At 71.8% G+C, this 57,671-nt stretch carries 37 protein-coding genes (1 of these 37 running past the window's edge); 15 read left to right on the top strand and 22 right to left on the bottom strand.

Annotation, left to right across the window (positions count from 1 at the left end):
* The 9 genes from ACIF9R_RS09780 to eccD all read right to left on the bottom strand — a co-directional run.
* The coding region annotated (locus ACIF9R_RS09780; RefSeq protein ID WP_399976794.1) for a lonely Cys domain-containing protein crosses the window boundary (this coding region is incomplete at its 3' end): on the bottom strand, positions 1-6,687 show 6,687 of its 16,069 nt. The annotated region extends 9,382 nt beyond the left edge of the window.
* Positions 6,688-7,035 carry a hypothetical protein gene (locus tag ACIF9R_RS09775; RefSeq protein WP_399976791.1) on the bottom strand — a complete coding sequence of 116 codons (348 nt, stop codon included), beginning with the start codon at positions 7,033-7,035 and terminating at the stop codon, positions 6,688-6,690. It abuts the gene before it with no gap.
* A gap of 2 nt (positions 7,036-7,037) precedes the next feature.
* Complete coding sequence (locus ACIF9R_RS09770; RefSeq protein WP_399976788.1) at positions 7,038-7,550, bottom strand: YbaB/EbfC family nucleoid-associated protein; 513 nt, start codon at positions 7,548-7,550, stop codon at positions 7,038-7,040.
* Between the two features lie 15 nt (positions 7,551-7,565).
* Complete coding sequence (locus ACIF9R_RS09765; protein ID WP_399976785.1) at positions 7,566-10,700, bottom strand: AAWKG family protein; 3,135 nt, start codon at positions 10,698-10,700, stop codon at positions 7,566-7,568.
* Between the two features lie 12 nt (positions 10,701-10,712).
* Entirely contained in the window at positions 10,713-11,153 is a 441-nt protein-coding gene (locus ACIF9R_RS09760) for a type VII secretion system-associated protein (RefSeq protein ID WP_399976782.1), read from the bottom strand.
* A gap of 28 nt (positions 11,154-11,181) precedes the next feature.
* On the bottom strand, positions 11,182-11,502 hold the full coding sequence (locus tag ACIF9R_RS09755; protein ID WP_399976779.1) for a WXG100 family type VII secretion target: 321 nt from the start codon (positions 11,500-11,502) through the stop codon (positions 11,182-11,184).
* 67 nt (positions 11,503-11,569) lie between these two features.
* Positions 11,570-11,920, bottom strand: a complete 351-nt coding sequence (locus ACIF9R_RS09750; protein WP_399976777.1) for a hypothetical protein — start codon at positions 11,918-11,920, stop codon at positions 11,570-11,572.
* Between the two features lie 359 nt (positions 11,921-12,279).
* Entirely contained in the window at positions 12,280-13,752 is a 1,473-nt protein-coding gene (gene eccB / locus ACIF9R_RS09745; protein WP_399976774.1) for a type VII secretion protein EccB, read from the bottom strand.
* Between the two features lie 18 nt (positions 13,753-13,770).
* Entirely contained in the window at positions 13,771-15,168 is a 1,398-nt protein-coding gene (gene eccD / locus ACIF9R_RS09740) for a type VII secretion integral membrane protein EccD (RefSeq protein WP_399976771.1), read from the bottom strand.
* A 299-nt stretch (positions 15,169-15,467) separates the two neighbouring features.
* Between eccD and eccCa the strand changes: the two genes are divergently transcribed.
* Complete coding sequence (gene eccCa, locus ACIF9R_RS09735; protein ID WP_399977262.1) at positions 15,468-19,466, top strand: type VII secretion protein EccCa; 3,999 nt, start codon at positions 15,468-15,470, stop codon at positions 19,464-19,466.
* A gap of 197 nt (positions 19,467-19,663) precedes the next feature.
* Here eccCa and ACIF9R_RS09730 read toward each other — a convergent pair whose 3' ends face one another.
* Positions 19,664-20,836: a S8 family serine peptidase gene (locus ACIF9R_RS09730; protein ID WP_399976769.1), complete on the bottom strand. Its 1,173-nt coding sequence runs from the start codon at positions 20,834-20,836 to the stop codon at positions 19,664-19,666.
* Positions 20,837-20,936: 100 nt separating this feature from the next.
* On the opposite strand from ACIF9R_RS09730, the gene ACIF9R_RS09725 reads away from it, so the two are divergent.
* Positions 20,937-24,266, top strand: a complete 3,330-nt coding sequence (locus tag ACIF9R_RS09725; protein WP_399976766.1) for a right-handed parallel beta-helix repeat-containing protein — start codon at positions 20,937-20,939, stop codon at positions 24,264-24,266.
* Positions 24,267-24,337: 71 nt separating this feature from the next.
* On the opposite strand, the gene ACIF9R_RS09720 is transcribed toward ACIF9R_RS09725, so the two are convergent.
* The 6 genes from ACIF9R_RS09720 to ACIF9R_RS09695 all read right to left on the bottom strand — a co-directional run bounded on the left by ACIF9R_RS09720 (position 24,338) and on the right by ACIF9R_RS09695 (position 31,751).
* On the bottom strand, positions 24,338-25,585 hold the full coding sequence (locus ACIF9R_RS09720) for a hypothetical protein (RefSeq protein WP_399976764.1): 1,248 nt from the start codon (positions 25,583-25,585) through the stop codon (positions 24,338-24,340).
* A 62-nt stretch (positions 25,586-25,647) separates the two neighbouring features.
* Positions 25,648-29,265, bottom strand: a complete 3,618-nt coding sequence (locus tag ACIF9R_RS09715; protein WP_399976761.1) for a hypothetical protein — start codon at positions 29,263-29,265, stop codon at positions 25,648-25,650.
* Complete coding sequence (locus tag ACIF9R_RS09710; RefSeq protein ID WP_399976759.1) at positions 29,262-29,450, bottom strand: hypothetical protein; 189 nt, start codon at positions 29,448-29,450, stop codon at positions 29,262-29,264. The genes ACIF9R_RS09715 and ACIF9R_RS09710 overlap by 4 nt, the downstream gene beginning before the upstream one ends.
* Positions 29,447-30,487, bottom strand: a complete 1,041-nt coding sequence (locus ACIF9R_RS09705; RefSeq protein WP_399976756.1) for a sugar-binding transcriptional regulator — start codon at positions 30,485-30,487, stop codon at positions 29,447-29,449. The genes ACIF9R_RS09710 and ACIF9R_RS09705 overlap by 4 nt, the downstream gene beginning before the upstream one ends.
* Before the next feature lie 285 nt (positions 30,488-30,772).
* The gene (locus ACIF9R_RS09700) at positions 30,773-31,498 is read right to left on the bottom strand and encodes an NADPH-dependent F420 reductase (RefSeq protein WP_399976753.1); all 726 of its coding nucleotides are present in this window, start codon (positions 31,496-31,498) and stop codon (positions 30,773-30,775) included.
* Between the two features lie 40 nt (positions 31,499-31,538).
* Positions 31,539-31,751, bottom strand: a complete 213-nt coding sequence (locus tag ACIF9R_RS09695) for an EF-hand domain-containing protein (RefSeq protein ID WP_399976750.1) — start codon at positions 31,749-31,751, stop codon at positions 31,539-31,541.
* A 183-nt stretch (positions 31,752-31,934) separates the two neighbouring features.
* Here ACIF9R_RS09695 and ACIF9R_RS09690 point away from each other — a divergent pair, with 183 nt between their 5' ends.
* The gene (locus ACIF9R_RS09690; RefSeq protein WP_399976747.1) at positions 31,935-32,576 is read left to right on the top strand and encodes a GNAT family N-acetyltransferase; all 642 of its coding nucleotides are present in this window, start codon (positions 31,935-31,937) and stop codon (positions 32,574-32,576) included.
* A 40-nt stretch (positions 32,577-32,616) separates the two neighbouring features.
* Here ACIF9R_RS09690 and ACIF9R_RS09685 read toward each other — a convergent pair whose 3' ends face one another.
* Positions 32,617-33,225 (bottom strand): ATP-binding protein, encoded by a 609-nt coding sequence (locus ACIF9R_RS09685; protein WP_399976744.1) that lies wholly within the window; start codon positions 33,223-33,225, stop codon positions 32,617-32,619.
* Positions 33,226-33,404: 179 nt separating this feature from the next.
* Positions 33,405-34,172 carry an enoyl-CoA hydratase/isomerase family protein gene (locus ACIF9R_RS09680; RefSeq protein ID WP_399976741.1) on the bottom strand — a complete coding sequence of 256 codons (768 nt, stop codon included), beginning with the start codon at positions 34,170-34,172 and terminating at the stop codon, positions 33,405-33,407.
* Positions 34,173-34,316: 144 nt separating this feature from the next.
* Between ACIF9R_RS09680 and ACIF9R_RS09675 the strand changes: the two genes are divergently transcribed.
* Positions 34,317-34,715 (top strand): hypothetical protein, encoded by a 399-nt coding sequence (locus tag ACIF9R_RS09675; protein WP_399976738.1) that lies wholly within the window; start codon positions 34,317-34,319, stop codon positions 34,713-34,715.
* Positions 34,716-34,890: 175 nt separating this feature from the next.
* Here the strand turns inward: ACIF9R_RS09675 and ACIF9R_RS09670 are convergent, their stop codons facing one another.
* Together ACIF9R_RS09670 and ACIF9R_RS09665 are read right to left on the bottom strand one after the other, a co-directional pair.
* Positions 34,891-36,138 (bottom strand): Ig-like domain-containing protein, encoded by a 1,248-nt coding sequence (locus ACIF9R_RS09670; RefSeq protein ID WP_399976735.1) that lies wholly within the window; start codon positions 36,136-36,138, stop codon positions 34,891-34,893.
* A 155-nt stretch (positions 36,139-36,293) separates the two neighbouring features.
* Entirely contained in the window at positions 36,294-37,535 is a 1,242-nt protein-coding gene (locus tag ACIF9R_RS09665; RefSeq protein ID WP_399976732.1) for an Ig-like domain-containing protein, read from the bottom strand.
* Positions 37,536-37,728: 193 nt separating this feature from the next.
* Between ACIF9R_RS09665 and glgX the strand changes: the two genes are divergently transcribed.
* Complete coding sequence (gene glgX / locus ACIF9R_RS09660) at positions 37,729-39,981, top strand: glycogen debranching protein GlgX (protein ID WP_399976729.1); 2,253 nt, start codon at positions 37,729-37,731, stop codon at positions 39,979-39,981.
* Between the two features lie 89 nt (positions 39,982-40,070).
* Here the strand turns inward: glgX and ACIF9R_RS09655 are convergent, their stop codons facing one another.
* Positions 40,071-40,259: a hypothetical protein gene (locus tag ACIF9R_RS09655; protein WP_399976726.1), complete on the bottom strand. Its 189-nt coding sequence runs from the start codon at positions 40,257-40,259 to the stop codon at positions 40,071-40,073.
* A gap of 87 nt (positions 40,260-40,346) precedes the next feature.
* On the opposite strand from ACIF9R_RS09655, the gene ACIF9R_RS09650 reads away from it, so the two are divergent.
* The 8 genes from ACIF9R_RS09650 to ACIF9R_RS09615 all read left to right on the top strand — a co-directional run bounded on the left by ACIF9R_RS09650 (position 40,347) and on the right by ACIF9R_RS09615 (position 52,461).
* Complete coding sequence (locus ACIF9R_RS09650) at positions 40,347-42,302, top strand: ABC transporter ATP-binding protein (RefSeq protein ID WP_399976723.1); 1,956 nt, start codon at positions 40,347-40,349, stop codon at positions 42,300-42,302.
* Positions 42,299-44,149 carry an ABC transporter ATP-binding protein gene (locus ACIF9R_RS09645; RefSeq protein WP_399976720.1) on the top strand — a complete coding sequence of 617 codons (1,851 nt, stop codon included), beginning with the start codon at positions 42,299-42,301 and terminating at the stop codon, positions 44,147-44,149. Before ACIF9R_RS09650 ends, ACIF9R_RS09645 begins: the two co-directional genes overlap by 4 nt.
* Before the next feature lie 31 nt (positions 44,150-44,180).
* Complete coding sequence (locus tag ACIF9R_RS09640; protein WP_399976717.1) at positions 44,181-45,890, top strand: ABC transporter transmembrane domain-containing protein; 1,710 nt, start codon at positions 44,181-44,183, stop codon at positions 45,888-45,890.
* A complete protein-coding gene (locus ACIF9R_RS09635; protein ID WP_399976714.1) occupies positions 45,887-47,650 on the top strand; it encodes an ABC transporter ATP-binding protein in 1,764 nt (587 codons plus the stop codon). Before ACIF9R_RS09640 ends, ACIF9R_RS09635 begins: the two co-directional genes overlap by 4 nt.
* Before the next feature lie 281 nt (positions 47,651-47,931).
* Complete coding sequence (locus ACIF9R_RS09630; protein WP_399976711.1) at positions 47,932-48,153, top strand: hypothetical protein; 222 nt, start codon at positions 47,932-47,934, stop codon at positions 48,151-48,153.
* 281 nt (positions 48,154-48,434) lie between these two features.
* Positions 48,435-50,480 (top strand): M4 family metallopeptidase, encoded by a 2,046-nt coding sequence (locus ACIF9R_RS09625; protein ID WP_399976708.1) that lies wholly within the window; start codon positions 48,435-48,437, stop codon positions 50,478-50,480.
* Positions 50,481-50,551: 71 nt separating this feature from the next.
* The gene (locus ACIF9R_RS09620; protein ID WP_399976705.1) at positions 50,552-51,073 is read left to right on the top strand and encodes a DUF1990 domain-containing protein; all 522 of its coding nucleotides are present in this window, start codon (positions 50,552-50,554) and stop codon (positions 51,071-51,073) included.
* 326 nt (positions 51,074-51,399) lie between these two features.
* A complete protein-coding gene (locus ACIF9R_RS09615) occupies positions 51,400-52,461 on the top strand; it encodes a glycoside hydrolase family 11 protein (protein ID WP_399976702.1) in 1,062 nt (353 codons plus the stop codon).
* Positions 52,462-52,532: 71 nt separating this feature from the next.
* Here ACIF9R_RS09615 and ACIF9R_RS09610 read toward each other — a convergent pair whose 3' ends face one another.
* Positions 52,533-55,151 carry a glycosyltransferase family 1 protein gene (locus ACIF9R_RS09610; RefSeq protein ID WP_399976699.1) on the bottom strand — a complete coding sequence of 873 codons (2,619 nt, stop codon included), beginning with the start codon at positions 55,149-55,151 and terminating at the stop codon, positions 52,533-52,535.
* A gap of 329 nt (positions 55,152-55,480) precedes the next feature.
* Here ACIF9R_RS09610 and ACIF9R_RS09605 point away from each other — a divergent pair, with 329 nt between their 5' ends.
* Together ACIF9R_RS09605 and ACIF9R_RS09600 are read left to right on the top strand one after the other, a co-directional pair.
* Positions 55,481-56,683: a S8 family peptidase gene (locus ACIF9R_RS09605; protein WP_399976696.1), complete on the top strand. Its 1,203-nt coding sequence runs from the start codon at positions 55,481-55,483 to the stop codon at positions 56,681-56,683.
* A 274-nt stretch (positions 56,684-56,957) separates the two neighbouring features.
* The coding region (locus tag ACIF9R_RS09600) for a maltotransferase domain-containing protein (protein ID WP_399976693.1) at positions 56,958-57,671 on the top strand (714 nt) is incomplete at its 3' end.

Raw genomic sequence — 57,671 nt, 5'->3', positions numbered from 1 at the left:
GGCTTCCGTGCTTCCCGTGCTGTCGCCGACCAGGGTGTCGCCCGCGCCGATGTCGTCCCGGCTGCCGACCGCCGTGTCGCCGAGGTACTGGAGGCTGACGATCTCCCTGCGGATCCGCAGATGGCCACGGAACTTGCTGACGAGCGCTCCGCTGAGCTCGATGCCGTCGGAGGAGTCACCGCCCACCCACCAGGGATACCGGTTTCGGGCCGTCGACTCGCTCAGGAAGCCCTGGGACCGGTCCATGTGCGCCTTGGCCAGGATGTCCCGTACCACCGGCGCGGGCAGCCCGGCCGCGCGCATGGTGCGGTGCAGGGCGGCGATGACCGGTGTGAGGTTCACCGCCTGGAGCAGTTCCCGGGCCTGGGAGGGCTTCGACGTACGGGCGGCGGAGGGCGGGGGCGCTTCGGGGGCCCGCGGGTCGGGGCGGTGCCCGTCCTCACCGCTGTAGACGGTCGGTACGTCGATGAGAACGCGGTTCCGTACGGTGACGAGGTGGTCGGGCGTGGGGGTGGCATCCTCGCCGTCGACGAAGACACCTATCTTCAGTCCGGCCCGGTAGCGGGTGAAGTCGTTGATGAAGGGCTTGCGGCCGGCCAGGACCGTCCGCCCCCAGTTCTGCGACTTGCTCTTGCCGGAACCCAGCTTGAACTGGGGGAGCGTCAGCATGAAGGCGGACGCGGCGGCCTGTGCGGCCAGGTTGAAGAACGTGAAGAAGCTCGAGTCGAGCCCGCGGCTGGTCTCGCGCCCGCTCTGCCCTCCGGTCGCCGTGGAACCGAAGCCGACGGGATACTTGCTCACCTCGCCCTTCGGCGTCTCGATCTTCGTCAGGCCGCTCGGCACGGGACGCAGCCACACCAGCCGGCCGTCCACGACCAGCGTCCGGCCGACCGCCAGGAGATCGGTCCACTTCTTGGGGTCGACCGTCAGCAGCAGGTCACGGACCGCGTCCTTGATCCCCTCACGCAGCGCGGCATGCGTGTCGGGCGGCCCCGGCAGCTCCAGTCTCGAACTGATCTTCCGTGCCAGGCTCTCCGCCCTGCTCGGCGAGAAGAAGGTGTTCTTCGTCTCCTCCGCGACGACGACCTGCCCCAGCGCGCCTTCGTCGAAGTACCAGGGGGCCGGGTCCGCTTTCCTGTTGCTGCCGGGGTCGGGGTCGGGGTCCTGGTCGTCGAGGGGCAGCAGCATGGATTTCGGAAACTGCGCAGGCTGCGGCTCGGGCTCCGGGGTCGGCTCGGGCTCGGGCTCCGAGGTCGGCTCGGGCTCGGGGATCGGCTCGAGCGGGCGGGGCGACGGTCCGTACGTGATCATCCCCGGAGCCCGGGGGGTACCGAGCGCCGTCCAGTCGTCGACCGCCTGGGGCCGCCCGTCCGGCAGGGGGAGCAGGGACAGGATGTGCGGGAGTGAGGGATCGCTCGGTTGAAGCAGTCCCACGGCGCCCGGAGATCCCCACGTGATGCGGTTGCTCACCTGGGCGATGACAGGTCGTGGGTCACGGTCCGGTGTGCCACCGACCGACCCCGCGCCGGACGGCTGTACCGGCGAAGCATGCGAGGAGGCGGCCAGGACCACCTGCGCGTCCTCGGCCATGGCCTCGTCCATCGCGAGCAGTTCGGCGGCCTCTTCGTACGACACCCAGAGGGAGACCCCCCCGGGCAGTTCCATGCGCAACCGATCCGACTTCTCCGCGAACCATGCCAGATACCGCGGGTACTCCTTGGCCACGACCCACGGCATGTCCGTCTCAGGACCGACACCACTCACGCTCGTGGGGTCCACGGCCCGGGCACGGTTCACGTCCACCTTCGTGCCCGATGGGTTCCCTGCCCAGTTCCGTCCGGTCGGCTTGCCCTTGCCGTCGGACAGCAGGGTCGGCTCCGAGAGGGCTCCCAGCGACTTCAGATGGAAGATACCCAACTCGAAAACGCTGTAGGGGCTGCTGAGTTCGACTCCCCTCGCGGCCGCTTTCGTGGCCAGTGAAAACAGCTCCGAATGCCAGTGCGGGCCCAGCTGATCAGTGTGGAGAATGTAGCGGGCGCGGTCTTCCAGGAAAGGGGCGTGCGCATTCTGCCACTCCAGTGCCTTCACTGTCGCCCAGAAGTATCGCGTGCGCTCGAAATCCCCGACGGTCGCCGCTGGAGCGTTCGAGCCCAGAACCCGGGCAATTTCTGCACCCAGGTCCGGAATTCGGTTCAGATACTGCGCCGCATCGGTAACGGCGGGGAGAGCGAATGCAGCAGAAAGTTCGCGTTCCGCGAAATCGGGGTTCTGGCGCACCTCCCCGGCAACTGCGCGCAGCAGGTCACGGTAGTCGGCCGGGGTCAACTCACCCTGTGTAACGTTGCGCTGCTGTTGACGGTAATCGAGGGCCAGGCGTGTGAACAGGTCCTGGGTGAAAGGCCCTGATGCGCGCAGCAGCGGGTCGGCGTGACGCATTCTCTCCAGCGCGGCTATACCCGTGAAGAGATCGTCGTACTCACTGCCGTCCTCGATCTTCACCGTGAAATTCTGACGCAGCGCCCGCACCAACCGCATCGTCCGTTCAAGGGTCTCCGGTGACGGATGTCCGGGCCCCTGATGCAGACCGGTTCGACGGGCGAGTTCACTCAGCCTCTCCGTCGTCGGTTTGGGTCGGTTCTCCACCCACGCGCCGCGCCGCCCCCATGCGTCCGTGAAGAGGACGTAGACCCATTTGCCGTCCTTCTTCGTGAGGCCGATCTTGCGGTTGGCACCGAATACGGTGCGTCCGGTCTCGGTGGCGGCGTGTTCCGCCGGACTGTCGACGCCCAACGGATCAGGGACAAAGGCTTCCTGGACGCCTCTGCGGACGTTCCTGAGGCTCTGCGGCGTATTGGCGAAGCACACCGTCGTCACCACGGCGTACTCCTTGGACAACCCCGCCAGGCTCGGACGCCGCCTGAGCATCCCACCGAACGTCGGGCCGTCGACGTAACGCCGCTGGTTCTCCTCCGTCGGCAGATAGACGCGGCCCGGCAAACCATGCGCGAAGAAGCGGTAGACCGGTAGGCCGGCGAAGGGAAGCCCGTTGTCGTCCTTGGTCATCTGGTCGGTCGTCACGTCGTAGTGCCAGAGTTCCGTCGCCTCCTCGGCGTGCCGGTCGACCGCCACCATGGCCGCGGCTTCATCGTCCTTGTACACAGACCTGCCGGACGATTTGCCGTCGGCGGCGACCAGGGTGTGGGACGTCATGGTCCGCTCTGACGCCCGAGGGTGCCCGTACACCTCGGGGTCGAGCACCATGCCCGGCGGGCTGAACACCCACTCGGTGGGTGGCTTGCCTTCGACGTCATGCCCCGTCACGACCGGCGGCAGGGACGGATCCGACTGCCGGGACGTACCGACCGGGCCGGTGGCGGCCCATACGCCCCTGTCCAAACGGTGCGCCAGCCGGCGCGGCAGCTCCAGACCCCGTGCCCCGGCGCCCGGGACGACCAGCAGCAAGGGGATGTCCTTGTCCCGCTGGTTCAGCCCGGGGGCACGTGTCATCAGTTCCACCAGCACGGATTCCGGTACCACCTGCCGCGTGTCGCCGGGGCCCGGAACCTCCACGCTCTTGTGATCACCGTCGGCCCTCAGGACGATCGGCTCGGGACTGCCCGGAGGAGCCCACGGCGAAGTACTCGTCGTGTCACCGGTAGCAGTACCGTTCCTCCTGCTGTACCGGCTGAGCTCCAGCTCGCCGACCGGGGAGCGTGTCCAGTCCCACCCCCGAAGCAGGCCGTCCGGGCCTCGCACCTCGTATGCCGGGGAGAAGACTCCCTGATCCCTGAGCCGGACCGCCGCCAGAGCCGCCAGGTTTCTCACCGAAGCGCCCTCGGACGTCGGATGGGCCACCAGTCCGATCAGTTCCGCGAGCTGCCCGTCGGTCACCGGGTCCCCGGTGTCCAGAAGCAGCACAGCGCGCGCCACATCGTCCAGGAGAGCCCGGTCGAACCGGCGGTCCCCCAGAGCCTGAGCGCCCCGGCGGAGGTCATCGAGCCGGCCGAGAGCAGCCAGGAGGTCGGCGGGCGAGAGCCCATCCACGATGCCGGATCCGTTGATCTCCGTCAGCAGATTCTGCCGGGCCTCGAATTCTTCCCAGTACGCGTCATCGGAGTCGGAGTCAGAGTCGGAATCGGAGTCGTCCTCGGAGTCGTCGTCGAGAACCGATGCGGAATCGCCGCGCCCAGAGTAGGTCACCAGACGGCCGTCGCCGTCGCCGTCCTCCCTGCTCTCGGCCGGAGACGGGGAGCCGAGCGTCTCACCGACGCCGGGTGCCGCAGGCGGCATCTCGCGAGAGACGACCGGAACCGGCTCCGCCGGCCCGGTGACGGCCGGGATCTCCTCGGACTCGGTCCGCACGGGCCGGTACGGCGGCGGCACCTCGGGCGTGGTCCGGGCCTCCTCGGACGAGGGGGTGCGCGTGTGGTCCGCGGAGTCGGTGTCCACCGCCGAGGTCGGCGGGCCGGCAGTGCCGGCCGGATCGTCGGTGACGGCGGGGGCGGTGTCACCGGGAAGGGCGTCGGGGCCGGATCTGCCGGGCGTGGTGGTCTGCGGCCGCTGCTGTGGGGTGGCGGGAGACACCGCGGGCGCCGGAGTGGCGCTGGTCGACGGCGTGGGGGTGGGTGTGGGGGACGCCCCGACAATCGGGGCGACGGGGGGCACGAGGGGGTTCGTCCCGACGTCGGCGGTGCCGTCCGGGGCGGGGCCGCCGCCTTCCGCCCGTGCCGCGGGCGCGGACAGCCCCGGGGCGGAGGAACCGGCGGAGGAAGGGAAGTTCCCCAGCCCGTCGCCCGAGTCGAGGGTCCCGTCGGTGATCGGGGTCGTCGTCCCGCCATCCGCCGACCGCTGCCGCCCGGACTCCTCCTGAGCCGGACCACCGCCTCCCGCCTGAATCCCGGGCGCGGACAGCCCCGGGGCGGAGGAACCGGCGGTGGAAGGGATGTTCCCCAGGTCCTCACCCGTGTCGACGGTCCCGTCGGTGATCGGGGTCGTCGTCCCGCCATCCGCCGACCGCTGCCGCCCGGACTCCTCCTGAGCCGGACCACCGCCTCCCGCCTGAGCCCCGGGGGCCGACAGCCCCGGGGCGGAGGAACCGGCGGTGGAAGGGATGTTCCCCAGGTCCTCACCCGTGTCGACGGTCCCGTCGGCCCCCGGATCCGTGGTCACCGGGGGGTTGAGGGTGGAGAAGACGGAGTCGGGGTCGTGATTCGACGATATCGGCGGTGTGTTCCTGCCGAGCCCGGCACCCGGGACCGTGGTGTCCACGTCGTCCGTGGTGGGGTCCCCGTAGTCGTGCGTGTACGCGTCCGACGGGGTGCTGTTGTACGACGGCTTGCCCGCACCCAGTGCCCCCGGTCCGGACTGCGCGCCGTTGTTCCCGTTGACGGCCCCGGGTTGCACGCCGTCGTCGGTGTCGTAGTCCGTGAAGGAGGAGAAGGTCGAGGTGTCACTGGTGTCGCTGAAGACGGACGCGGTGTCGCTGTAGTCCGAGGAAGAACCGCCGTAGATCGACGAGGAATCGCTGTGGACGGAGGAGTTGTCGGCGTCGCTGTCGTAGGTGCCGGAGCCGTTGACGCTCGACGTGTACGGCGCTGTGTAGGGGGAGTCCGGGACGTCGTAGGGGTTCGGGGCCCCGTTCGTGTAGGCGACGTGGTGGAAGTCCCCTTGCGGGCCGGTGGTGTCGTACGTGTTGCCGTAGCGGTTGCCGCCGCCCGGCAAGTTGTTGAGGCCGTCGGGGCCGAGGTCGAGGTTCTGGAAGAACTTCGCGTACAGGAACTTCCCGCCGAACTCCGCACCGGTGGAGGCCGCTTCGAAGATCAGTCCGCTGAGGCCCGCGCTCAAGAACGTGCCGGGGTTGAGGGCGAAGGTGCCCAGGAAGATCAGGCTGGTGAAGGCCTCGGCGAAGGTTTCCGCCTGCCCCTCGTTGATGAAACTGAACGGGAGTTCGGAGGCTTCCTTCCAGAACTTGTTGTTCTTGAAGATCCTGTTGATGATACTTCCGCCGAACTGGCCGAAGATACCCCCGAAGAATCCCGCGAACGCGCCGGCGACCGCGGACTGGGCGATGTCCCCCCAGTCGAACTGCTTGCGCCGGCGGTCCGGGTCGTCCGGCACGGTCATGGAGATCAGCTGCGCGGCGAACGCGACGAACGCCTCCTGGATCGCCTCCAGGAGTACCGACAGCGGCGTGGGGACGGCGTGTCCCATCCGCTGGAGGAGCAGCAGGATGGTGAGCGCGGTGCGCGACTTCTGGACGGCGATCTCGGTCAGCGACGTGCCGCCGGTGAAGACGGACAGCGCGGCGATCAGAGCCAGTTCGATGTTCATGATGATGAACTCGATGAGGATCTGGTACTTCGCCTCGGACAGCTTGATGGAGCGGTCCACCTGCCGGCGGCCGGTCTTCCTGACCTCGTCGGCGAGCTTGTGCAGATGGTTCTGCCCGTTGTCGTCGACGAAGAGTTTCATCGCGGCGATGAACTCGGCGGCGATCTGCGGCGGGAGCGACTTCCCGACGCCGGCGATCGCCCCCTTCATCGCCTCGGACAGGCTCTCGAGGTCGTCCGCCAGCCGGTCATAGGGGTTGCGGCTGGCGGCGCCCTTGTCCTCGTTGCCGGTGGCGACGTTTGCCCCGACATAGATCTCGATGAACTCCCGCAGCCCGGGCGGGAACATGATGGCCATTCAGCGCCTGTTTTCGCTCTCCGAGCCGTGCGCGCCGATGTCGTCCAATGCCTGGATCTGGGGCCGCTGCACATGGTCGGCCTCCGCGGCGACCGCGTCGACCAGTGCCATGAACGCCGTGGTCATGGGCAGGATCGTGGTCACGATCTGTTCCGTTTCCCGCCGGACCTGATCGCCGACCGCGTTGGCGAATTCGTCGTCGCCGCCCTCGTCGCCCCACCAGCCCGCGTACGCGGCGACTCCGGTCTCGAACCGGGGCAGCATCTCGTCGCCGTAGCGGACGGCGTCGGCCAGGTACCTGGATTTCTGCAGAATCGCCTGGATGTCGGCGGAATAGTTGCCTGCCACGACTACGCGCCCCTCCGCCGTTCCTGTGGTCCGTCGTATCTGCCGCGGGCGGCCCCCGGCGGGACCGCGGGCTCCTCCTCGTCCTCGACGATCTCGTCGCGGAGCCCGCTCATCGCCGTGGACTCCCGCGTCGCACCGGTTTCGCTGAGCAGCGAACCGAAAAGGGACTGCCAGTCGACGCCCATCCGCTCCGGGGCGGCGCCCCGTGCGGTCATCCGGGTCAGCGGTTCGAGGGTGTCGACGACCCGCCGGGCCATCTCGGCCCGTGCCGTGTTCGCTGCCTCCAGCACCGACGCGGAGAGCTGGGACGCGGCCATGGTCCGGTACTTGCCGTCGAGGAACTCCAGACTGGTCAGCTCCCCCTTCGCGCCGACGGAGACCCGGACCGACCGGTCCGCCGACCGTGCGGTGGCCGACGCCGCGTCCAGCTCGGCGCGTGCCGAGGCCGCGGCCTCCTCCGCCGCCTTGAGGTGGGCCATCGCCTGGGCCACCCGGTCCTCCATCGGCTGATTCATGCCGGTTCCTCTCCCTCAGCGGCCCAGGGCCTGCGGTGCGCCGCCCTCGTCGGTGCCCCAGACGTCCTCGTCCTCGGCCAGCCACGTGGTCCGTTGCCGGTCCCCGGTCTCCGTCTGCGGCCTGCCCTCGCCCGCCCCGCCCATGGGCCCCATCGGCGGCATGAAGGGCGTGCTGCTGGTGGTCTGTGCGGCCCGGGGGACCACACGGTGCTCCTCGTCGTCGGCGGACGGTGTGACGGCCGGCCGGCCGGACCGGCCGGACCGGCCGACCGCGGGTTCGATGACGGTCCTGGTGCGCTCGCCGGACGAGCCGCCGCCCTCGCCCCCGGCGCCGCGCATCATCGGCGGGTACATCCCCGGCGAGCCCGCACCCGTGCCGGAGCTGCCGGCCGCAGCGCCCGTCAGGGCGTCACCCGCCGGACGTCCGAGCGCCGAGGTGAGGTCGTCCTGGTTGTAGAGGTTGTCGTTGAAGACGGAAGAGTACGCGGAGCCGGCGGATCCCGCGGAGCCGCCCGCGTTGTAGGCGGAGAGGTCGGGGGGCTGGGGAAGATCGGCGATCCGCTGCCGGATCAGCTCGTCGATGTCCTTCCCGCCGGCGCCGATCCGGTCGTACTCGGCCTGGATGTCGGCCATCCGCCGGTCGTACTCGGCCTTGGCGTCCTTACGGGCCTGCTCGGCCTCGCCGCGCGCCTCGTCCCGTTCCTCCTGGGCGTCGGCCTTCGCCCGGTCGTACTCCTCCCTGGCGTCGGCCTGGGCGGCGTCCGCCCGCTGGACGGCCTCCCGCTCGGCGGCGTCGATCTCCGCGATCCGCCGGTCGTACTCCCCCCGGGCCTGGTCCTCGTCGGTCCCGGTGGCCAGTTGACGCTCGTACTCCGCCCGGGCCTCCGTCCGCTCCCGCGCGGCGTCCTCACGTGCCTGGTCCCGCTGCTGCTCGGCTTCGGCCTTCTCCTGCTCGTACTCCTGACGCGCGGCCGCCTCCCGGCGGTCGGCGTCCTGGAGGGCGGCGTCGCGCTCGGCGCGGGCCTCGGCCTTCTGCTCCTCGTAGTCGGCCTGCGCGTCGGCCTTGGCGTTCTGGGCGTCCAGCCGGGCCTGCTGCTTCTCCTGCAGGGCCTCACGGCGGGCCTGTTCCTGATCCTGTTCGGCCGCTTCCCGCTCGGCGACGGCCGCCGCCTTCGCCTCTTCCCGCTCCTTCTCCGCCTCGGCCTTGGCGGCCTCCTGCTCGGCCTTGGCGGCGGCCTTCTCCTTCTCCGCCTCCGCCTTGGCGGCCTCCTGCTCGGCCTTGGCCTCCGCCTTCTCCTTCGCCGCCTCCGCCTTGGCGGCCTCCTGCTCGCGCTCCGCCTCGGCCTTCGCCTGGGCCTGCTCCTCCTTGGCGGCCGCCTTCTCGGCGTCGGCCTCGGCCTTCGCCGCGTCCCGCTCGGCCTTCGCCTCGGCGCGGTCCGCCTCGTTCTGGGCGACGGCCCGTTCCCGTTCCTTCTTGGCCTCGTCCTGCGCCTTCTGGTTCTGCGCGAGGGCGAACGCCCGCTGTTCCTCGGCCGCCGCCTTGGCCTCGGCCTTCTCGCGTTCCTGCTCGGCCTTGGCCTCCGCCTTCTCCTTCTCCGCCGCCGCCTTCGCGGCCTCCTGCTCGGCCTTGGCTTCCGCCTTCTCCTTCTCGGCCGCCGCCTTGGCTTCCGCCTTCTCCTTCTCGGCTTCCGCCTTCTCGCGGTCCCGCTCGGCCTTGGCCTCCGCCTTCTCCTTCTCGGCCGCCGCCTTGGCTTCCGCCCTCTCCTTCTCGGCTTCCGCCTTGGCGGCCGCCGCCTCGGCCTCCGCCTTCTTCTTCGCGGCGTCGGCCTCGGCCTTCGCGGAGATCTCGGAGAGCGGGCGCTTGTCCCGGTCGGTGAGGTTGGTGTCGAACGCCTTCTCGGCAGCCTTGAAGGCGTTGTAGATCGCCACGATGGCCTCGGCGCCCGCCTTGCTGAGCCAGTCCTGGGCGGACTTGTCCCAGCGGTCCACCGCCTCCTGGGCGAGGGCCTTCCATGTGTTCATGTCGCTCGGCCTGCCGAACGACTTCTCGAACGTGATCTCCCCGGTGGACGACGTCTCCCTGAGGATGATCTCGTTCCTGAAGCCGGCCGTCGAGGTGACGTTGTTGCGCCAAGTGGTGGACGGCCCGGAGCCGTAGGACACCATCTCGATGTCCGTATTCGCGACCTGGGTGTCGAGGAGCGTCAACCGGACGTTCTGCAGCATGTCGTAGAGCCAGCGCTGTGGATTGCTCTCGGCCTTCCACGCCTCCCAGGCGTTGTAGAGGTTCTCCGCCTGGGTGAGAAGCACTCGCTGCGCCTCGGCCAGCGCCCGGCCCGCCTCGGAGGTCACTGTCACACCGTCGATGGTGACCGCGACGTCCCCACCGCCCTTACCGCTCAACTGGTCGGCGTAGCCCTCGTAGTTGCGGGCGAGTTTGTGGATGAGCCCCTTGAAGACGATGGCCGACGTGCCGTCCCAGGAGTCGCTGCCCTCTCCGATGTTCTCGGTGTCCCACTTGCCGACCGTGTCCGCGCTCTCCTCGAAGAACTGCACCACCCGGTCGAAGGCCTTGGCCGCCTCCGTGAAGGTGAGCAGGTCGACGTATTCGGTGTCGGTCACCCCGTAGCCGCGGTTGTCGAACCCGTGTGTGGAGTGGGGCCATGACTTCAGCGCCCAGAGCGCGGCCTTGGATCCATAGAGGTACCGGACCAGGGGGTTGGTGTCCCAGTCGAGTTTGTCGCCCTCGTTGTTCCAGCCGCCCTTGTCCTTGAGGACCTCGCTCGTCTTCGTGTAGTCCGGGATGACGTCGTCGCCGCTCGGCGCCCAGGCCTGGCCCGAAGCGAGGAAGGTGATGTAGGCCCGGTACCGGTAGAGGTTCCTCCCACCGGACACGTCCTGGGAGTCGTCGGCGGGCCGGTAGAACGGAATGGTGTAGTCGGTGTTGTGCGTCTTCCAGCCGGCCGGGGAGAGAAAGCCCGAGGAATATTCCGGGCCGCCCTCGTCCTCCAGCCTGACGTGCATCAGTTTGATGCCCTCGTTACCCTTCAGGGTCTCGAACAACGTCTTCCGGTCCGGAAGGATGTAGCCGGTGAGCAGGTCAACGGCCTGCTTCCAGTAGTCGTCATTGTTGTCGTCGGGGTTGGCCATCGCCGAAGTCTGCTATTTCTCGTCGGAATCTGAATTCGAGAGATCGCTGTCGACATCCTCGAAGATGTCCATGAACTCGTCCGCGGTGATGCTCTCGAGATTCTTGCCCTGGCTCTTGGCCAGTTCGTCGATGGTGTCCCACAGCGCCTGTTCGAGATCCTCGAAGAGGATCGTCTGGTCCTCGATGATGCGCACCACCTCTTTCGCGCCCTTCCCGACGGCCATGTTCAGCGCACCCCCGCCGACCGCGCTGTTCTCGCCGGCCATAAGCCCGATGACGAGCGGCTTCGAGGCCACGATCGTCGAGGTGGACATCGCGTCCGCGATGTCCGAGATCGCCGGTCCCGCGTTCTTGTCGTCGCTGAGGATCTTCTCCAGCCTCGCACGGAAACCGCTGATGTGGTTGTTGATGAAATTCTTCAGGAACTCGGCGTCAAGGACCGTGACGGCCATCTGATCGCTCCTCCGTCACCGGCCGGCGTCAGCGGCTGCCGATCCTGATGTCGCCCCACCGCTGCGACAGGTTCTGCTCCGTGTGCCGGTAGTTGCCCGAGATCTCGGTGAGCAGAGCGGAGTGGTTGGCAAGCAGGACCTTGATGTTCTCGACAGCGTTGTCCCACTTCGCCTGGACCTCGCTGTAGACGTCCCGGTCGTCACCGATCCAGCTGTTGCGCAGCTCGGCCAGTTCCATTTCCAGGTTGGCCAGAATGCTCATGATCGACTGCGACTGGCTGACCATGTCGTCCGCCGCGCCTTCGGCGTGGTTGTAGTCGACGTAGATGTAGCCGTCGGAGAAGTCCATCGGGATCCTCGATTCACCGGGAGAGTGACAGGAGCGGAAGAGTCGGTGCCTGGTGGTGCAGCCGGGATCAGTTCGACGACGTGCTGGTGCCGTTGAGCTCGTCGAAGACCGCCGTGGAGCGCGTGTACTCGGCGTCGATCGCGTCGCTGGTGGATCCCTGCACCAGCCCGTGCTCCCGGAGGGTGCTGTTGAGTTCGTCGACCATCCGGTCCAGGTTGATCAGGATGGTGTCGACGTGCTCGTCCCACTGCTCCAGCAGCTTCTTGTACTTGCCGCCGTCCGCGCCCCCGTAATTCGTGGCGAGCGTCTGGGCCGTGGACTGGACGTCCTGCTGGCAGCGCTGCACACCGGAGAAGGCCTGTTCCAGCGCCATGATCCCATTACGGGTGGCGCCTTCTTCGGACTGCTGCATGGCCATGAGGAATCTCCCTTTCGGCGGAACTCTCACCGGGCTGATGCCCCGTAACGCTCCGTGGGCAGACGGAGCGTTTCCGCAATCTCAACCGAGTCGCGAAGCCATGGGACGGCCAGATGCTATGCACGCCGCGACGCGTTTGGCAATTTCCACCGGAACCAACGCCTCTCCCACGCAAGCTCAGTTGAGCAATGAGCCGCATTTCCTGCCGCTCAAGTGAGCGGCAGGGTGAATGGACGGGACAGATCGGGCATGGAAAGCCGCCTGTCGGATTCCTGTCGAAAGGCCGGATGAACACCGGGAGACCGCGACGACGCCAGGAATTGACTTCCCGACTGTTTCCCGGTCGCCCCTTTCATTCGCTACCTCCCGGGGCACCGCAGGGTCACTCGGGCCCGCCCCTCTGCCGCCGCCTCGGGGGTCAGGTCCGGGCCGCTGGGCAGCATGGCCAGCAGCGGGGACGGCACCGGCCGTGCCGCGGAACTGTCATAGCCCAGTGCCTCGACCGCGTCCTGGGACAGCAGCCGATACTTCACGCCTTCGTCCGTCACCAGGTACGTGGTGTCGCCCAACGCGCTGCCGCTCGCGCTCAACGCCCTGACCAGCGCGCCCTTTCCGGCCCGTACCGCGATGGAGTCGACCTTCAGACAGCCCGGTTCGGTCTCGGGCCCCGGTGGCTGCACGGCCCGGGGCAGTGCGGCCGCAGGCAGCACCGAGGTGCCGACCCGCACTCCGGCGTCCGTGGAGTCGACCGCGGCGCAGGCCACGGATCCGGCGGCCACGGTGACCGCCCTCGGCGGCTTCGCGGGCAGACTCTCCTCGCCCGAGTCCCGTGCGTCGGGGGCGAGATGCTCGGCCAGGGTGTCCGCACCGAGCGTCACGACGGTCGCGGCGTCCCCTTCATAGGCCTCCTCCCGCGTCCGCGGATCGCCCAGCAGGAGGGTCGCCCCGGTGTCGGTGAGGGGGACGAGACCGTCCCGCGTGAGCAGGTGGTGGCGGGCCTCGGAGCCGGGGACGTCGACCCGGAAGAGCTGACCGATCCGGGTGCTCCGCCCGCCCAGTTCGGGCCCCTTGTCGCCCCGTCCGGGCACATCGGCAGGGGCCAGATCAGGGCCCAGCGGGAAGGCGTCGAGGAACGCCGCGGACACGGGACGCGGGGTGACATCGCCGTACCCGAGGGACTCGGCCGCCTTCGCCCGCGCGTCCAGGCGCAGCCGGCTGCCCTGCCAGAGCAGATACGTGGCCTCGTCCGGACCGGTGACCAGCAGGCCCTCGTTCCCGCCCAGCTGCCGGCCGTCGGGCACGTCCTGCGGCGCGCCGGTGCCGACGGCGAGCGTCGTGGTCGCCGTGACGACGCCCGTCGTACGGGGCAGGACTCCGGAGCACACCAGCCACGGTGTGCGGTCCAGGTCGCCGGTGCCGGGCAGCGCCTCGGGCCCGTCGGGGATGCCGACGGGCGTTCCGTGCGGGGTGCCGGCGAGCGAGGAGGTGCCCACCGTCGTCACCCCGATGTCCCCGCCGGTGATCAGCCGGGCCGAGGCGTAGTTGCGCACCGGGGTCAGCCGCCCGTCCAGGTACAGGTAGCGCGCGCCGGTCTGTTTGTCGACGATCAGGTCCTCCCCCGCGCGCCAGGAGTCGTTGCCGCCGGGCCTGAGGAGTCCGAAGACGAAGGCCCCGGCACACACCAGCACGGCGACGATCACACCGATCGCGGCGCCGCGGTTGGTCCGCCCCAGGGGGCTCTCGGGGGCGTCGGGATCGGAGCGCAGCAGGGCGGAGGCCAGCCGCCCCATGATGAAGAGATGCGCTTGTACTTGGTCGCGTTTGCTGTGCATGTCGCCGTGTCTCCCGGGTCAGCCGTTGATGCCGCGGAGCAGGCCGTAGACGCCCATCGACCAGAGCGTCAGCGGCAGGATGCTGATGGCGGCCAGTGAGTGCAGCAGCTCGGCCGCGCGCCCCCAGTACGGGACGAGCCGCCGTCCGGGCACCGTCCACGAGGCGATGGTGATCGCGGCGGCGAGCCCCATCAGACCGGCCGTCAGGGTCAGCCGGTCCGCCGGGGCGAGGGAGCGAGCGGCGACGAGCAGCAGCAGGACCACGCCCCAGGCGCCGGCCATGGTCAGCGCCAGCCGCTGCCAGACGTTGCCCAGCCCCCGGCTGTGCAGCAGCAGGAGGAGGGAGAGCGCCACGACGGTGAGGATCTCGGGGAGGTCCGGCGAGGCCATGAGCGCCACCTGGCAGGGCAGGCACACCAGGCCGATGGTGCCGTAGAGGGCGGTCATCCAGCCGTCCGCCAGCGCGGACCGCGCGTCGACGTCCGAGGAGGAATACGGGTCGATGCCCTGCTGCAACTGCTGGACGTTGGTCGGCAGGGGCGGCATCCGCATGCCGGCCAGCCGGAACGACAGGGAGGGGACGAACCCGCCGAAGAGCACCACCACGACCGCCACCACGCCGGCCGCCTGCTCCGGCGCCAGGTCCAGGGTCATCAGGGTGGCGCCGAGCGCGCCCGCCGCCGCGACACCGGCCGCGCCGATGAACAGCGCCGGGTACACGCCGACCGCGGCCAGGGCCAGCACCGCTCCGGCACCGGCCGCCGCGGACGCCGCCAGCAGCCGTGCGCCGAGGACGGCTTCGCCGTCGGCGCCGCCCAGGTCACCGCCGGGCAGCAGCCAGCCGGCCAGGGCGAAGTAGGGCGCCGCCATCAGACCGAGCACCGAGCCGGCTCCGGCGTCCCCGACGGCACGGGAGGCGGATCCCGCTCCGGCGATCAGCAGCAGTCCGGCGGCCGAGGCGGCAACGGCCCGTATCCAGCCCGCCGTTCCCGGCGCGGCCAGCATCCCGAGACCCAACGCGAGGGTGGCCACGGCCAGTCCGAGCAGCAGCCGCCGGCCGGCCTGCGCACTCCAGCCGTGGGGTCTGCGGTCCATGCCGTCGGCTATGCCGTCGACCAGGTCGTCGATGTGCACCTCGGGCAGCGCCTCGGTGCGCGGGCGCAGACAAAGCTCCTCTCCGTCCCGCACGCCGAGGGAGTCCAAGGTACTCTCGGGGTCGAGTGGAGGACCGCCGAGGCGTTGGAGTACCCAACCTCCGTGCTCCAGGCCGGATTCCTCCAGGTCGTCACCTCCGTAACCGATCACTGTGGGCAGCAGGTCGGCTACGGGGACATCGGAGGGCACGGCCAGGTCCACGGTCCTGGCCGGAGCTCGTACGGTGACGCGGCACAGGCTTGCCGTCTGATTCTCGGTCATGGCTCGGGTTTCACACTTTCTGGCAGACCACGTACATGCGCGGTGGCTGGAAGGTGGCAGTGGCTCACCGGCCGGTCGCCGAACACGACGGAAAGGTCGGACGGGGCATGCGCCGACGAGTTTGACCGTACTCCGGTTTTTTCGCAACACCACTTGGGGAGTTCAGCCTTTCGGAACCCCACCGCAATTTTCCCGCCCACCGTCGCGCGGGAATCCTACTCTTCAGAATCACCCGCGTCGTTCCCGCGGGGTTTCCCCGGAATATCTTCCGAAATCATGGAGGAGGACGTTCGTTGAGCGTGATCCTGTTCCGCCGGCCGGCCCGCCGCAAAGGACCGGAAATGCCGTCGGGGGAACTGAGTCTTCAGGAGCCGCCCACGCTTCCGGAGGTCGTACCGGACAGTTCCGCGGTGTGGACGTATCTGCCGATGGCGCTGATGTCGGTCTCCATGATGCTGATGTTCATGCGGCCGGGGATGAGCCGGGACAGCGGCGGGTTCATCTACATCGCGCTCGGTGTGATGGTGGTCGCGTCGGCGGGAATGATGCTCGGGCAGGTCATGCGCCGCAACGGCGAGCGCAAGCAGCGGATGAAGGGCGAACGCCGCGACTACCTGCGGTATCTGCGGCAGACCCGGCGCGTGGTGCGGAAGTCCGTCGTGGAGCAGCAGCGTGCCCTCGCCTGGCGTCATCCCGAACCGGACGCGCTGTCGTCGCTGGTACGCAGCACCCGGCTCTGGGAACGGCGGTCCACGGACGACGACTTCGCCGAGGTACGCATGGGGGTGGGCGACCAGCGTCTGGCCATGAAGCTGACGCCGCTGTCGACCAAGCCCGTCGAGGACCTGGAGCCGCTGTCGGCGCACGCGCTGCGCAGCTTCACCAAGGCCTACTCCACCGTCCGCGACCAGCCCATCGCGATCTATCTGCGGGCCTGGTCGAAGGTGCTGTTCCGCGGGGACGACAAGCTGATCCGGGCCCAGGCGCGGGCGCTGCTGGCGCAGTTGGCGGTGTTCCACTCCCCCGACGACCTGTGGATCGCGCTGTGTGTCTCGGACGAGCGGCGCGCCGAATGGGAGTGGGCGAAGTGGCTGCCGCACAGTCTGCACCGGCACGAGGAGGACGGCGCCGGACCCTCCCGCATGATCGCCTCGGCCTTCAGCGAGCTGGAGAACCTGCTCGGCGCGGAGTTCCTTGAGCGTCCGTTCGCCGACCCCGACGCGGTCCCGGGACGCGAGGAGCCGTACACGGTCGTCGTGATCGACGGCTGCACCCTGCCGGCGGGGCACCGCTTCGACGGGCCCGGGTTCCGCAACGCGGTGGTGCTCGACCTCACCGGGGCGCTCGCGTGGAAGCCGGGTCGGACCACGCTGCGTCTGGAGGTGGACGGGAACGGGGTCGCGCTGGTGCGCACCGACCGTGACCGCAAGGAGCAGTCGACGGTGCTCGGCAGGCCCGACGGGCTGGGACCCGTGGGTGCGCGGGCGCTCGCCCGGCTCCTGGCGCCGTACCGGATGAGTGTGGGCGGCGACGACTCCAAGCCGCTCGCCGGCGACGTCGAGCTGACCTCGCTGCTGAACATCCCCGACCTGCACCGCCACGACCCGGCCACGCTCTGGGAGCGGTCCACGGGCGCTGCCCGGCTGCGGGTGCCGATCGCGGTGAGCGGTGAGGGCCGGCCGGTGGAGCTGGACATCAAGGAGTCCGCGCAGGGCGGTACGGGACCGCACGGCATGCTGATCGGCGCGACCGGCTCCGGCAAGAGCGAGCTGCTGCGCACGCTCGTGCTGGCGCTGGCGTTGACGAACTCCTCCGAGACGCTGAACTTCGTCCTCGTCGACTTCAAGGGCGGCGCCACCTTCCTCGGCCTGGACGAGCTTCCGCACACCTCCGCGGTCATCACCAACCTCGCCGACGAGGTGGCGCTGGTGGCGCGGATGCAGGACGCCCTGCACGGCGAGCTGATCCGCCGCCAGGAACTGCTGCGCGCCGCCGGCAACTACACCTCCGCCCTGGAGTACGAGAAGGCCCGCGCGGCCGGCACGCCGCTGCAGCCACTGCCCAGCCTGTTCGTGGTCGTCGACGAGTTCAGCGAACTGCTGGCCTCGCACCGCGACTTCATGGAGCTGTTCGTGATGATCGGCCGGCTCGGCCGCAGCCTCGGCGTGCATCTGCTGCTGGCCTCGCAGCGCCTCGACGAGGGCCGTATGCACCAGTTGGAGAGTCATCTGTCGTACCGGATCGGGCTGCGGACGTTCTCCGCGATGGAGAGCCGGGGCGTGCTCGGCGTGCCGGACGCCTACGAGCTGCCCGCGCAGCCGGGTGCCGGTTTCCTGAAGAGCGGGGTGGAGGCGCTCACCCGGTTCCGGGCCGCCTATGTCTCGGGGCCCTACCAGCGGCGCCGGGCCGTCGTGCAGGCGCAGGTGGCGCGGCAGGTGGTGCCGTGGACGGCGGAGTGGGTGGTGCCGCGCGCGCCCGCGGACCCGGACCCGGCGGGCGGGCCCGACGAAGCGGAGGGCGAGGCAGCGGGCGAAGGGGCCGATGCCGCGGACGGCGGCGGGGAGACGCTGCTGTCGGTGGCGCTGGACCGGCTGCGCGGTTCCGGGCCGCCCGCCCATCAGGTGTGGCTGCCGCCGCTGGACCGTCCCGCCACCCTGGACCAGATCCTGCCCCCGCTGGCACCCGACCCGCGGTACGGCCTGACCACGGCGGACTGGCCGCTGCGGGGGCGGCTCACGGTGCCGGTGGGTGTCGTCGACCGGCCCTTCGACCAACTGCGTGATCTGCTCACCGTGGACCTGTCGTCCTCCGGTGGCCATGTGGCCATCGCGGGGGGCCCGCAGAGCGGCAAGAGCACCCTGCTGCGCACCCTCATCACCGCGCTGGCCCTCACCCACTCTCCGCGCGAAGTGCAGTTCTACTGCCTGGACTTCGGCGGCGGCACGCTGGCCGCGCTGGACGAGCTGCCCCATATGAGCGGGGTGGCCGCGCGGGTGGACACCGAGCGGGTGGGCCGTACGATCTCGGAGGTCACCACGCTGCTCGCCCGGCGGGAGCGGTTCTTCCTCGAGCACGGCATCGACTCGATGCCGACCTACCGCAAGCGGCGCGCGGCGGGCGAGTTCCCCGACGAGCCGCACGGCGACGTCTTCCTGGTGATCGACGGCTGGGCCACCGTGCGCCAGGACTTCGACCGGCACATCCCCACCTTCAACGCGCTGGCCTCCCGCGGACTCAACTACGGTGTGCATCTGATCGTCACCACCGGCCGCTGGGTGGAGCTGTCGTCCTCGGTACGGGACCAGACCGGAACCCGGCTGGAGCTGCGGATGGGTGATCCGATGGACTCCCAGATCGACTCCCGCAAGGCCGCGACGATCCCGCGCAGCGCGGGGCGGGGACTGACCTCGGACAAGCTGCACTATCTGTCGGCGCTGCCGCGTGTCGACGGGGTCGAGGACGCGGACGACCTCGCGGACGGGGTGGCGGGGCTGGTCGCCGCGATCGGGGAGAACTGGGCCGGGCCCGGCGCTCCGCGGGTGCGGATGCTGCCGGCCGAGCTGCCGGCCGAGGAACTGCCGGAGGCGGAGGGCGAGCACGGGCTGCGGATCGCGCTCGGCCTGGACGAGAACGAACTGGCGCCGGTGTGGCACGACTTCACCGAGACCCCGCATCTGATCGTGGTGGGCGACACGGAGAGCGGCAAGACGAACCTGCTGAAGCTGGTCGCCCGGGGCATCACCGAGCGGTACACGCCCGCCGAGGCGCGGATCATGACGGTGGACTACCGGCGGGAGCTGGTGGAGAGCGTGCCCGAGGCCTACCGGCTCGGGCACGCGGTGTCCCTGGACATGCTGCGGGATCTGGTGGACGGGGCGGCGCGGGCGGTCAAGCAGCGGCTCCCCGGGGAGGACATCGCTCCGTCGCGGATGCGGCTGTGCGACTGGTGGCAGGGGCCGCGGCTGTTCATCCTGGTCGACGACTACGACATGGTGGGCGGCGGGCCGATGACGCAACCGTTCGCTCCGCTGCTGGATCACCTGGCGCTGGGGCACGAGGTGGGGCTGCACATGGTGGTGGCGCGGTCGTCGGCGGGCGCGGGGCGTGGGCTCAACGAGGCGTTGCTGCGGCGGTTGCAGGAGGTGAACACGCCGGGGCTGCTGATGTCGTGTCCGCCGAGTGAGGGGTATCTGTTCGGGAGTGTGAAGGGGCGGGAGCTGATTCCGGGGCGGGCGGTCCGGATTGCCCGGCGCAAGACCTTGCAGGTGCAGACGGGGCTTGTGGGGGATGCGTGGTGAGGCGTCGGGGGCCGGGGCGGGGGGAGCCGGGGGGCAGTTGCGCGACCCGGTGCTTGCGGGGTGCGCCGCGACAGGGTGAGCCGGGGGATGGTTGCGCAGCCCGGCGCTTGCGGGGTGCCGTCGCGCCCACCTGTGCCGCCCCAGCGGCACGACTGCCCGCGGGAGCGGTGGGGGTGGGCGCGGGAGCGGTGGGGGTGCTAGTGGGGGGTGGGGGGGCGCCAGTTGCGGGTGCGGCCTCGGGGGACGACCGCGGCCAGGGCTGCCAGGAGGAGGACCGTGGTCAGGCCCACCGCCGCGATGGTCAGGGCGCGGTGGTGGGGCGTGGGGTCCGTGGCGGGTGGCATGTGGGCGGGGGCCGGTGTGGGAGCGGGGGCTGTCGTGCGGTCCTGGATCAGGGAGAGGGCGGCGTACGGGTCAAGTCGGGGGATGTCGGAGGGGTAGGCGGTGTCGAGGAGGCGGCGGGTGACCTCCGGGGCCGTGAGTTCGGGGTGGTAGGCCCGTACGAGTGCGGCGGCGCCCGCGACACCCGCCGCCGCCAGCGAGGCGCCGGAGCCGATGTAGTGGCCGGAGCCCCCCGGGCCCACGCTGACCATCTCGCTGCCGGGCGCGGACAGGTCGGGCTCGTGAGCGGGCGGTGCGTTGTTCTGCCGTACCCCGGAGGGGCCGAAGTCCACGACGGCGAGCACGTCGGGCGCCGCGGCCGGCCAGTAGGGGCCCTCGGGCATCTTGCCGCCGGGTCCGAGTTCCTCGCGGGGCACGGCGTCCGGGGCGGCGGGGGCGACGACCAGCGCGTCCTGCCGCCCGGCGTGGGCGACGGCCTCGGTGAGTTCGGCGCTGCCGGTGCGCAGGGCCTGGCCGACGTAGATGACCCGGGCGCCGCGGTCCGCCGCCGTACGGATGCCGTCCGCCACGCGTGCCACGGAGGGCACTCCGCGGTCGTCGGTGCCGGGCAGGGCGAGGATCTCCGCCTGCGGGGCGATCCCGGTGATGCCGCTGCCCTTCTCCGGTGCCGCGGCGATCAGGCCGGCGGCGAACGTGCCATGGCCGACGCAGTCCTCGTCCGCCCCGCCGACGGCCTCCACCCGGCCGGACAGGCTGGGGACGCCGGAGGCGACACCCGTGTCGACCACCGCGACGGTCACACCGCCGCCGCGCGAGATCCGGTGGGTCCGGGACAGCCCGAGCGCCGTCTGCGACCACGTCGCCCCGGTGGCCGTCTGCTCCGAGGCCCCGGTGCACGGGTTGTCCTCACCGAGCCGGACCGGCAGCGGCGGCAGCAGCGTCGCTCCTGGACCGTCGGCCTCCGGGGCGGCGAAGGCCGGCCCGCCGGTGACCGGCAGAACCGCCGCGACAGCCAGTGCCAACCCCACGCTCGCACACCTCATGACATTCCGCATGAGCCGCATGATATGCACATGAAACGAACGGCGCACAACGCCAACGACACAGCAGTACAAGGAGGTTCGAGGCGTGGCACGTCACATACTCACGGTCGGCCCGGAACGGTCGGACGGCTTCCGGACGATCGGTGAGGCCCTGGCCCAGGCGCGCACCGGGGCGGTGATCCGGGTCCGCCCCGGCCGCTACGCCGAGAACCTCGTCATCCGGCACCGGGTGACCATCGTCGGTGACGGCGAGCCGGGCACGGCCGAGCTCTGCCCCCGGGACGGCACCGCCGTCACGCTCATGGCCGACGCCGTGATGCTCAGCGCCCTGACCCTGCGGGGCCGTGACAAGGAGGCCGCGGTCGTGGACGTACCGGCCGGTCAGGCCGCCCTCGACGGCTGCACCGTGACCGGTTCCGGCTGGACGGCGCTGCTGGTGCGCGGCAAGGGCTCGCTGGCCGTCCGCGACTGCCGGATCGGCAACCCCGGTGGCGCCGGCCTGGTCGACTCGTCGGAGGCCGAAAGCATCATCGAGGACTGCACGTTCGAGAACTTCGGCACCTCGGCCGTCGTCATCGGCGAGAGCGCCCGGCCGCTGGTGCGCGACTGCCGTATCCGCGGCGCCCGCGCCAACGGCGTCCTGGCGAACGGCGAGGCACGGGGCACCGTGGAGGGCTGCGACATCTCCGGCACCGACAAGCCCGCCATCGCCCTGGAGGGCCACAGCTCGACCCGTGTGCTGCGGTGCAGCGTCCACCACGCCTCGGTGGGCCTGCTGGTGACCAGCATGTCCCGTCCGGAGATCGAGGAGACGTCGTTCGAGTCCATCGCGCAGAGCGGCATCGTCGTCTCCGGCGGGGCCGACCCGCACCTGAGCGGGTGTGTGACCCGGCGTACCAAGAAGAGCGGGCTGCTCGTCCTGGACCGCTCGCGCGGAACGCTGGAGGGCTGCTCCTTCCACGGCTCCACCGAGGCCGCCGTACGGGTCGTCGAGGGCGGTGCCCCGCTGTTGCGGGACACCGTGGTGAGCGACTGCGCCGACACCGCCGGGGCGGTACAGCTCTGGGACGACTCCACGGCCGAGTTCGAGCGCCTGGAGGTCCTGGACGCGGCGGGCGTCGGCATCTCGGTGCGCTCCGCCGCCGACCCCCTGCTGCGCCACGCCCGGATCACCGGCGCGGGCGGCCACGGCATCGAGTTCACCGACGACGCCCGCGGCCGGCTCGAACACTGCGCGGTCGAGTCCGCGGGCGGCTGCGCGCTGAGCATCGACGACGACGCCGACCCCCGGATCAGCGACACCGTACTGAGCTCCGCAGCCCGCTCGGGCGTCCTCGTCGGGGAACGCGGCCGGGGCACCCTGCGGGACTGCGAGATCGGCGACAGCGCCGACGCGGGAGTCGGCGTCCGGGACGGCGCGGAGATCACCCTGGAGCGGGTCCGGGTGCACGGATCGAGAGCCCATGGGGTCCAGGTGTCGCGCGGCGGCCGGGCCGTCCTCGACTCCTGCGAGATCTCCGGCAGTACGGGCGACGGCATACGGATCGACAGCGGGGAACCGGTCGACATCACCCGGTGCGTCGTGCGCGACAACCGCGGCGCGGGACTGCGCCAGAGCCGCGCGGGTGAACGGCTCACGGTCGCATCGCTGACCAGCGCGGACAACGGACTGCCGGACAGCTGGGGCGAGTCGGCCGAGCCGGTCGGCGAGGACGGCGCCCCGGGCGGGCCCGGCAGGGAGCCCGAGCCCGAGGGGCCGCTCGCCCAGCTGGAGTCGCTCGTCGGCCTGGACAACGTCAAGCACCAGGTGAGCACGCTGGTCAACCTCAACCAGCTCGCGGAGCGGCGGCGCCGGCTCGGCATGCCGGTCCCATCGATGAGCCGGCATCTGATCTTCGCGGGGCCGCCCGGCACCGGCAAGACCACCGTCGCCCGCCTCTACGGCAGCATCCTCGCGGACCTGGGTGTGCTCAGGAGCGGGCATCTGGTCGAGGTCGCCCGCGCCGATCTCGTCGCGCAGGTCATCGGTGGTACGGCCATCAAGACCACCGAGGCGTTCAACAGCGCCCTCGGCGGAGTGCTGTTCATCGACGAGGCCTACACCCTCACCGTCGAGGGCACGTCGAACGACTTCGGCCGCGAAGCCGTCGACACCCTGCTGAAGCTCATGGAGGACCACCGCGACGACGTGGTCGTGGTGGCGGCCGGGTACTCCGAGCAGATGGAGTCCTTCCTGACCGCCAACCCGGGGCTCGCCTCCCGCTTCACCCGCACCATAGAGTTCGGCAACTACGCGGTGGACGAACTGGTGACGATCACGGAAAGCATGTGCCACCGGCACCAGTTCGAGCTCGGGCCGCTGACCCGGGAGGCGCTCGCCGTACGCTTCGAGCAGATGACGCGTGATGCGACCTTCGGCAACGGCCGCGCGGCGCGCGGCGTGTTCGAGGACATGGTGGACCGCCAGGCGTTCCGGCTCGCGGCCATGGCCGACCCGGCGGAGAGCGACCTGACGCTGCTGCTGCCGATCGATGTCGGCGACGCGGAGGCGGCGGCCGTCGGCGGCGGCGGGACCGCACAGGACGCCGACGACGCCTCCGACCCGATGTCCGAACTCACCGCCATGGTGGGGCTGGCCGCCGTGAAGCGGGAGGTCGCCGACCTGGTCAGTCTGCTGACCAACGCCCGCCAGCGGATCGCCGCGGGGCTGCCCGCTCCCCGGATCAGCAACCATCTGGTCTTCAGCGGACCGCCCGGCACCGGCAAGACCACCGTCGCCCGCCTCTACGCGAAGCTCCTGCACTCGCTGGGCGTACTCCCCCGCGACTCCCTGGTGGAGGTGGCGCGGGCGGACCTGGTGGGGCAGTACGTCGGCCACACCGCCCAGCGCACCAAGGACGTCTTCACCAGCGCGCTGGGCGGGGTGCTGTTCATCGACGAGGCCTACACCCTCACCCCCGAGGGCTCGTCCAACGACTTCGGCCGCGAGGCCGTCGACACCCTGCTGAAGCTCATGGAGGACCACCGCGACGAGATCGTGGTCGTGGTCGCCGGATACACCGAGGAAATGGGGCGCTTCCTCGCCTCCAACCCCGGGCTGACCTCCCGGTTCTCCAAGTTCGTGACGTTCGAGGACTACAGCACGGACGAGCTGGTCACCATCGTGTCCCGGCATGCCGAGGCCTCCGGGTACGAGTGCGCCGACGCGACCCTCGCGGCGCTGCGCGCCCATGTGGACGCCATCCCGCGCGACCGGTCCTTCGGCAACGCCCGGCTCGCCCGGCAGTTGCTGGAGACGATGATGACGAGCCAGGCCCGCCGGCTGGGTGGCCTGAGTTCGCCCAGTCTCGCCGAACTCACCACGCTGCTGCCGGAGGATCTCCCGTCGGCCCGCTGGCAGGAGGCCGCGTTCTGACCTTCTGAGCACCTCGCAGGCGAACGCCCGCCGGTTCCGGCCGGCGGGCGTTCACCGCGCTGTCGCACCGCTCACACGGTGAACCTCACGGCTTCCAGCCAGACATCCGGAGACGTCGACCCGCCGAAGATCCAGCCCTCGGACGTCTCGCACCTCAGGCCGCCCCAGTCGTGCTGACCGAGCTTGTGGTTCTGGCAGACATTGCCCACCTCGGCACCGATGGTGAAGCCACTGAGGTTGGGCGCGTTCGACGCGGCGCTGCCCAGGACCAGATCCGTCCCGTCGGCCGCGCCCGACCACGGGGTCGTCCAACCGTCCTTCTGGATGAACTCGTTGCCGTTCACCCTCTTCACGTCCGCCACGGAGATGTTAATGGCCGTGATCGGCCGTCCCTTGCCCTCGTGACCCGCGGTGCCCCCGTCGCACACGGGGGCCGTCCAGCCGGCGCCCTTCACATGGACCCGGTAGCAGATGTGCCGGCCGGGGTTCGAAGCGGCCAGCCGCTGAACGGCGTAGGCGGCGGTGTTCGGCGGGAGCTTGGGCGGCTCGTGGTCCTCCACCTTGGTCTGCGCCTTGTTGACCGTCTTCTTGAGCGGCTTGTCGGACGAGGCCGGACTCGACACCGGAGCGCCCTGCCCGACGACCGGCTGCTGCTTCACGGCCGGCTTCTTGGCCGAGGCCTTCGGCTTGGGTGTGGACGTCGGTGTCGGCGCCGCCGGGGCGTACTCGCCCTTCGGCACCTCCAGAGGCTCCTCGTCGAGCAGCGTGTCGGACCCGGCGGCCACCGCCACGTCGTCCTTCTTGTTCTGCCGAGCGTCGTCCGTGGCCCAGATCAGCAGTGGCACCGCCAGGAGGACGACGCCCGCGATGCCGGCGGCGGCGAGCAGGGGCTTCTTCGGCTTTCCGGACGGCGGTCCGTCCCCGTCGGCACCGGCAGCCGCGGCGGCGGCCGTACCGGCGGCCCCTCCGACGCCCCGTGCCTCGGCGTCGCTCTCGGCCCGGACGACAGCGGTGCTCTCGGGGGCACCGGACACGGTGGCCGTCGTGGCCGGTTCCCCGGCCGCACCGCCGGTGGGGGCGGTCGTGCTCTCGGCGGTGTCCGGGGCCGGCCGTGCCGATTCCCTTTCCGCCTCCGCTTCCGCTTCCCCGGGACCGCTCTCCTCCGGCTCGGGCTCGGGCTCGGCCGTACGCCGGGCGGCCGGTACCGGCATCGCTCCGGGGTCGGCCGCGGCGGGCCCGAGGGACACGGCCCTGCGGACGGACGAACCGCCCGTGCCGTCGGGCCCGTCGGGTGCGGGCGGTTTCTTCTGGCTTGCCATCGTGCTCCTCAATCTGTTGGGACTGGGATGACAGGTGGTCGTATGGTGCGGCGCCCGGCCCGCTATCCGTCCTGGCCCACGCGCCCGGAGCAGCGCGGGGGCCACTGAGGGCCGTCGCCGGTGCGGAAGCCCTTGGCGAGCGCCTCCTCCAAGTGCGCGAGGGCCTTGAGGTCCAGCGCGCTCAGTTCCTCCGACCCGTCCATGTAGACGGTGGCGTTCCCGGGGAGTTCACGCAGCAGCACCACGGAAGAGCCCGTGGGCAGGGTCCGCGTGCCGAGCACCCGGAAGCCGGTCCCCGGCACGAAGACGATCTCCTCGTACGACTCCGGGGAGCCGCCCGGCCGGTCGAGCAGTTGCCGTACCTTGCGGCCGGTGACGGACCACACCGCATGGCGCACGGGAGCCCCGGCGGGGAGCTCCGAGGAACCGGCCAGGGCACTGACCGGGGCGGGGTCGTGCAGCAGCGTGCCGACCGCCGGTCCGGGCCCGTCGGTGTCCCCGCCGCGCAGCGCCACACCCCGGTAGGACGGCAGCCGGCGCAACGCGGACGCCAGGCAGCCGGCATAGGGCAGCAGGCGACCCTCACCGGTGTGCAGGTCGCGGATCAACTCGCGGTGGTGCAGCGGTCCTTCCTCGGCGGTGAGGTAGGCGTGCGCGGCGACGAGATCGGTTCGCGCCGCCTCCAGTTCGTGACCGCGCAGGGCGGGCATCCGGGTGAGCACGCGCGATACGGCGGCGGCGTGCCCCTCCCAGGCAGCGGCGGCCGCGTCCCGGAACGCGGCCCGTTCGGCGGCCCCGCTGACGTGCCCGGGCACGAAGGGGAGTTCGGCACGGTCCGGGACGGACGCGGCGCCGCTCCGCGGCCCCGTCCGCGCCCCGGTACCTGCCGTCGTCCCGGCGACGCGCCCCGGCCCGTCCCCCTGGCCCGGCCTCCGCCCACCGGCGGCGGCACCCGCGCCGGGCTCCACCGGGGAGCCATCGCCGACAGCCGCCCCGCGACCGCCCTCCGACACCCCACCGGCCTCGGAGCCCCGCTCGCCCCCACCCTCCGACACCTCAGCGGACACAGGGCCCTCGCCGGCCCTCCGCCCCACCGAGGACGACCCCGAACCCGCCCCACCTTCACCAACCGACACCGCACCGGACACGAGCTTCTCTGCGGGCGTCCCCTCCGCAAGGGGTTCCGCTCGCCCGTCGCGCGCGGTCGTGCCCTCACCGGTTTCCCCGGACTCGGCAGGTACCGGAAGAGGACCTGACGGCGCATCCCCCGACTTCCCCGGAGCGGGGGCTTCGGCGGCCACCTTCACCTGACGCAGTCCCGGCGGCGGAACGGGCCCACCCTGCGAGGAGACCCCCGGTCGATCAGGAGCGCCCTCCTCGTGGTGAGGATCCGGCGCCGCACCGGGGCCGGAAGCCGAAGGAGCGCGGCCGACGCCGGTGACGGCGGCGGGCCCGCCGCCGTCACCGGCGTCCGGGAGCGCGGCAGGCGCCGAGGCCGGTTCCCCGGGCTCCGCGGCCCGGGGCTCGACGGCGGGCGTGATGTCACGGCCTGTCGGCCCACCGCCAGGTGCGGCTGCCACCGAGGGCGCGGCGGCCGTAGCGGAAGCATGGGTCGTCGCCGTACCGGACGCCGGCGAAGCCGGACCGGGCACCCGGACCGGCGCACCGGACGGCGGAGCCTGACCGGTCCGCACGGCCGACGGGCCGTCAGCGGACGCGACCGGCCGACGCGCCCCCTCGCCGGCCGGCGACGCACGCCCGGCCTTTCCGGCCGGCCGGCCCTCGGCAGCTCCGTCCGGCCGCCGCAGCGCACCGGTTCCGGGCCCGGTGGCCGGGACGGCGGAGGACGTACTCGGCCTTCGCGCCACCCCGCCGGACAGCGAGGTGTCCCCCACGACCCCACCATCAGGCCCGCCGGCCCCCGGCGCGGCAACCGGACCGGGCTCCCGCACCGCACCGCCGGGCGTCGGGGCGTGACCGGACAGCGCGGCACCGGTGGACGTCGGGGCACCGCCGGACGTCGAGGCACCGCCGGGCAACGCGCCGTGGCCGGACGTCGAGGCACCGCCGGGCAACGCGCCGTGGCCGGACGTCGAGGCACCGCCGGGCAACGCGGCGTGGCCGGACGTCGAGGCACCGCCGGGCAACGCGGCGTGGCCGGACGTCGAGGCACCGCCGGGCAACGCGGCACCGCCGGGCAACGCGGCGTGGCCGGGTGTCGGGGCGGGCCGCGGTGACCGGCCGGAGGTGACATAGCGGATGCCCGGTATGCCCTGTTCGGCGGCCAGCCGGCGCAGCGCGCCGTCGCCCGCCAGGAGCCTGCCGCGGACCAGCAGGGTGGTGCGGGACCTGATGTCGGTGCCGAGGCCGCGCAGGAGACGGGACAGCGCGGGCAGCAGGGAGTCGTCCAACGGCTGGCCCGGCATGCCCAGTTCGATGGCGCACACCTCCGGATCGACGGCCGGTCCGAGCGGTCCGGGACGGGGTCCGTCCGGTGCCCACAGCGCGAGGCCCGCCCGGGTCACCGTCGCCTGCCAGCGGTCCGTCAGCCGGACCGTCCCCGGTTCACCACCGCCGAGTATCCAGTCGGGCGGGTGGAGTCCAACCGGTCTGGGTACCGGAGCCCGCCCCTCGGAGTCCACCGGCCCACAGACCACGGACGACACGAACGGCCGCCAACTCGGCCTCCCGTCCCGCCCGATCAGCGTCGTCCGGGGAGGAGTTCCGGGCGGGGCGTGGTCGTCGAGCAGCGGCAAGCCGGTGAGCACCTCCACCTCGGTGCCGAGCCGGTCGGCGACCTGCTGCCCGAGCCGCAGCACATCGCGTCGCCCGCCCGGCGCGAGCCGGGAACGGGCGCGCTCGGCCTCCGGCAGCGCGGCGAGTACGGCGGCCACCTCGTCGGCGGCGACGTCCTCCGCCTGCGGGGCACCCACCAGTACCGTGAGGCGCTCGAAGTCGACGGGCATGGAGAAGCACAGGTCGTCGGGGGCGGGGCCGGGCGCCTCGGCCGGGCGGATCAGCACACCGGCCGGGACCCGGTCCACGACGCAGCCGCCGTCCGTGCGGTCGGGCACCCCGTCCAGCGCCTCCTCCCAGGCGGGCGACGGAGCACGCGGTCCCAGCTTCCGGGGTTTCGCGCCGGGCGCGAACCTCCACCAGCCGCATCCCGGGCGGGAGTTGCCGTGGACGAAGAGCGCGCCCCCGGGGGTGATCAGGACGACCCCGTCGGGAGCCGTCACCTCCAGTTCCCAGGCGTCGGCGATCCTCCGGGCGAGGCAGGGCCGGTCCAGCCGGTCGTCGCCGGCGCCGGACATGACGAGCCGGATCCGGTCGGTGTCCCGCGCGCGGAGGGAGTCGAGCAGCGCGCCCAGCCGTGCCAGGTGCTCTGCGGCTGCCACTGCGCCGACGGGGGCGGAGCCCACGATCACGGTGACGACGTCGTCCTCCCCGCCGACGGCGCCCGCGACCTCCGCCACGACGTCCAGGGGGAACGAGTCGTCCTCGACCGAGCGCACCAGCAGCACACCGTCGACGTCCTCGACGGGCGGGCCGGCGACGCCACCCCCGCTTCCGCCGCCGTTCGCCCCGTCGGCGGGGCGCACCGCGCCACGGCGGCCGGCGCCGGAACCGGAGTCGGATCTGCGTCCCCGGCCGGGTATCACGGACGACCAGCGGCTCACGCGTCCGTCCCCCGGACCGGCTGTACAGCCTCGGTCGGCACGCTCGACGCGGCACGGGCGCCGTCGGGGCCGGACCGCCACCGGCCGGTCATCGCCCACTCCGGGGGTCTCCCCGCTCCGGACCACATCGGGTCGACCACCCCCAGCCACTGGCCCGCTTCACGGATGTCGTCCTGCCGGCTCATCTCTGTCCTCGTTCGGTGCGTCGAAGTGACGTCGCGGTCCCCGCCCTGTCACCGGCGTCGTCGTACCGAAGGATGCGGCGCGCGGTCGTGGCGTCCGTGACAACGCCGGTGAGCAGTGTGGAGTTCAATGCGGCGCGCACCGCCTCGGTGCCGTCTCCACCGGCCGCGACGCCGATCAGCTCCGCGGCGCCACGGAGTTCCGCGGCGCCGACCGCGATCGTGCGGGCGGTGAGCGTGGTGGGCAGCATCCGGCCGGCGGTGTCCAGGATCTGGCCGGCCATTTCGGCGCAGGCCCCCGCCTCCCGGAGTTCCTGCCGCTCCCGCTCGGACAGGGCGGCGAAGACCGGGGAGTGCGGCGCGTCCCAGGCGCCGATGCCGACGACGGCCTTGGTGACCTGGCCGAACCGGTCCAGGGTCGCGGCGGTGGCGGGCTGGCTGCGCAGCACGGCGGCCGTCACGGCGTCGGGCAGCAGGAAGGGGGTGTGGAGCGGGAAGGCCCTGCCCCCGCCCGCGGCAGCCGTACGGTGGACCGCCGCGATCGCGGCGTCATGGGCGAGGTCCTGGCCGTGCACCCCGGTCAGCTGGACCACGTCGCACAGCGGCAGCCGGATGACGGCCTCGCTGAGCGCGTCGGCGGCCTCGCTGCCGTCCAGTCCGATGACGTCGCCCTCCACGGCGATCTCCGAGAGCAGCCGGGCCGCCGCCGTGCCGAGCCAGCGCACGTCCTGGTGCCGGCCCGCGGTGTTGTCCTCGGTGCGGGACAGGTCGACAACGATGCCGTGACGGAGCCCGAACTCCTCGGTCAGCTCCCGTCCGAGCGTGACGTCGATCTCGGCCGGGACGGTGATGTCGATGCGCACGATGTCGTGGGCCAGGGCCGTGTCGAGGAGGCGGGCCACCTTGAAGCGGCTGATACCGAACTCCTTGGCGATCTCCACCTTCGACCGGTTCTCCAGGTAGAAACGCCGGGCGACGGCGGCTGCGAGAAGCATGTCGATCGGCGCGGGCAACGCCACCGCCTCGGCCGGTTCGACCATGTCGTTCCTCCGCGCCCTGATTGTTCATCAATTCATGCTTGAACCACCCTAGTTCATCCGTTCGAGGTGACCGGCGCATTACGGAGGGGCGACGCGGGGGTGACACCAGGGGCCTCGGTGACGGATGGGACCGAACGCGCCGACTTCCTTGCGGGTCACCGGCATCAGACCGGGAAGGAAGCACACACCGACGACCGTGCTGGACAAGCACGTCGTGGACGTCTCCAGCAGGTCGTCGGTGAGGGAATAGGCCGGGAACGCCTCCTGGGCCCTGGCCTCCTGGCCCTAGCCCCGGAACTCCGGCTTGCGTTCCGCGGAGGCCTCGGCCAGCGCCTTGGTGACGGCCTCGGTGCCGGCGCGCAGACCGTAGACCGGGGTGCCGGGCTGCTGGCGCCAGGAGTCGTCGATGCCGCCCGCGTCCACGGTGTCGAAGCCGAGTTCGTCGATCAGGGCCCGGACCTTCCGCTTGGCCGCCTCGTCGTCACCGGCGACGGGGAGGGCCATCCGGTCGGGTGCGCCTGCGGGGCGGTGGCGGTCCAGGATGTCCTGGGCGTAGGTGCCGTTGAAGGCCTTGATCACGGCGTGACCGATCCGGCGTTCCGTCCAGCGGCTCTCGGTGATGCCCTCGTCCTCGATGCCGGCGATCCTGCCGTCGCGCTGCCGCGGGTAGTAGTTGCCGGTGTCGATGACGGCCACGCCCTCCGCGGCCTCGTCGAACAGGCCGGAGGGGAGGTCCGGCACGGCCTTGAGGGGTACCGTGACGACGACGATCTCCGCGCCCCGCGCCGCGTCCTCGGTCCGCACCGGGGTCGCGCCCGTCTCCTCGGCCAGGTCCCCGAGTGTGTGGGGGCCGCGGGAATTGGCGACGGAGACGTCGTGGCCGAGGGCCGTGAGCCGCCGCGTGAGGTTCCCGCCGATGTTGCCCGCCCCGATGATGCCGATCTTCATGTTCCGCTCGCCTCGCCCTTCCGGGGGTCGATGTCCGCTTCGGTTCCCTTCGGGAACCCGCATGATCGGCACCAACCTCCCGGACGGGCGGACTATTCCGGATCTACCGGACCAGATGCGCCCAGAATTCGTCGAAGGACAGGACCTTGTCGCCGTCCAGGTCGCGGGAGGCGATCAGGGCCTCCGCGACCGCCTCGGTGACGTTCCAGTCCCCGCCCTGGGCCAGTGCGGTCTTGAACTCGGCGGCGGTGATGAACCCGTCCCCGTCCGTGTCGATCCGCTCGAACTGCTTGCGCGCTTCCTCGATGTCCGCCACCGGTCCGCCCCTCGTTCCGTTCTGTGCCGTCGTACTGACACCGGTCAGATTATCGGGCGGCCGGAGACGACGAACACGCCGGTGGCACGGGCGAGTTCGCCGAGGGTGGGAAGTCGGGTGCCGTCGTCGATCATCTCTGGGAGTCTGGTCCTTCCCGTGGGTGCGGACGCAAGGAGCAGGCGGGTGGCCGACAGGCTGAAGGAGATCCTCGACAAAGCGGCGCGCGGCGTCTTCCCGGCGGCGGACGGACGGACGACCGTGGTGGACCAGCCGTCGGCCCGGGACGCGGGGGTCCTGGCGTTCACCGCGCACTCCGTCGTCTTCACCGACGAGGATCCCGCGTGGGTGCGGCGGACGCTCGCCGGGGCCGACTGCGACGCCCTGGCCGCCACCATGAACGTTCGTTTCCTGGCCGCCTTCACGGAGCGTACGGGGCGGCGGACGGACACAATCGACGTGATGACGGTGGCCGAGCCGCTGCCGGGCGGCCCGCCGCCCGCCCTGGAGGAGATCGGCGACCCCGGCCATCCCCGGGTGGTGAGCGCCCGCCGGCGGCGCGACGACGTGCGGGTGTGGACGGCGGACGGGGGCGTGCTGATCCTGGGGCGTGGCCTCGCGGGCCGGCTGGAGGTCGCGGTGGAGGTGCCGGAGGAGGCCCGGCACCGGGGCCTGGGACGGCGGCTGGCGCGGGCGGCGCGGCGGCTGGCCGGGGGCGAGCCGGTGTGGGCGCAGATCTCCCCGGGGAACGCTCGCAGCCTGCGGGCGTTCCAGGCGGCGGGGTACCGGCCGGTCGGCTCGGAGGCGTTGTTCCTTCCGGGCCCCTGAGTTCCTTCCGGGCTCCTGAGCTCGCGAGGAGGCCGGGCTCTCAGCGGTCCGTGACGCGCATTTCGAACCAGGTGGTCTTGCCCCGGGGCAGCAGGTCGACACCCCAGCGGTCGGCGAGTCTGTCGACGAGGAAGAGGCCGCGGCCGCTGGTGTCCAGGTCCTGGACCGGCATGAGACAGGGCAGTCCGCGGGACGGGTCGCGGACCTCGATACGGATCCAGCCGCGCCGCCGGCGCATACGGAGGCCGAAGACACGGGCTCCGGTGTGGCGTACGGCGTTGCCGACCAGTTCGGAGACGAGCAGGACGGCGTCCTCGGTGATCTTGGCGTTGAGGCCCCAGTGGCGCAGGACGACGATCTGGACGAGTCGGCGGGCGGTGGCCGCGGACTCGGGGCGGGACGGTAACGGAACCTCGGCATCCGTCGGGTTGCCGAACAACTCCAGCGCCTTCAGGGCGCGTTCGTCCTCGACCGTCGGCGACCAGCGCGACACGGTCGCACGTCCGTCTCCCCGCGGCTGTTCCCTGCCATCCAGCCCCGCCATGCCCCCATCATGGCCGTCCACAGGGGCCTCCGGGGCGGTTCCGGGGGAATACGCCCCCTCCGCGACCCCCTCGGACACCGGGCCCCCGACATATGCGGCTGGCACTTCGGAGTCATCGGAAGCTCGTGCTACCTGCGGGAACGGCTCGCTCTCAGGCAATCGACGGGCTCCCTCGACACGAACGGCTTAAGGGTGCACCAAGGCTCCCACAATCCGCCCCGTCGAGGGGCCCGGATCAGACATCGTGTCAATTGCAATCCCCCGAAGCGGTTTTCAGCGAGACGTCACAGGAACTTCGCCTTGCCGGGGCCCTCCTCCACGAAGCTGCGCATCCCCCGCTCCCGGTCCTCGGTGGCGAACAGGCCGGCGAACCAGTTGCGTTCCACGGCGAGGCCGGTCTCGATGTCGGTCTCCAGACCGGTGTCGACCGACTCCTTGGCCGCGCGCAGCGCCATCGCCGGGCCCTGGGCCAGCTTCGCCGCCCACGCGTGGGCCTGCGTGTAGACCTCCTCGGCGGGGACCACACGGTCGACGAGACCGAGGGTCAGCGCTTCGTCGGCCCGCACCTGGCGGCCGGTGAAGATGAGGTCCTTGGCCCTGGAGGGGCCGATCAGCCGGGACAGCCGCTGGGTGCCGCCGGCGCCCGGGATCAGGCCGAGCAGGATCTCGGGCTGGCCCAGCTTGGCGTTCTCCCCGGCGATGCGATAGTCGGCGCAGAGGGCGAGCTCGCAGCCCCCACCGAGCGCGTAGCCGGTGACGGCGGCCACGACCGGCTTGGGGATACGGGCGACGGCGGTGAAGGAGTCCTGCAGTGCCCGGGACCGCACGACCATCGCCGCGTGGTCCATGGCCTGCATCTCCTTGATGTCCGCACCCGCCGCGAACACCTTCTCACCGCCGTAGATCACCACGGCGCGCACGTCCTCGCGCCGCGTGGCCTCCTCGGCGAGTTCCTTCAACCGGTCCTGCGTGGCGATGTCCAGCGCGTTCATGGGCGGCCGGTCCAGCCGCAGCGTGCCGACGCCTTCGGCGACTTCGAGATGTACGGTCATGCTCCGCAGGTTAGCGGGCGTTCACACGCGGGGACACCACGGGCCACCCCCCCGGCCCCACCGGGCCGGTCCGGCCCGGCCCGGTCCGCACCACCGCGCGGGGACCCCTTCCCCCCATGGACCGGTTGAGGAGGACGTACCACGATGAGGACACGGATCAAGCTGACCAGGGCCGGTGAGGCATTCCACGGACGGCTCACGGCGACGCAGACGGACCTGATGGGCAAGGCGCTGGGGCTCCTCGACGACTGGGCCTCCACGGACGAGGCCCTGGTCGTACAGCTCGGCGCGGACCGCGAAGAGGTCCGCGCCGAGCTGTACGACAGACTCCAGGGCGACCACAAGACCTCCCGGGAGTTCACCCTGACCGCCCGCGAACTGCACGTCATCCATGCGGCGATCACGGCCATAGCCCCGATGTTCCTGTCGAACAGGGGATTCTCGGAGGAAGGGTTCTACAACAGGACCAGCTTCTTCCGGGAGAACTTCGACGCCATGGCGTTGAGCATCGTCCATGCTGTGTCCGAGGCCACGGCGCCGTAGGCGACCCGGCCCCCCACACACATAGGCGGGCCGCACCCCACGTCGGGGTACGGCCCGTTCGATTCACGGCCCCGCACCCGGCACCTCGGGAATCCGGCGAGAACAGCCGGTGGTGGGCCGGGGCAGGCGTTCCTGTCCCCCGCGCCCCGGACGGGGCGCGAGGCGCGGCGTGTCCCTACGCCTTCCACTTCTCCCAGGACATGTTCCAGCCGTTGAAGCCGTTGTCCGGGGCGACCACTGCGTCGTTGGAGTTCTTCACGACGACGACGTCGCCGACCATGGAGTTCTCGAAGAACCAGGCGCCCGGCGCCTTCTTGTCCCAGCCGCCGCGCACGTCGCGCAGACCTATGCAGCCATGGCTGGCGTTCCAGTTGCCGAAGGCGTCGCCGCCCCAGTAGTTGCCGTGCAGGAAGGTGCCGGAGTTGGTCAGGCGCATGGCGTGCGGGACGTCCTTGATGTCGTACTCGCCGCCGTAGCCGACCGTGTCGCCGTTCATCCGGGTGACCTTCAGCCGCTCGCTGATGACCATCTGGCCGTTCCAGGTCTCCATGCCGGCCGCGCCGGTGGTGACGGGGATGGTCTTGATGACCTTGCCGTCCCGCTTCACGGTCATCTTGAGCTTCTTGGCGTCCACGACGGAGACCTGCTCGCGGCCGATGGTGAAGGAGACCCTCTTGGACTGCTCGCCGTAGACGCCGTCCCGGCCCTCGACACCGTCGAGGTTGAGGTCGACGGTGACCTTGGTGCCGGCCTTCCAGTACTTCTCCGGACGGAAGTCGAGCCGGTCGTTGCCGAACCAGTGGCCCTCGACCTCGACGGCCGGCTCGGTGGTGATGCGGACTGCCTTCTCGACGTCCTCGGGGTTGGTGATGCCCCGGGTGAAGCGGATCGAGAACGGCATGCCGACGCCGACCTTGGAGCCGTCCTCGGGCGTGAAGTGACCGACGAAGGTGTTCTTCGGCGTCAGCGTGGTGAAGCTGGAGTCCTCCGCCGCGGTGCGGCCCTCGGAGTCCTTGGCGACCGCGTGCACCGTGTACTCGGTGGAGGCGGCCAGATGGGTGGACGGCGTCCAGGACGTGCCGTCACCGGACATCTCACCCTCGACCTTGCCGCCGTCCGGGTTCTTGACGACGACTTCGGTCAGCTTGCCCTTTCCGGCGGTCACCTTCAGCGCGCCGGAAGTCTTGACGGACTTCGCGCCGTCCTTCGGCGCGATGCTCACCACGGCCTCGGACTGCTTGCTCTGTGCCGCCGTGGAGTCCTTGCCCTTGCCCTTGCCGTCGTCCGTGCCGGTCCCCGCGTCCGACCCTCCGCCGCCGCAGGCGGTGACCGCCAGCGTCAGTCCGAGTGCCAGCGCCGCCAGCTTCCTGCCGCCGCGCCCCCGCGCGCCGGCCGACGCCCCCGATATCGGCCCCACGTTCACTTGTTTCTCCCCTCGGCGGGCCTGGACCCGCCGGACCCGCGCCCCCACGCGCCCCACGCGCGCTCGGCGCATAGTAAGCACAGGCCAGGGAGGTTCTGTGCGGCGGTTTTGTCACCGTTCCGTTCCAAGTTCAACGGCCCGCCCGAGGGTTCGGCTCAGCGTCGCTTCACCGCGCCGCCCGCTGTCCACTCCTTCCAGTTCATGTTCCAGCCGCCGAGGCCGTTGTCCGGAGCCACCTTCTTGTCCTTGCTGTTGACGACCTCGACGACATCGCCGACGAGACTCCGGTCGAAGAACCAGCCCGCCGGGGTGTCCGCGCCGCCGCCCTTCACATCGCGCAGGCCGACACAGCCGTGGCTGACGTTGCTGCGGCCGAAGACATCGGCCTCGGCCCAGTAGTTGCCGTGCAGGAACGTGCCCGAGCTCGTCAGCCGGATGGCGTGCGGGACGTCGGGGATGTCGTACTCGCCCTTGCCGTCGTCGTCGGTGAAGCCGACCGTCGCGCCGTTCATGCGGGTGACCTCGAGCATCTCGGTGATCACCATCTTGCCGTTGTACGTGGGTGTCTTCCGCGCCCCCGCCGTGACCGGCACGGTGGTCAGCAGTTCCCCGTCCCGCCGCACCCGCATGGTGTGCGCGGAGGCGTCGACCACCGACACCTGACTGCGGCCGACGGTGAAGGTGAAGGTGCGGCGCTGGAGGCCGTACACACCGGGCGCTCCCTCGATGTCGCGCAGGTTCAGGTCGACGGTGACCTTGGTGCCGGGTTTCCAGTAGTCCTCGGGGCGGAAGTCCAGGCGGGAGTCGCCGAACCAGTGCGGGCGGATCTCGACGGCCGGGCGGGCGGTGACGCGGACGGCACGCTCGACGGCCGCGCGGTGGACGATCTTCCGGTTGAACTCCAGGGAGACGATCATGCCGGTGCCGACGGTGGAGCGGTCCTCCGGGGCGAGGTAGCCGATAAAGCGTTCCTCCGGGACATGGGTCGTGAACGTGGTGTGCCGGGCGGAGCGGCGGCCCTGTCCGTCCACGGCCACCGCGTCGACGGTGTACTTCGCGGCCAGCGCCAGCCGTTCGTCGTCGGGTTTCCAGGTCAGGCCGTCGGCGGAGAGCCGGCCGGGGACCGGGGACTCCCGCGCGTCCTGCGACACGACGACCTTCACCGACTCCAGCCGCCCCTCCGGTACCCGCACCCGCAGCGCGGAGCCGGGACGTACGCCCTCGCTGCCGTCGGCGGGGGTCACCCGGATGACGTCCCCGCGGCCCGGTGGCCCGAAAACCCCGTCGACGGGTCCGTCCGGGGTGCACCCGGCGGTTCCGGTCAGCAGTCCTGCCCATGCCCCTACGACGGCCAGCGCGGCCCTCGCGCGCCGTGCGCGCCCAGTTACGTGCCTCACGCGCTGCCCAACGACGGGCCCCGCCTGTCGGAAACGACCGTTCCGCCCCCCGGGGAAACGTGAGTGCGAGGCATGCTCTGGGCAGAACTGTGGGAGGACGACGCGCCGGGGAGCCGCGGCGGAGCCGATGGGACGGGTCACCGCACACACCCCTGTCCGCCGTCGTCCCCCACGAGCCGCGGGAGGCTGACAGGTGTCCAGCGCAGCCGAGCAGGAGGCGGTGGCCGCGGAACGGGCCACCGGGGACGGGCGCCCGGCCGTCGTCGTGAACGGCGCGCGGCCGGTGCAGCCCGTGCCCACGGTGCCCGTGCGCCCGGGACGGCCGACGCCGCTCGGCGCCCGGTTCCGGGTCGGGCCGGACGGGGTGGCGGGTACCAACTTCGCGCTGTGGGCGGGCGGCGCGGAGGGAGTGGAACTGTGTCTCTTCGACGAGCACGGCAGGGAGAGCCGCGCCCGGCTCACCGAGCTGACGCACGGCATCTGGCACGGCTTCGTGCCGGGCGTGCTGCCCGGCCGGCGGTACGGCTACCGGGTGCACGGCCGCTGGGACCCATGGACCGGCGCCCGCTGGAATCCGGCGAAGCTGCTGCTGGACCCGTACGCGCGGGCCGTGGACGGGGACTTCGCTCTGCCGCCCGAGGTGTACGGGCACGTCCGCGACTGGCCCGAGCAGCATGTCGCGGACACCGTGCGCGACGACCGCGACTCGGCTCCGTACGTCCCCAAGGGTGTGGTCGTCCATGACGACGACGACTGGGCGGACGACCGCCGGCCGAAGACCCCGTGGGCGGACTCGGTGATCTACGAGCTGCACGTCAAGGGCTTCACCCAGCGGCACCCGGACGTCCCGGAGGAACTGCGCGGCACCTACGCCGGTCTCGCGCATCCCGCGGCGGTCGAGCACCTGGTGAAGCTCGGCGTGACGGCCGTCGAGCTGCTGCCGGTGCACCAGTTCGCGCACGAGGACCATCTGCTGCGGCGCGGGCTGCGCAACTACTGGGGCTACAACTCCATCGGCTACTTCGCCCCGCACGCCGGTTACGCGGCCTCCGGGACGAGGGGGCAGCAGGTCGGCGAGTTCAAGCGGATGGTGCGCGCCCTGCACGCGGCCGGCATCGAGGTGATCCTCGACGTGGTCTACAACCACACCGCGGAGGCGGGCGAGCTGGGCCCCACGCTGTCGCTGAAGGGGATCGACAACCGCGGCTACTACCGCCTCCAGCCCGACGCGCGCCGCTACGCCGACTACACCGGCTGCGGCAACACCCTGCACGTCGTCCAGCCGCACGTGCTGCGTCTGATCACGGACTCGCTGCGCTACTGGGTGACCGAGATGGGCGTCGACGGCTTCCGCTTCGACCTGGCGGCCGCGCTGGCCCGTTCGATGCACGACGTCGACATGCTGTCGCCGTTCCTCGCGGTCATCGCGCAGGATCCGGTGCTGCGCCGGGTGAAACTGATCGCGGAGCCCTGGGACGTCGGCTCCGGCGGTTACCAGGTGGGCGCGTTCCCGCCGCTGTGGACGGAGTGGAACGACCGGTACCGCGACGCCGTACGGGACTTCTGGCGGCACGCGCTGCCGGACGTACGGGAGATGGGCTACCGGCTGTCCGGGTCGAGCGACCTCTACGCGTGGGGCGGGCGGCGGCCGTACGCCTCGGTCAACTTCGTCACCGCGCACGACGGGTTCACCCTGCGGGACCTGGTGTCGTACGACCGCAAGCACAACGAGGCGAACGGCGAGGGCAACCGGGACGGCACCAACGACAACCGGTCCTGGAACGGCGGCGCGGAGGGGGAGACGGACGACGAGGAGGTACGGACGCTGCGGCGACGGCAGTCGCGGAACCTGCTGACCACGCTGCTGCTGTCGACGGGGGTGCCGATGCTGGTCGCGGGCGACGAGATGGGCCGCACCCAGCGCGGCAACAACAACGCCTACTGCCAGGACAACGAGATCGGCTGGGTGGACTGGTCCCTCAGGGACGACCCGGACTGGCGCCCCCTGTTCGAGCTGGCCTCCCGCCTGACCGCCCTGCGCCGGCGGCACCCGGTGCTCCGCCGTCGCGCCTTCTTCTCCGGGCGCCCGCACTCCGCGGACGGGCTGCGCGACCTGGCCTGGTTCACCCCGCACGGCACGGAGATGACCGAGGAGGACTGGTACGCGCCCGCCGCCACGCTCGGCATGTACCTCTCCGGGCGGGACATCCCGGGGCGCGACGAGCAGGGGGAGCCCATCCTCGACGACAGCTTCCTGGCCGTCCTGCACGCGGGGCACGGCCCGGTGGAGTTCGCGCTGCCGGGGCCGCCGTGGGCCGAGCGGTACGAGGTGGTCGTCGACACCGCGCGGGAGGAACAGGACCGGGCACCGGCCGTGGAGCACCGCGCGGGGACCCGGATCACCGTGGCCGGACGATCGGTGCTGCTCCTGCGGGTCCGGCCCTGACCGTGCCGGCACGGTCGGCCGAGGATGCCCCGGTCGTACGCCACCGCTACCGCCACCCGTTCCTTGGCTCCGGGTTCGGGGGCGATCCGTCAGCCCCTCCGGCGTTTGAGGAGCGGGGTCCGGGGCGGAGCCCCGGGGTCGGGACGGGAAGGGGCGGCGGGGGCGATCACCCGGTGGGAGGTGCCCTCGACGTCCAGGACCGGCACCCCGCGTTCGCGCGTGGACAGCGGCTCGCTGCCGGGCGGCGGGCGTACGCCCCCGCCGTAACGACGCGGCATCCGCCCAGGTCGTAGGACCAGCGGCGGAGTCCGGTCCGGCCAAAACTCGGTGGGCAGTGTCAGTGGCGAACCGTAGGCTCGCTGCTGATGCCCACGACACCTTCTCCCCCGGAACCCCGCTCCGCCGTGCGCACCCTGCTGCGGCTGTGGCCGTATGTGCGGCCCGTGCGGGCGCGGCTGTTCACCGCCGCGTTCATCGCGATCCTCGCCTCCTGCATCGGGCTGGTCATCCCGCTCGTCCTGAAGTGGATGGTGGACGGCCCGGTCGCCGACCGGGACCCGGCGGGGGTGTGGCTGGGCGCGCTCTATCTGCTGCTGCTCGGGCTCGCGGAGGCGCTGCTGTTCGGGTTCCGGCGCTGGCTGGTGGCCCGTCCGCTGTCGCATGTCGAGGCGTCGATGCGGGCGGATCTGTACCGGCATCTGCAGCGGCTGCCGGTCGCCTTCCACGACCGGTGGCCGTCGGGCCAGTTGCTGTCCCGGGCCACGACGGATCTGATGCTGCTGCGGATGTTCCTGGCCTTCCCGCTGACGTTCTTGCTGGTCAACGGAGTGACCATCCTGGTCGGCGTGATCATCATGCTGGTGCAGGACTGGACGCTGGGCCTGGTCATCCTGGTTCCGGCCGTGCCGGTGCTGATCACCTGCGTGGTGTTCGAGAAGCGGTACTCCGGGGCGGCGCGGCTGGCGCAGGATCAGGTGGGCGATCTGACGACGGTGGTCGAGGAGGGTGTCCTCGGCATCCGGATCATCAAGGGGTTCGGGCGCCACCGCAGCCAGGCGCTGGCGTTCCGGGAGCTGTCCGGGAAGCTGCGGGGCACCGAACTGCACAAGGCGCGGCTGCTCGCGACGATCCTGGGCGTCATCGTGACCCTCCCGGAGCTGGCGATCGGGGCGGCGCTGGTCCTGGGAGCCGTGCAGGTGGCGGACGGCTCGCTGTCTGCGGGCACGCTGGTGGCGTTCCTGTCCACGGCGCTGGCCCTGCGCTGGCCGGTGGACTCGATCGGCTTCCTCCTGGCCATGAGCCAGGAAGCGGCGACCGCGACGGAACGCTACTTCGAGGTCATGGACGCGGAGCCCGAGTCGGGCGCGGCGACGGGCAGTCGTGCCTCCTCCAGCGGGGGCACCCCCAGGGCGGCACGGGTGGGCGGTGGGGGACCCCCCGGTCGAGTGGGGGAGGCACCTCGCGACGCCGAGCGCCGCAGTGTGCCCCCGGGTGAGTCACGCAGCCCGGCGCCGACGGGGCGCCGTCCGCGCCCACCCGTGCCGCCCGAGGGGCACGACTGCCCGCGGGACAGCGGCCTGCGGTTCGAGAACGTCGGCTTCCGCTACCCCGACGCACCCGAAGGGACGTCACCCGTACTGCACGGCATCGACCTGCACATCCACCCCGGTGAATCCCTCGCCCTGGTCGGGGCCACCGGCAGCGGCAAGACGACACTCACCGCCCTCGTACCGAGGCTGCACGAGGTCACCGAGGGCCGTATCACCCTCAACGGAACGGACATCACCGAGATGTCCCGCGAGGAGCTGCGCTCACGCGTCGCCGTGGCCTTCGAGGAGCCCACCCTCTTCTCCGCGACCGTCGGCGAGAACGTCCTCATGGGCGGCGGCACCACGGACGAGGACCTGGCCCACGCCCTCGCCGTCGCCCAGGCCGACTTCGCCCACGCCCTCCCGCAGGGCACGCACACCCAGGTGGGCGAACAGGGCCTCAGCCTCTCCGGCGGCCAGCGCCAGCGCCTCGCGCTGGCCCGCGCCGTCGTCGGACGCCCCGACTTCCTGGTCCTGGACGATCCGCTCTCCGCACTCGACGTCCACACCGAGGCCGCCGTCGAGGCCGCCCTGCGCCGCGTGCTCGCGGACACCACGGCCCTGATCGTGGCGCACCGCCCCTCCACGGTCCTGCTCGCCGACCGCGTCGCGCTGCTCTCCGGCGGCCGCATCACCGCGGTCGGCACCCACCACGAACTGCTGCGCACCCACCCCGAGTACGCCCACCTCATGTCCGGCGCCCCGGCGGGGGCGGAGGAGGATCAGCGATGACCGCGGCCACCACCGCGCCCGTCAGGGACGAGGACGACGACCGCGCCCCCACCACCGGCGACTCCTTCGACCAGGACCAGCTGCCCGCGCCCCCGGGCGCCACCGGCGCACTGCTGCGTTCCCTGCTCTCCCCGCTGCGGGGGAAGGTCGCCGTCACCGCCCTGTTGCTGCTGCTCCAGCAGGCCGCGGTACAAGCAGGACCGCTGCTGGTGGCGTACGCGATCGACCGTGCGGTACCCGCGTTCCGCGGGAACGACAACGGGCCGCTGATCGCGGTGGCGGTGGGCTATCTGCTGTGCGCGACGGCGGCCGGCACGCTCCAGTACGCCTTCGTGAAGGCGTCCGCCCGCGTCAGCCAGGACGTCCTGCTGGACCTGCGCGGCCGTATCTTCCGCCATGCGCAGGAGCTCAGCGTCGACTTCCACGAGCGCTACACCTCGGGCCGGCTCATCTCCCGGTCCACCACGGACGTGGAGTCGCTGCGGGAACTGCTGGAGGAGGGCCTGCAGGAACTGGTGATGGTCGTCCTGTCGGCCGTGTACATCTCGGTGCTGCTGCTCTGGCTCGACCTGGGCCTCGGCGCGGTGGCCGTGGCGTCCTTCGTTCCGCTGTACCTGCTCGTACGGTCGTATCAGCGGCGGGCGGGGCGGGTGTACCGGAAGCGGTCGACGGCCATCGCCGCAGTGATCGTGAAGTTCGTCGAGACGATGAACGGCATCCGGCCGGTGCGCGCCTTCCGCCGGGAGGCGGCGAACGACGCGGAGTTCGCGGTGCTGAACCGGCGGCACGAACGGACCAACGGCGACGCGCTGCTGGAGATGGCCCGCTATGTCGTCGGCTCCCGGATCACCGCCAACACCACGGTCGCGCTGATCGTGCTGTGGGGCGCGTACCGCGTGGCGGACGGGTCGCTGGAACTCGGTGTACTGGCGGCGGCGGTCCTGTACCTCCGCCGGCTGTACGACCCGATCGACCGGCTCGGCATGTTCCTCAACTCCTACCAGTCGGCGTCCGCCTCGCTGGAGAAGATCGCCGGCCTGCTGGCCCAGACCCCATCGGTGCCCGAGCCGGTGTCCCCCCGGGAACTTCCCGGGCGCCGCTCCGGCCTGCCCGGCCGCGAGGTCGTCTTCGACGACGTCCGCTTCGCGTACCGTACCGGCGGCGAGGTGCTCCCCCGCTTCGGCCTCACCCTTCCGGCCGGGCAGACCGTCGCGGTCGTCGGCTCGACCGGCGCGGGCAAGTCGACGCTGGCCAAGCTGCTCGCCCGCTTCTACGACCCCACCGACGGCCGGGTGCTGCTCGACGGTGTGGAGCTGAGCGACCTGACGGGACGCGATCTGCGGCGCGAGGTGGTGATGGTGACCCAGGAGGCCTTCCTGTTCTCCGGGACGGTCGCGGAGAACATCGCGATCGGGCGGCCGGACGCCACCCGGGAGGAGGTCGAGCAGGCGGCGAAGGAGATCGGCGCCCACGACTTCATCGCCGCGCTGCCCGACGGCTACGACACCGACGTACGCAAGCGGGGCGGCCGCATCTCCGCCGGTCAGCGCCAGCTGGTCGCCTTCGCACGGGCGTTGCTGGCGGACCCGGCGGTACTCATCCTGGACGAGGCGACCAGCTCGCTGGACATCCCGGGGGAACGGGCGGTGCAGCGGGCGATGGCGACGGTGCTGAAGGGACGTACGGCGGTGGTGATCGCCCACCGGCTGTCCACCGTGGAGATCGCGGACCGGGTCCTGGTGATGGAGCACGGGCGGATCGTGGAGGACGGCAGCCCGTCCGAACTCATCGCCCGCACCGGCAGGTTCGCCGACCTGCACCGGGCGTGGCGGGACAGCCTGGCCTAGCCCGGACAACCCGGACAGGGGGAGAGACCACGTGATCGACGCGTACGAGGATCCCGGCACGCCCGACAGCCGGGGCGGGGCCCGCTATCTGTGGTGGCTGGTGCTGCGTCAGCCAGGGCGGTGCGGGGTGGCGGCGGTCCTCAGCTGTGTGTGGATGGTGGGGCTCGCGGCCACGCCGTACGCGATGGCGCGTGCGGTGGACGACGGGCTGGAGCCGGGTGACCTGGGGGCGCTGGCGCTGTGGGCCGGGGCCCTGCTCCTGGTGAACGGGGTCAACTCGTGGCTGGGCATCATGCGGCACCGCACGATGACCCGGGTGCGGATGGACGCCAACTTCCGCACGGTGAAGGTGGTCGTGGGGCAGACGGTGCGGCTGGGTGCCTCGCTGGAGCGGCGGACCGGAGCCGGTGAGGTCGTCACCATCGGGGTGGGCGATGTGCAGATGATCGCCCAGTCGCTCACCGCCGTCGGGCCGGGGGTCGGCGCGGTGGTGGCGTACGCGGTGGTGGCGGGGCTGCTGTTGTCGGTGTCGCCGTTGCTGGCGGTGGTGGTGCTGCTGGGGGTGCCGGTGATCGGGCTGACCGTGGGGCCGCTCGCGGGGCGGTTGCAGGGCGCGGAGACGAAGTACCGGGAGCGGCAGGGAGTGCTGACGGCGCGGATCGGCGATCTCGCGGGCGGACTGCGGGTGCTGAGCGGGCTCGGCGGGAAGCACCTGGTCTCCGACGCCTTCCGGCGCGACTCGGGGCGGCTGCGGGAACAGGGGTACCGGGTCGGGGCGGTGACCAGCTGGATCCAGGCGCTCGCCGCGGGGCTGCCGGTGCTGTTCCTCGCGGGGGTGACGTGGATCGCGGCGCGGCTGGCGGCGCGGGGCGAGATCACGGTGGGCGAGCTGGTGTCGGTGTACGGCTATGTGACCGTACTGACGTGGCCGGTGATGTTCCTCATCGAGTGCGGTTACCAGGTGAGCCGGGGCGTGGTGGCCGGCCGGCGGGTGGCGGCGCTGCTGCGGCTGGAGCCGCCGGCCGACGCCGCCACCGCCGACCCGCCGGCCGAGCCCTCCGTGCTGTACGACCCGGAGTCGGGGGTGCGGGTGCTGCCGGGCCGGCTGACCGCGCTCACCGCCGCGCACCCCGCCGACGCGCTCGCCGTGGTGGACCGCCTCGGCCGGTACGCGCCCTCGGCGGCCACCTGGGGCGGCGTCCGGCTGGACGAGGTCGCGCTCGCCCGGGTGCGGGAGCGGATCCTGGTGGCCGATCCGGAGGCCGACCTGTTCTCCGGTCCGCTGCGGGAGGTGGTGGCCGGGCGTGGGGATCCGTCCGACGAGGACGTACTGCGGGCGCTGCACGCGGCCGCCGCCGACGACATCGTGCAGGGGCTGCCCGACGGGCTCGACTCGACGGTGTCCGCGCAGGGGCGCAGTCTCTCCGGCGGTCAGCGGCAACGGGTGCGGCTGGCGCGGGCGTTGCTGGCCGACCCGGAGGTGCTGCTGGCGGTGGAGCCCACCTCGGCGCTCGACGCGCACACCGAGGCCACGGTCGCCGAGCGGCTGCGCGAGGCCCGCCGGGGCCGTACGACGCTGCTGGTCACCACCTCGCCCCTGGTGCTCACGCGGGTCGACGAGGTGGTCTTCCTGGTCGAAGGGAAGGTCGCCGCGAGCGGCAGCCACCAGGGACTTCTCGACTACGAGCCCGGATATCGGGACCTGGTGGCCAGGGACACCGAAGGAGAGGTCATGCGATGAGCGGGGAGCATCTCCCCCTCGCGGGGCCCGCCGATGTGCGCCGGGCCGCCGCCGGGCTGGTCCGGGCGGACCGGCGGGCCTTCGCCGGCGTCCTGGCGCTGAACGGGCTGGCGGCCGTGGCGGGGCTGGCCGGGCCCTGGCTGCTGGGGCGGATCATCGACGAGGTGCGGGGCGGGGGCGGCGTGGCGGTGGTGGACCGGCTGGCGCCGGTCATCCTGCTGTGCGCCGTCACGCAGTTGCTGCTGTCCCGCTGGGCCCGGTACGTCGGTCACCGCTTCGGGGAACGGACGCTCGCCAGGGTGCGGGAGCGGTTCGTGGACCGGGCGCTGGAGCTGCCGTCGTCGGTGGTGGAGCGGGCCGGTACGGGTGATCTGACGGCGCGGGGCACGGCGGACGTCACCACCGTCGGCACGACGCTGCGCGACGCCGGTCCGGCGCTGCTGGTCAACGCGGTGCAGTCGCTGTTCGTGATGGCCGCGGTGCTGGTGGTGGACCCGCTCCTCGGCGCCCTGGGCCTGCTCGGTCTGACACCGATCTGGCTGGTGCTGCGCTGGTATCTGCGCCGGGCCCGCGACGCCTACCTCGCGGAGGGCGCGGCCAACTCGGACGTGGCCGAGATCGTCGCGTCGACGGCCGCGGGGGCCCGTACGGTGGAGGCGTTCCGGCTGGAGGAACGGCGGATCCGGGCCTCCCGCGAAGCCCTGGAGACCTCCCGGCGCACCCGGTTCCACACCCTGTTCCTGCGTACGGTGTTCTTCCCGGTGGTCGAGGTGTCGTACGTCGTGCCGGTGGCCGGTGTGCTGCTGCTCGGCGGATGGCTGCACCAGGAGGGCACGGTGAGCCTCGGGGCGGTGGTGGCGACCTCCCTGTACCTGCTGATGCTGACCGGCCCGCTGGACGAAGTGCTGATGCGGCTGGAGCAGTTGCAGGCCAGTGGCGCCTCCTTCGCCCGGGTGGAGGGGCTGGCCCGGGCGCCCCGCGCGGCTCGGCGGGGTGACGTCCCGGACCCGGCCGGCGACCTCATCGACGTCACCGGGGTGCGCTACGCGTACGACGGGGGCGGCGAGGTGCTGCGCGGAGTGGACCTGACCGTCACACCGGGCGAACGGCTCGCGGTGGTGGGGCCGTCCGGGGCCGGCAAGACCACGCTCAGCAGACTGCTCGCGGGCGTGGACGCGCCGACCGCGGGAGCGGTGACGGTGGGCGGGGTGCCCGTGGCCGAGCTGGACCCGGAGCGGCTGCGACGGCAGGTGGTCCTGGTCACCCAGGAGCACCATGTGTTCCTCGGCTCGGTCCGCGACAATCTGCGTATCGCCGAACCGGCTGCCTCCGACGACGAGTTGTGGGCCGCGCTGACCGCGGTCGGCGCCGAGACGTGGGTACGGGAACTGCCGGAGGGGCTGGACACCGGACTGGGCGAGGCCGGCCACACCACCGACGGCTCACAGGCACAGCAACTGGCCCTGGCCCGTGTGGTACTGGCGGACCCCCACACCCTGATCCTCGACGAGGCGACGGCCCTGCTCGACCCGACGACCGCCCGGCACACCGAGCGTGCCCTGGCCGCCGTCCTGGAGGGCCGCACGGTCATCGCCATCGCCCACCGCCTGCACACCGCGCACGACGCCGACCGCGTGGCCGTCATGGAGAACGGCCGCCTGACCGAACTCGGCCCGCACGCAACCCTGGTGGCCGCCAACGGCCCCTACGCCTCCCTGTGGCGCTCCTGGCACGGCACCCCCACCCCACCGGCCCCCTGAGAGGTCCGGGCAACGGCCCCAGGGACGCGACCGACACCCCGAGCCCGGCGGGAAGCCCCCTCCGAAGGAGACCGGGAACCAGGCCCGCCCAAGGCCCCAAGGGGGTCTGGGGCGCAGCCCCAGGGACGGGAAAGGGAAGGGGCGGCGGGGGCGAGAATCCCGGAGCCCCACCTCCCTCAGCCCGGCACCAGCACCGCATTACCCACACCCCGCGGCGAACCGTCCAAGGCGTCGCGACCGGGTGAGATCCTCGTGGCCGGCCGATCCCCGGGAACCTCGGCATGCGCCGCGGTACGGGCCGGCTGACTGACCGCCGCCACATCCAGCTCACCGCTGCCCACCGCGACCGGGACAACGACATCGACGCCCCCGGCCGTCGCGGGGGCGTCCTCGCGCTCGTCGCCGCGTTCGCCGCCCTGGCCGCGCTGTGGGCGCTGATTCCGGAGCCGCGGACGGGGGCCGGTTCCGTCGACGTCACGCGTCTGATGCCCGCGGACGGGTGAGCCCCGCCCTGTCACGCCTTGACCGTTCGTATACCGAACCCCGACTCCCGGACAACGAACGATTTTTGGCCAATTTCTTGACGCGCTCCTGACAGGAACCGCGATCCCCTGCCACTCTTCCCACGGCCGCTCCACAGCAACCCCACAGCTCCACCCCACGGCGTCACCCCACCGCTGCACGGCGGCCACAGCTCACAGCACTTCCGTTCTGCCCGTACGGCTCACCAGCCGGCCGGTCTCCCCAGGCCGCGCGACCCGCGGCCACGCAGAAGGAGTCAGCGTTGAGAACCAGGACGTCCCACAGACGCACCCCCTACAGCACGCACCGTCGCGCCGCCGCCGTCGCCCTCGCCGGGGTGGCCGCGCTGATCGCCACGGCCATGCAGGCCGGCACCGCCGGCGCCGCACCGGAACAGGCACCCGCGGCCGCGAGCAAGGCGAAGCCGGGTTCCGAGTCGGTGAGGCTCACCCCCGCCCAGCGCGCAGCGCTGATCCGCGAGGCCAACGCCACCAAGGCGGAGACCGCCGCGGACCTCGGTCTGGGCGCGAAGGAGAAGCTCGTCGTCCGTGACGTCCTCAAGGACCGCGACGGCACCGTGCACGTCCGCTACGAGCGCACCTACGACGGTCTGCCCGTCCTCGGCGGCGACCTGGTCGTCCAGGGCGACACGGCCGGCGAGGCCGACGCCGTCGTCAAGGCCACCCGGGCCGCGCTGAAGCCCGCGACCACCACCGCCAAGGTGCCGGCCGCCAAGGCCGAGCAGCAGGCCCTGTCCGCCGCCAGGGCCGAGAAGGCCGCGGGCGCCGATGTGGACCGGGCCCCGCGCAAGGTGATCTGGGCGGCGAAGGGTACGCCGGTCGTGGCGTACGAGACGGTCGTGGGCGGCCTCCAGCACGACGGCACCCCGCAGGAACTGCACGTCATCACGGACGCCACCACCGGCGAGAAGCTGTACGAGTGGGAGGCCATCCAGAACGGAACCGGCCACACCGTCTACAGCGGCACCGTCGACCTGACCACCACCCAGTCCGGGTCGTCGTACAACCTCACCGACGGGGCGCGCGGCGGGCACAAGACCTACAACCTCAACCGCGGCACCTCCGGCACCGGCACGCTGTTCTCCGGTTCCGACGACGTCTGGGGCAACGGCACCCCGTCGAACCTGGAGTCGGCCGGCGCCGACGCCCACTACGGGGCCGCGCTGACCTGGGACTACTACAAGAACGTGCACGGCCGCAGCGGTATCCGCGGTGACGGCGTGGGCGCCTACTCCCGGGTCCACTACGGCAACAACTACGTCAACGCCTTCTGGTCGGACAGCTGCTTCTGCATGACCTACGGCGACGGCTCGGGCAACTCCAACCCGCTGACCTCGATCGACGTGGCCGCGCACGAGATGACCCACGGCCTCACCTCGAACACCGCGGGCCTGAACTACAGCGGCGAGTCCGGCGGCCTGAACGAGGCGACCAGCGACATCTTCGGCTCGACCGTCGAGTTCTACGCCAACAACTCCTCCGACGTCGGTGACTACCTCATCGGCGAGGAGATCGACATCAACGGCGACGGCACCCCGCTGCGCTACATGGACAAGCCCAGCAAGGACGGCGCGTCCAAGGACTACTGGTACTCGGGCATCGGCAACGTCGACGTCCACTACTCGTCCGGGCCCGCCAACCACTTCTTCTACCTGCTGAGCGAGGGCAGTGGCACCAAGACCATCAACGGTGTCACCTACGACTCGGCGACCTCGGACGGCCTCCCGGTCACCGGCATCGGCCGCGCCAAGGCGGAGAAGATCTGGTTCCGCGCGCTGACCACCAAGTTCACCTCCACCACCAACTACGCAGGCGCCCGCACCGGCACCCTGGCGGCGACCGCTGAGCTGTACGGCACGGACAGCGCCGAGTACACGGCGGTGCAGGACGCCTGGGCCGGCATCAACGTCGGCGCACGCCCCGGTGACGGCGGTGGCGGCGGTACGTCCTTCGAGAGCACCACCGATGTGTCGATCCCGGACAACGGTGCCGCGGTGACGTCCCCGGTCACCGTCACCGGACAGACGGGCAACGCGCCCTCCAACCTCCGGGTCGAGGTGGACATCGTCCACACCTGGAGCGGTGACCTGGTCGTGGACCTGGTGGCCCCGGACGGCACGGTGTACCCGCTGAGGAGCCGCACCGGCGGCTCCGCGGACAACATCCAGGAGACCTACACGGTCAACGCCTCCTCGGAGACCGCCAACGGCACCTGGAACCTGCGCGTGCAGGACAAGGCACGCTACGACACCGGCTACATCAGCGGCTGGAAGCTCACCTTCCCGTAAACCGGGACGAGTCCTCCTCGCGGCGCCCCGCCTTTCTCCAAGGCGTGGGCGCCGCCCTACTCTTGGGTCCCATGTCTTCGGCGGACTTCACCTACGACCACGTCGGCGCGACCCGGGACCCCGGTTTCTGCCCTCCCGGCTTCCACCCCCTGCGGGTACGGACCCGGCTCGGCGAGGGCCAGCGGGTCTTCCGGCAAGCGGCGGAGGCGCTTCTCACCTGGGAGCTGCACCGGGAGATGGGGGTCGGCATCGAGGCCACCGCCGACCGGGCGGCCCCGGACGTCGACGTCACCGTCACCCTCGCGGGGGTGGTCAAGGCGCCCTGCCGGGTGGTGTGGACGGTGGAGGAGTACCGCAGGGCAGGCTGGGCCTACGGCACCCTGGCCGGCCACCCGGAGTGCGGCGAGGAGGCCTTCGTGGTGGACCGCACGGGCGACGGGACGGTATGGCTGACCGTGTCCGCGTTCAGCCGCCCCGCCCGCTGGTACGCCCGCGCGGCCGGCCCTGCCACCCGCGCCCTCCAGCACACCTACGCCCGCCGCTGCGGCACGGTCCTCCGCCGCCTGGCCACGCGGGGCGTCGAACAGGACTGACGCCGGTACCGGCAGCCCACGCCCGCCCACGCCACCGCGGGGATCGAAACTTTCGGCCCCTCACGCCGGTGACACTCTCGGCCCTCTCCCCCGGCCCCTGACGCACGCCCCTCGGCCCAGGCGCGGCAACACCCCAGCCGCCGAAAAATTTCGGGAGCATTACGAAACCATTGACAACTCCTCCGTCGCGCAAGACCGTTGTGGCGCTCTCCGGTCGCACGTGCGTCACAGGCGTGGGACCGGTCCCTGTCGCCTCGTTGGTGAACGCCGAGGTGTGCTCGGCGTGTCCCCTGTCACCGGCGGTGCCTTCACGAGGAGGAACAGTCATGAGCGCACCCCCACACAACTCCGGCCCCCGTCCGTTCAGTCGCAGGAAGTTCGTCCTCGGCGGCACCGGGGCACTGGTGGCGGCCGCGGGGTCCGGGCTGCTGCTGCCCGGTACCGCGCGCGCCGACCAGGTTCTCACCAGCAACGCGACCGGCACCTACAACGGGTACTACTACTCGTTCTGGACCGACTCCCCCGGCTCCGTCACCATGACGCTGGGCGCCGCCGGGCAGTACAGCAGCCAGTGGAACAACACCAACAACTGGGTCGGTGGCCTCGGCTGGAGCAACGGCAGCCGTCGGAACGTCAGTTACTCCGGCACGTTCAACCCGGGCAGCAACGGCTACCTGGCGCTGTACGGGTGGACCTCCAACCCGCTGGTGGAGTACTACATCGTCGAGAACCACGGCCCGTACAACCCCGGTTCGGCCGGACAGCAGCGCGGCACGGTCAACGCCGACGGCGGTACCTACACCATCTACGAGTCGACGCGGGTCAACGCGCCGTCGGTGGAAGGCACCCGGACCTTCCAGCAGTACTGGAGCGTCCGCAGCGGCAAGCGGTCCAGCGGCACGATCAACACCGGCACCCACTTCGACGCCTGGCAGGCGGCCGGGATGCCGCTGGGTGCCTTCAACTACTACATGATCATGGCCACGGAGGGCTACCAGAGCTCCGGCAGCTCGAACATCACCCTCGGCGGCGGGGGCGGCACCCCACCGCCGGACGACGGCGGCGGCACAACCCCGCCACCGGCGACGGGCGCCTGCAGCGCCACGTACCGCACCACCAACGCGTGGAACAACGGCTACAACGGTGAGGTGACCATCACCGCGGGCAGCGGCGGTGTCAGCAACTGGCGCGTGCCGCTGACGTTCGCCGCCGGTCAGACGGTCACCTCGATCTGGAACGGCACCGCGAGCTGGAGCGGGAACGTGATGACCGTGACCCCGGTCGGCTACAACCGCACCCTGGGCGCGGGGCAGTCCGCGTCCTTCGGCTTCACGGTCAACGGGTCCAGTACCACGGCGCCATCGGTCGGGAGTTGCGGCGCGGGCTGATCCGGCGTCCCTCCCGTCACCCCACTCGGCGCGGTGCCGGCCGGCACCGCGCCGTCGGCCGCCGGGCACCGTCACCGCATCAGCAGCCCCGCCCCTTCCGCCACGTCCTCCGCCGGCACCGCCACCAGCCCCAGTTCCGCGCCGGACGCCAGCAGACGGTGGCTGGGCAGGATCCGGACCGTGTATCCGAAGGGGCCCGTGCGGTCCAGGGACAGCGGTCCCTCGTACACCCAGCGGTCCTCCTGGTCGGGGCTGCCCACCGGCTTCAGCGGCACGGCGGCCGCGTCGGTGATGCGGTCCTCCTCGTCCACCCGCCCGGCGACCGCCTGCACCTCGACGTCCTCCGGCCGCAGGCCGCCGAGCCCCACCCGCACCCGCAGCCCGAGCGTCGCACCGAGCTCCGCGGTGGCCGTTCGCACGGACGTCTCGACATGGTCGACGGTCACCCCGCGCCAGGCTCCCCGCACCCTCGCCTTCCAGGCGGCGAGCGCCCGCGCGGAGTCGTGGTCCATCTCGCGGTGGGCGTGGGCGGCCGGCGCGTACAGGCGTTCGACGTACTCCCGGACCATGCGTCCTGCCAGCACCTTCGGACCGAGCAGGCTCAGCGTCCGGCGCACCATCTCGATCCACCGGTCCGGCAGTCCGCCGCGCCCGCGCTCGTAGAAGGACCGCGTCACCCGCTGCTCCAGCAGGTCGTACAGCGCCGCGGCCTCTATGTCGTCGCGCCGGTCCTGGTCGGTCCCCACTCCGTCCGCCGTGGGGACGGCCCAGCCGAAGTCGGGCTGGAACCACTCGTCCCACCAGCCGTCGAGCACGGACAGGTTGAGCCCCCCGTTGAGCGCCGCCTTCATCCCGCTGGTGCCGCACGCCTCCAGCGGCCTCAGCGGGTTGTTCAGCCAGATGTCGCAGCCCGGCAGGAGCTTCTGGGCCATCGCCATGCCGTAGTCGGGCAGGAACACGATCCGGTGGCGTACGCGCGGGTCGTCGGCGAACCGGACGAGTTCCTGGATGAGCCGCTTGCCGCTGTCGTCCGCCGGATGCGCCTTGCCCGCGATCACGATCTGCACCGGCCGCTCGGGATGCAGCAGCAGCTCCGTCAGCCGGTCCCGGTCGCGCAGCATCAGCGTCAGCCGCTTGTACGACGGGACGCGCCGGGCGAAGCCGATGGTCAGCACGTCCGGGTCGAGCACCCCGTCGATCCAGCCCAGCTCGGCCGTCCCCGCGCCGCGCTGCCGCCAGGAGGCACGCAGCCGCTCGCGGACCTCCAGCACCAGCAGTTCGCGCAGCGAGCGGCGCAGTTCCCAGATGTCCTCGTCGGCGATGTCCGCCACGGAGTCCCAGCGGTCGGAGTCGCCGACGCTCAGCGCCTCCTCGGCCCGCTGGGCGCCGATCTGGCGGGCGCCGAGCCGGAACACCTCGGGGGCGACCCAGGTGGGCGCGTGCACCCCGTTGGTCACGGAGGTGATGGGCACCTCCTCGGGGTCGAAGCCCGGCCACAGCCCGGAGAACATCTCGCGGCTGACGTGGCCGTGCAGCAGGGAGACGCCGTTGGCGCGCTGGGCCAGGCGCAGCCCCATCACGGCCATGTTGAACAGGTGGGGTTCGCCGCCCGGGTAGGTCTCCGTACCGAGCCTCAGGATGCGGTCGACCTCCATGCCGGGCAGTTCGGCGTGCGGGCCGAAGTGCCGGGCGATGAGGTCGCGGTCGAAGCGGTCGATGCCGGCCGGGACGGGCGTGTGGGTGGTGAACACGGTCCCCGCGCGGACCGCTTCGAGCGCCGCGTCGAAGTCCAGCCCGTCGGCACGCAGTTCGGCGATGCGCTCCAGGCCGAGGAAGCCGGCGTGGCCCTCGTTGGTGTGGAACACCTCGGGGGCGGCGTGCCCGGTGAGGCGGCAGTACGTACGCACCGCCCTGACCCCTCCTATACCGAGCAGCATCTCCTGCAGCAGCCGGTGCTCGCTGCCGCCGCCGTAGAGCCGGTCGGTCACCCCGCGTTCGCCGGGATCGTTCTCCTCGACGTCGGAGTCCAGCAGGAGCAACGGGATCCTGCCCACCTGGGCCAGCCAGATCCGGGCGCGCAGGGAACGGTCGCCGGGCAGGGCGAGGGTGATCTGGGCGGGGGTGCCGTCGGCCTCCTTGAGCTGGTCCAGGGGCAGCTCGTTGGGGTCGAGGACGGGGTAGTGCTCCTGCTGCCAGCCGTCCCGGGACAGGGACTGGCGGAAGTAGCCGTGCCGGTAGAGGAGACCGACGCCGATGAGGGGGGCGCCGAGATCGCTGGCGGCCTTGAGATGGTCCCCGGCCAGGATGCCGAGACCGCCGGAGTACTGGGGCAGCGCGGCCGTGATACCGAACTCGGGGGAGAAGTAGGCGACGGCGGCGGGCAGCCGGCCCGGCTGCGCCTGGTACCAGCGGTCGCCGGTCAGGTAGGAACGCAGATCGTCCGCGACCGTCCGGAGGCGGTCCAGGAAGTCGCGGTCCGCGGCCAGCTCGGTGAGCCGCTCGGCCGCCACGCTGCCGAGCAGCCGTACGGGGTCACCACCGGCGGCGGCCCAGCGCTCGGGGTCGACGGAGCGGAACAGGTCACGGGTCCCGTCGTGCCAGGACCAGCGCAGATTGCGGGACAGGTCGCTCAGGGGCCCAAGGGGTTCGGGGAGCACGGGTCGGACGGTGAATCGACGGATCGCCTTCACTAGCCACCTCGGCGCGTTCGTGAGAGACGCGGTGTGCGTCCGGGCATCGCGTCCGACAGTACCGGCGCGGACACCGCCCGCGCGGGAGGCCGGGAGACACGAGTACCACCACACCGCGAACCAAACGTTTCGCCTGATGGCGGATATGGCCGATTCCGCCCCCATAGGCGTTCTTGTCGCGCTCCACCCCGCACGAGAGGCTGCCATCCGGACCTCCCGGCTCACCCCGGAGGGGAGCGGGAGCGGTGCCGTGGAGCGCGCGCGGAGGGGGTACCGGCGCGGAGCCCGGCGGCAGGACAGGACCCACGTCCAGGAGGGGAACTCGGACCATGGCAGGGACGCGAAGGCGGCGTCTGCGCCGGGTGGGGGTCATGGCAGCGGTGCTGTGCGCCGCGGCGGTTCAGGCCGCCACCCCGCCCGCGCTCGCCGCGCCCGAGGGGCGGATGGGCGGCGCCGGGGCACCCGGCTCCGTGACCGGCGGTTATGTGGTGACGCTCAAGGACGGAACGGCGGCGCGCTCAGCGGCGGGCCGGGACGTCGCCGCGTCGTACGGGGCGAGAATCGGCCACATCTACGGCACGGTGCTCAACGGCTACGCCGTACGGGCCGACGCGAGACAGGCCGGACGGCTGGCCGCCGACCCCCGGGTCGCCTCGGTCGTCCAGGACACCCGCGTGGAACCGGCCCGTACCCAGCGGAACCCTCCGTCCTGGGGTCTGGACCGCATCGACCAGCGCTCCCTGCCGCTGGACACGCGCTACACCCCGCCGGAGACGGCGGGCGCCGGAGTGACGGTCTACGTGATCGACACCGGCGTACGCGTCACGCACCGGGACTTCGGCGGCCGGGCCCGGCACGGCTGGGACTTCGTCGACCACGACCGGACCGCCCAGGACGGCAACGGACACGGCACTCATGTCGCCGGAATCGTCGCGGGCTCCTCGTACGGGGTCGCCAAGCGGGCGAGGATCGTCTCGGTACGCGTCCTGGACGACGCCGGAACCGGCACCACCGCCCAGGTGATCGCCGGCATCGACTGGGTGACCCGGAACGCGGACCGGCCCGCGGTCGCCAACCTGAGCCTGGGCGGCTCCTACAACGCGCAGCTGAACGCCGCCGTCCGCGCCTCCATCGCCGCCGGCGTGACCTATACGGTCGCCGCGGGCAACGAGGGACGGCAGGCCGCGCTGTACTCACCGGCGGGGGTGAGGCAGGCCGTCACCGTCGGCGCGACCGGACGGCAGGACAAGAAACCGGCCTTTTCCAACTACGGACCGGCGGTCGATCTGTTCGCCCCGGGGGTGTCGGTCACCTCGGCCTCCGCCGCGGGCGACACCGCGCGGGTCACCCGCTCGGGTACGTCGATGGCGTCCCCGCACGTGGCGGGCGCGGCGGCGCTGTACCTCGCCGGGCATCGTCGGGCCACCCCGGCCCAGGTGGCGAAGGTGCTGGTAGCGGGGGCCGCGCGGGGGAAGGTGTCAGGGCGCGGGCCGGGCTCGCCGAACCGGCTGCTCCAGGTGCCGCGCCCGTGACGCCCCCTGACGTGTGTGCCTCCGTCCCCCCGGGGTGCCGGGTACCGGCGGAGGTGGGAACGAGCCCACCACGGGCGTACACAGGACCGGCTCCGTCCCGTGCGGACGGGGCCGGACTTGTGTGTCGACATACGCGCGAGGAGTTAACAAAACGGCGGATTGCCCACCCGAACAGTGTGGGAAGGCTCCAGCGGGTAACACCCCACAGAAACACCGCAGGACCCACCTCCCCACAGTCATCAGCCCACCCACGTTGACGCGGACAGGAGCGGTCATGCCCGCCAAGCACCACTCGTCGTCACCCCCGAAGCACGGCGCCCCGGCGCCCGTGAAACGCGGCACCGGCACCTCGCCCGGCCGCCGCGCCGAGACGGGCCCTCCGCCGCCGCCCGCCGCGGCGCCCGCGCCGCCGTCCGCCGCTCCCACGACCGCCGTGGGGCGCATCCCCGTGCTCGACGTCCGGCCGATGGTCCGGCAGGGGCGCCGGCCCGCCAAGGCCGTGACCGGTGAGACGTTCGAGATCTCGGCCACCGTGTTCCGGGAGGGGCACGACGCGGTGGCCGCCGATGTGGTGCTGAGGGATCCCGAGGGGCGTCCGGGCCCGTTCACCCCGATGCGGGAGCTGGCGCCCGGCACGGACCGGTGGGGGGCGACCGTCACCGCCGGGAAGCCCGGCCTGTGGACGTACACCGTGGAGGCGTGGGGCGATCCGGTCACCACCTGGCGGCACCACGCGGAGATCAAGATCCCGGCGGGCATGGACACCGGGATCGTGCTGGAGGAGGGCGCCCGGCTCTACGAGCGGGCGGCGGCCGGGGTGCCGGACTCCGGACCGAGAAGGGTCCTGCTCGCCGCCGTGGACGCGTTGCGGGACGAGAGCCGTCCGGCGGCGTCCCGTCTTGCGGGGGCGTTGACGCCGGAGGTGGCGGCGGTGCTGGCCCGGCATCCGCTGCGGGAGCTGGTCACCAGCAGCGACCCGCTGCCCCTG

The organism is Streptomyces sp. NPDC086080 (assembly GCF_044540255.1).
Lineage (GTDB): Bacteria > Actinomycetota > Actinomycetes > Streptomycetales > Streptomycetaceae > Streptomyces.
Note: the sequence above shows the minus strand (reverse complement) of the source record. Positions and strands in the feature narration are given on the sequence as shown.

Bases quoted from the DNA above. Each gene is read 5' to 3' on its own strand.
- ACIF9R_RS09770 (WP_399976788.1), bottom strand. From the start codon at position 7,550: ATGAATCAGCCGATGGAGGACCGGGTGGCCCAGGCGATGGCCCACCTC.
- ACIF9R_RS09765 (WP_399976785.1), bottom strand. From the start codon at position 10,700: ATGGCCAACCCCGACGACAACAATGACGACTACTGGAAGCAGGCCGTT.
- ACIF9R_RS09760 (WP_399976782.1), bottom strand. From the start codon at position 11,153: ATGGCCGTCACGGTCCTTGACGCCGAGTTCCTGAAGAATTTCATCAAC.
- ACIF9R_RS09755 (WP_399976779.1), bottom strand. From the start codon at position 11,502: ATGGACTTCTCCGACGGCTACATCTACGTCGACTACAACCACGCCGAA.
- ACIF9R_RS09750 (WP_399976777.1), bottom strand. From the start codon at position 11,920: ATGGCCATGCAGCAGTCCGAAGAAGGCGCCACCCGTAATGGGATCATG.
- eccB (WP_399976774.1), bottom strand. From the start codon at position 13,752: ATGCACAGCAAACGCGACCAAGTACAAGCGCATCTCTTCATCATGGGG.
- eccD (WP_399976771.1), bottom strand. From the start codon at position 15,168: ATGACCGAGAATCAGACGGCAAGCCTGTGCCGCGTCACCGTACGAGCT.
- ACIF9R_RS09720 (WP_399976764.1), bottom strand. From the start codon at position 25,585: ATGGCAAGCCAGAAGAAACCGCCCGCACCCGACGGGCCCGACGGCACG.
- ACIF9R_RS09710 (WP_399976759.1), bottom strand. From the start codon at position 29,450: ATGAGCCGGCAGGACGACATCCGTGAAGCGGGCCAGTGGCTGGGGGTG.
- ACIF9R_RS09705 (WP_399976756.1), bottom strand. From the start codon at position 30,487: ATGGTCGAACCGGCCGAGGCGGTGGCGTTGCCCGCGCCGATCGACATG.
- ACIF9R_RS09700 (WP_399976753.1), bottom strand. From the start codon at position 31,498: ATGCGGGTTCCCGAAGGGAACCGAAGCGGACATCGACCCCCGGAAGGG.
- ACIF9R_RS09680 (WP_399976741.1), bottom strand. From the start codon at position 34,172: ATGACCGTACATCTCGAAGTCGCCGAAGGCGTCGGCACGCTGCGGCTG.
- ACIF9R_RS09675 (WP_399976738.1), top strand. From the start codon at position 34,317: ATGAGGACACGGATCAAGCTGACCAGGGCCGGTGAGGCATTCCACGGA.
- ACIF9R_RS09655 (WP_399976726.1), bottom strand. From the start codon at position 40,259: ATGCCGCGTCGTTACGGCGGGGGCGTACGCCCGCCGCCCGGCAGCGAG.
- ACIF9R_RS09650 (WP_399976723.1), top strand. From the start codon at position 40,347: ATGCCCACGACACCTTCTCCCCCGGAACCCCGCTCCGCCGTGCGCACC.
- ACIF9R_RS09645 (WP_399976720.1), top strand. From the start codon at position 42,299: ATGACCGCGGCCACCACCGCGCCCGTCAGGGACGAGGACGACGACCGC.
- ACIF9R_RS09635 (WP_399976714.1), top strand. From the start codon at position 45,887: ATGAGCGGGGAGCATCTCCCCCTCGCGGGGCCCGCCGATGTGCGCCGG.
- ACIF9R_RS09630 (WP_399976711.1), top strand. From the start codon at position 47,932: ATGCGCCGCGGTACGGGCCGGCTGACTGACCGCCGCCACATCCAGCTC.
- ACIF9R_RS09620 (WP_399976705.1), top strand. From the start codon at position 50,552: ATGTCTTCGGCGGACTTCACCTACGACCACGTCGGCGCGACCCGGGAC.
- ACIF9R_RS09615 (WP_399976702.1), top strand. From the start codon at position 51,400: ATGAGCGCACCCCCACACAACTCCGGCCCCCGTCCGTTCAGTCGCAGG.
- ACIF9R_RS09605 (WP_399976696.1), top strand. From the start codon at position 55,481: ATGGCAGGGACGCGAAGGCGGCGTCTGCGCCGGGTGGGGGTCATGGCA.